General features: G+C 62.5%; 54 protein-coding genes, 1 tRNA gene and 6 pseudogenes (1 of these 61 only partly in view). 32 read left to right on the forward strand and 29 right to left on the reverse strand.

What is annotated here, in order from left to right:
• A partial coding sequence (locus X757_RS139870) for a DUF922 domain-containing protein (protein ID WP_306413641.1) occupies positions 1-825 on the forward strand: 825 nt, incomplete at its 5' end.
• A gap of 25 nt (positions 826-850) precedes the next feature.
• Here the strand turns inward: X757_RS139870 and X757_RS139865 are convergent.
• From X757_RS139865 to X757_RS139850, 5 genes are all read right to left on the reverse strand, one after another.
• Entirely contained in the window at positions 851-1,864 is a 1,014-nt protein-coding gene (locus X757_RS139865; RefSeq protein ID WP_155922474.1) for an endonuclease/exonuclease/phosphatase family protein, read from the reverse strand.
• A gap of 140 nt (positions 1,865-2,004) precedes the next feature.
• A complete protein-coding gene (locus X757_RS139860; protein ID WP_023731828.1) occupies positions 2,005-3,465 on the reverse strand; it encodes an AMP nucleosidase in 1,461 nt (486 codons plus the stop codon).
• 278 nt (positions 3,466-3,743) lie between these two features.
• Positions 3,744-3,938 (reverse strand): hypothetical protein, encoded by a 195-nt coding sequence (locus X757_RS139855; RefSeq protein ID WP_023702175.1) that lies wholly within the window; start codon positions 3,936-3,938, stop codon positions 3,744-3,746.
• Positions 3,939-3,977: 39 nt separating this feature from the next.
• Complete coding sequence (locus X757_RS1000000168685; RefSeq protein WP_023692826.1) at positions 3,978-4,130, reverse strand: hypothetical protein; 153 nt, start codon at positions 4,128-4,130, stop codon at positions 3,978-3,980.
• 226 nt (positions 4,131-4,356) lie between these two features.
• Positions 4,357-4,698 (reverse strand): DUF2147 domain-containing protein, encoded by a 342-nt coding sequence (locus tag X757_RS139850; protein WP_023727545.1) that lies wholly within the window; start codon positions 4,696-4,698, stop codon positions 4,357-4,359.
• A gap of 438 nt (positions 4,699-5,136) precedes the next feature.
• Between X757_RS139850 and X757_RS139845 the strand changes: the two genes are divergently transcribed.
• Positions 5,137-5,403: a sel1 repeat family protein gene (locus tag X757_RS139845; RefSeq protein WP_006199745.1), complete on the forward strand. Its 267-nt coding sequence runs from the start codon at positions 5,137-5,139 to the stop codon at positions 5,401-5,403.
• 386 nt (positions 5,404-5,789) lie between these two features.
• Positions 5,790-6,911: an ABC transporter substrate-binding protein gene (locus X757_RS139840; RefSeq protein WP_023727546.1), complete on the forward strand. Its 1,122-nt coding sequence runs from the start codon at positions 5,790-5,792 to the stop codon at positions 6,909-6,911.
• 49 nt (positions 6,912-6,960) lie between these two features.
• Here the strand turns inward: X757_RS139840 and X757_RS139835 are convergent, their stop codons facing one another.
• The 9 genes and pseudogenes from X757_RS139835 to X757_RS139800 all read right to left on the reverse strand — a co-directional run bounded on the left by X757_RS139835 (position 6,961) and on the right by X757_RS139800 (position 15,451).
• On the reverse strand, positions 6,961-8,937 hold the full coding sequence (locus tag X757_RS139835) for an acetyl/propionyl/methylcrotonyl-CoA carboxylase subunit alpha (RefSeq protein WP_023727547.1): 1,977 nt from the start codon (positions 8,935-8,937) through the stop codon (positions 6,961-6,963).
• Between the two features lie 49 nt (positions 8,938-8,986).
• Entirely contained in the window at positions 8,987-9,364 is a 378-nt protein-coding gene (locus X757_RS139830) for a hypothetical protein (RefSeq protein ID WP_023727548.1), read from the reverse strand.
• Positions 9,365-9,409: 45 nt separating this feature from the next.
• On the reverse strand, positions 9,410-9,784 hold the full coding sequence (locus X757_RS139825; protein ID WP_023670207.1) for a hypothetical protein: 375 nt from the start codon (positions 9,782-9,784) through the stop codon (positions 9,410-9,412).
• A gap of 120 nt (positions 9,785-9,904) precedes the next feature.
• Positions 9,905-10,433, reverse strand: a pseudogene (locus tag X757_RS01000000165335) (O-acetyl-ADP-ribose deacetylase).
• A gap of 1 nt (position 10,434) precedes the next feature.
• The gene (locus tag X757_RS139820; protein ID WP_023727549.1) at positions 10,435-12,042 is read right to left on the reverse strand and encodes a carboxyl transferase domain-containing protein; all 1,608 of its coding nucleotides are present in this window, start codon (positions 12,040-12,042) and stop codon (positions 10,435-10,437) included.
• Between the two features lies 1 nt (position 12,043).
• Complete coding sequence (locus X757_RS139815; RefSeq protein WP_023702169.1) at positions 12,044-13,207, reverse strand: isovaleryl-CoA dehydrogenase; 1,164 nt, start codon at positions 13,205-13,207, stop codon at positions 12,044-12,046.
• Positions 13,176-13,820, reverse strand: a complete 645-nt coding sequence (locus X757_RS139810; protein WP_023727550.1) for a TetR/AcrR family transcriptional regulator — start codon at positions 13,818-13,820, stop codon at positions 13,176-13,178. Before X757_RS139810 ends, X757_RS139815 begins: the two co-directional genes overlap by 32 nt.
• Positions 13,821-13,894: 74 nt before the next feature.
• Positions 13,895-14,179, reverse strand: a complete 285-nt coding sequence (locus X757_RS139805) for an acylphosphatase (protein WP_023727551.1) — start codon at positions 14,177-14,179, stop codon at positions 13,895-13,897.
• Positions 14,180-14,338: 159 nt separating this feature from the next.
• Entirely contained in the window at positions 14,339-15,451 is a 1,113-nt protein-coding gene (locus tag X757_RS139800; RefSeq protein ID WP_023727552.1) for a pyridoxal phosphate-dependent aminotransferase, read from the reverse strand.
• On the opposite strand from X757_RS139800, the gene X757_RS1000000168200 reads away from it, so the two are divergent.
• Positions 15,450-15,611, forward strand: coding sequence for a hypothetical protein (locus X757_RS1000000168200; RefSeq protein ID WP_023687272.1), 162 nt, complete (start codon positions 15,450-15,452; stop codon positions 15,609-15,611). The two genes, X757_RS139800 and X757_RS1000000168200, sit on opposite strands and share 2 nt — an antisense overlap.
• A 91-nt stretch (positions 15,612-15,702) precedes the next feature.
• On the opposite strand, the pseudogene X757_RS139795 reads toward X757_RS1000000168200, so the two are convergent.
• The 3 genes and pseudogenes from X757_RS139795 to X757_RS139785 form a co-directional block, all read right to left on the reverse strand.
• Positions 15,703-16,972: pseudogene (locus tag X757_RS139795) on the reverse strand (porin).
• A gap of 123 nt (positions 16,973-17,095) precedes the next feature.
• Positions 17,096-17,329, reverse strand: a complete 234-nt coding sequence (locus X757_RS139790) for a GIY-YIG nuclease family protein (RefSeq protein WP_023702163.1) — start codon at positions 17,327-17,329, stop codon at positions 17,096-17,098.
• Positions 17,330-17,602: 273 nt separating this feature from the next.
• Positions 17,603-17,693 (reverse strand) — tRNA-Ser (locus X757_RS139785).
• Between the two features lie 519 nt (positions 17,694-18,212).
• On the opposite strand from X757_RS139785, the gene X757_RS139780 reads away from it, so the two are divergent.
• Both X757_RS139780 and X757_RS139775 read left to right on the forward strand, forming a co-directional pair.
• A complete protein-coding gene (locus X757_RS139780) occupies positions 18,213-19,421 on the forward strand; it encodes a porin (RefSeq protein ID WP_373432858.1) in 1,209 nt (402 codons plus the stop codon).
• A 239-nt stretch (positions 19,422-19,660) separates the two neighbouring features.
• Complete coding sequence (locus X757_RS139775; RefSeq protein ID WP_023727555.1) at positions 19,661-20,737, forward strand: site-specific integrase; 1,077 nt, start codon at positions 19,661-19,663, stop codon at positions 20,735-20,737.
• A 59-nt stretch (positions 20,738-20,796) separates the two neighbouring features.
• Here X757_RS139775 and X757_RS139770 read toward each other — a convergent pair whose 3' ends face one another.
• The gene (locus tag X757_RS139770; protein WP_023727556.1) at positions 20,797-21,699 is read right to left on the reverse strand and encodes an alpha/beta fold hydrolase; all 903 of its coding nucleotides are present in this window, start codon (positions 21,697-21,699) and stop codon (positions 20,797-20,799) included.
• A 304-nt stretch (positions 21,700-22,003) separates the two neighbouring features.
• The gene (locus X757_RS139765; RefSeq protein ID WP_023727557.1) at positions 22,004-24,037 is read right to left on the reverse strand and encodes a lytic transglycosylase domain-containing protein; all 2,034 of its coding nucleotides are present in this window, start codon (positions 24,035-24,037) and stop codon (positions 22,004-22,006) included.
• A 278-nt stretch (positions 24,038-24,315) separates the two neighbouring features.
• On the opposite strand from X757_RS139765, the gene dapA reads away from it, so the two are divergent.
• From dapA to X757_RS139750, 3 genes are all read left to right on the forward strand, one after another.
• Complete coding sequence (gene dapA / locus X757_RS139760; RefSeq protein WP_023727558.1) at positions 24,316-25,197, forward strand: 4-hydroxy-tetrahydrodipicolinate synthase; 882 nt, start codon at positions 24,316-24,318, stop codon at positions 25,195-25,197.
• Positions 25,198-25,222: 25 nt separating this feature from the next.
• On the forward strand, positions 25,223-25,702 hold the full coding sequence (gene smpB / locus X757_RS139755; protein ID WP_023670226.1) for an SsrA-binding protein SmpB: 480 nt from the start codon (positions 25,223-25,225) through the stop codon (positions 25,700-25,702).
• A 72-nt stretch (positions 25,703-25,774) separates the two neighbouring features.
• Entirely contained in the window at positions 25,775-26,515 is a 741-nt protein-coding gene (locus tag X757_RS139750) for a GH25 family lysozyme (RefSeq protein ID WP_023727559.1), read from the forward strand.
• A 38-nt stretch (positions 26,516-26,553) separates the two neighbouring features.
• Here the strand turns inward: X757_RS139750 and X757_RS01000000165340 are convergent, their stop codons facing one another.
• Together X757_RS01000000165340 and X757_RS1000000169805 are read right to left on the reverse strand one after the other, a co-directional pair.
• The gene (locus X757_RS01000000165340) at positions 26,554-27,144 is read right to left on the reverse strand and encodes a DMT family transporter (protein ID WP_245275126.1); all 591 of its coding nucleotides are present in this window, start codon (positions 27,142-27,144) and stop codon (positions 26,554-26,556) included.
• Entirely contained in the window at positions 27,036-27,458 is a 423-nt protein-coding gene (locus X757_RS1000000169805) for an EamA family transporter (protein ID WP_373432859.1), read from the reverse strand. The genes X757_RS01000000165340 and X757_RS1000000169805 overlap by 109 nt, the downstream gene beginning before the upstream one ends.
• Positions 27,459-27,599: 141 nt before the next feature.
• On the opposite strand from X757_RS1000000169805, the gene X757_RS139745 reads away from it, so the two are divergent.
• Positions 27,600-28,079: an Lrp/AsnC family transcriptional regulator gene (locus X757_RS139745; RefSeq protein ID WP_023816803.1), complete on the forward strand. Its 480-nt coding sequence runs from the start codon at positions 27,600-27,602 to the stop codon at positions 28,077-28,079.
• A gap of 37 nt (positions 28,080-28,116) precedes the next feature.
• Here X757_RS139745 and X757_RS139740 read toward each other — a convergent pair.
• A pseudogene (locus tag X757_RS139740) lies at positions 28,117-28,272 on the reverse strand (winged helix-turn-helix transcriptional regulator); the annotation flags it as partial.
• 8 nt (positions 28,273-28,280) lie between these two features.
• Between X757_RS139740 and X757_RS1000000169180 the strand changes: the two are divergent.
• A pseudogene (locus tag X757_RS1000000169180) lies at positions 28,281-28,549 on the forward strand (zinc-binding alcohol dehydrogenase family protein); the annotation flags it as partial.
• A 113-nt stretch (positions 28,550-28,662) separates the two neighbouring features.
• Here the strand turns inward: X757_RS1000000169180 and X757_RS139730 are convergent.
• From X757_RS139730 to X757_RS139720, 3 genes are all read right to left on the reverse strand, one after another.
• Positions 28,663-30,150, reverse strand: a complete 1,488-nt coding sequence (locus tag X757_RS139730; protein WP_023727562.1) for an N-acetylmuramidase domain-containing protein — start codon at positions 30,148-30,150, stop codon at positions 28,663-28,665.
• Positions 30,151-30,344: 194 nt separating this feature from the next.
• Entirely contained in the window at positions 30,345-31,010 is a 666-nt protein-coding gene (locus X757_RS139725) for a uracil-DNA glycosylase (RefSeq protein ID WP_023727563.1), read from the reverse strand.
• Positions 31,007-31,582, reverse strand: a complete 576-nt coding sequence (locus X757_RS139720; RefSeq protein WP_023727564.1) for an NYN domain-containing protein — start codon at positions 31,580-31,582, stop codon at positions 31,007-31,009. The genes X757_RS139725 and X757_RS139720 overlap by 4 nt, the downstream gene beginning before the upstream one ends.
• 330 nt (positions 31,583-31,912) lie before the next feature.
• Here X757_RS139720 and rpoZ point away from each other — a divergent pair, with 330 nt between their 5' ends.
• The 11 genes from rpoZ to recO all read left to right on the forward strand — a co-directional run bounded on the left by rpoZ (position 31,913) and on the right by recO (position 41,346).
• The gene (rpoZ, locus tag X757_RS139715; RefSeq protein ID WP_023670235.1) at positions 31,913-32,314 is read left to right on the forward strand and encodes a DNA-directed RNA polymerase subunit omega; all 402 of its coding nucleotides are present in this window, start codon (positions 31,913-31,915) and stop codon (positions 32,312-32,314) included.
• A 127-nt stretch (positions 32,315-32,441) separates the two neighbouring features.
• A complete protein-coding gene (locus X757_RS139710) occupies positions 32,442-34,673 on the forward strand; it encodes a bifunctional (p)ppGpp synthetase/guanosine-3',5'-bis(diphosphate) 3'-pyrophosphohydrolase (RefSeq protein WP_023670236.1) in 2,232 nt (743 codons plus the stop codon).
• Positions 34,674-34,774: 101 nt separating this feature from the next.
• Entirely contained in the window at positions 34,775-35,353 is a 579-nt protein-coding gene (gene pyrE / locus X757_RS139705; RefSeq protein ID WP_023670237.1) for an orotate phosphoribosyltransferase, read from the forward strand.
• An 11-nt stretch (positions 35,354-35,364) separates the two neighbouring features.
• Positions 35,365-35,745: a VOC family protein gene (locus X757_RS139700; RefSeq protein ID WP_023702681.1), complete on the forward strand. Its 381-nt coding sequence runs from the start codon at positions 35,365-35,367 to the stop codon at positions 35,743-35,745.
• A gap of 289 nt (positions 35,746-36,034) precedes the next feature.
• Positions 36,035-36,619: a DUF2062 domain-containing protein gene (locus tag X757_RS139695; RefSeq protein WP_023727565.1), complete on the forward strand. Its 585-nt coding sequence runs from the start codon at positions 36,035-36,037 to the stop codon at positions 36,617-36,619.
• Positions 36,616-37,029, forward strand: coding sequence for a holo-ACP synthase (gene acpS, locus X757_RS139690; RefSeq protein WP_023670240.1), 414 nt, complete (start codon positions 36,616-36,618; stop codon positions 37,027-37,029). The genes X757_RS139695 and acpS overlap by 4 nt, the downstream gene beginning before the upstream one ends.
• Before the next feature lie 90 nt (positions 37,030-37,119).
• The gene (lepB, locus tag X757_RS139685) at positions 37,120-37,869 is read left to right on the forward strand and encodes a signal peptidase I (protein WP_023670241.1); all 750 of its coding nucleotides are present in this window, start codon (positions 37,120-37,122) and stop codon (positions 37,867-37,869) included.
• The gene (gene rnc, locus X757_RS139680; RefSeq protein ID WP_023727566.1) at positions 37,869-38,585 is read left to right on the forward strand and encodes a ribonuclease III; all 717 of its coding nucleotides are present in this window, start codon (positions 37,869-37,871) and stop codon (positions 38,583-38,585) included. Before lepB ends, rnc begins: the two co-directional genes overlap by 1 nt.
• Positions 38,582-39,514, forward strand: a complete 933-nt coding sequence (gene era / locus X757_RS139675; RefSeq protein ID WP_023727567.1) for a GTPase Era — start codon at positions 38,582-38,584, stop codon at positions 39,512-39,514. Before rnc ends, era begins: the two co-directional genes overlap by 4 nt.
• Positions 39,515-39,558: 44 nt before the next feature.
• Positions 39,559-40,452 (forward strand): aminoglycoside phosphotransferase family protein, encoded by an 894-nt coding sequence (locus X757_RS139670; protein WP_023727568.1) that lies wholly within the window; start codon positions 39,559-39,561, stop codon positions 40,450-40,452.
• 102 nt (positions 40,453-40,554) lie between these two features.
• Positions 40,555-41,346 (forward strand): DNA repair protein RecO, encoded by a 792-nt coding sequence (gene recO, locus X757_RS139665; protein ID WP_023670245.1) that lies wholly within the window; start codon positions 40,555-40,557, stop codon positions 41,344-41,346.
• A gap of 101 nt (positions 41,347-41,447) precedes the next feature.
• On the opposite strand, the gene X757_RS139660 is transcribed toward recO, so the two are convergent.
• Entirely contained in the window at positions 41,448-41,912 is a 465-nt protein-coding gene (locus X757_RS139660; RefSeq protein WP_023670246.1) for an NUDIX domain-containing protein, read from the reverse strand.
• A 247-nt stretch (positions 41,913-42,159) separates the two neighbouring features.
• On the opposite strand from X757_RS139660, the gene X757_RS139655 reads away from it, so the two are divergent.
• From X757_RS139655 to X757_RS139625, 8 genes and pseudogenes are all read left to right on the forward strand, one after another.
• Complete coding sequence (locus X757_RS139655) at positions 42,160-44,958, forward strand: DUF2339 domain-containing protein (RefSeq protein ID WP_023727569.1); 2,799 nt, start codon at positions 42,160-42,162, stop codon at positions 44,956-44,958.
• A 47-nt stretch (positions 44,959-45,005) separates the two neighbouring features.
• Positions 45,006-45,248, forward strand: coding sequence for a type II toxin-antitoxin system VapB family antitoxin (locus X757_RS139650; RefSeq protein ID WP_023670248.1), 243 nt, complete (start codon positions 45,006-45,008; stop codon positions 45,246-45,248).
• Positions 45,248-45,664: a type II toxin-antitoxin system VapC family toxin gene (locus tag X757_RS139645; protein ID WP_023670249.1), complete on the forward strand. Its 417-nt coding sequence runs from the start codon at positions 45,248-45,250 to the stop codon at positions 45,662-45,664. Before X757_RS139650 ends, X757_RS139645 begins: the two co-directional genes overlap by 1 nt.
• Positions 45,665-45,826: 162 nt before the next feature.
• A complete protein-coding gene (locus X757_RS139640) occupies positions 45,827-46,345 on the forward strand; it encodes an RNA polymerase sigma factor (protein WP_023670250.1) in 519 nt (172 codons plus the stop codon).
• Positions 46,342-47,133 carry an anti-sigma factor gene (locus X757_RS139635; protein ID WP_023687291.1) on the forward strand — a complete coding sequence of 264 codons (792 nt, stop codon included), beginning with the start codon at positions 46,342-46,344 and terminating at the stop codon, positions 47,131-47,133. The genes X757_RS139640 and X757_RS139635 overlap by 4 nt, the downstream gene beginning before the upstream one ends.
• A 206-nt stretch (positions 47,134-47,339) precedes the next feature.
• The gene (locus X757_RS139630; protein ID WP_023692865.1) at positions 47,340-48,437 is read left to right on the forward strand and encodes a peptidase C39 family protein; all 1,098 of its coding nucleotides are present in this window, start codon (positions 47,340-47,342) and stop codon (positions 48,435-48,437) included.
• A gap of 5 nt (positions 48,438-48,442) precedes the next feature.
• A pseudogene (locus X757_RS01000000165345) lies at positions 48,443-49,901 on the forward strand (RimK family protein).
• A 38-nt stretch (positions 49,902-49,939) separates the two neighbouring features.
• Positions 49,940-50,212, forward strand: coding sequence for a DUF3303 domain-containing protein (locus X757_RS139625; protein WP_023727570.1), 273 nt, complete (start codon positions 49,940-49,942; stop codon positions 50,210-50,212).
• A 12-nt stretch (positions 50,213-50,224) separates the two neighbouring features.
• On the opposite strand, the pseudogene X757_RS01000000165350 reads toward X757_RS139625, so the two are convergent.
• Positions 50,225-51,123, reverse strand: a pseudogene (locus tag X757_RS01000000165350) (LysR substrate-binding domain-containing protein).
• Between the two features lie 87 nt (positions 51,124-51,210).
• On the opposite strand from X757_RS01000000165350, the gene X757_RS139620 reads away from it, so the two are divergent.
• On the forward strand, positions 51,211-52,128 hold the full coding sequence (locus X757_RS139620) for a fatty acid desaturase family protein (protein WP_023692868.1): 918 nt from the start codon (positions 51,211-51,213) through the stop codon (positions 52,126-52,128).
• Between the two features lie 12 nt (positions 52,129-52,140).
• On the opposite strand, the gene X757_RS139615 is transcribed toward X757_RS139620, so the two are convergent.
• Complete coding sequence (locus X757_RS139615; RefSeq protein WP_023727571.1) at positions 52,141-53,307, reverse strand: amidohydrolase; 1,167 nt, start codon at positions 53,305-53,307, stop codon at positions 52,141-52,143.
• 160 nt (positions 53,308-53,467) lie between these two features.
• Between X757_RS139615 and X757_RS139610 the strand changes: the two genes are divergently transcribed.
• Positions 53,468-54,247, forward strand: a complete 780-nt coding sequence (locus tag X757_RS139610; protein WP_050593978.1) for an AraC family transcriptional regulator — start codon at positions 53,468-53,470, stop codon at positions 54,245-54,247.
• Here the strand turns inward: X757_RS139610 and X757_RS139605 are convergent.
• Positions 54,216-55,668 carry the 3' portion of a bifunctional diguanylate cyclase/phosphodiesterase gene (locus tag X757_RS139605; protein ID WP_023727573.1) on the reverse strand. 680 nt of this gene lie beyond the right edge of the window, so the window shows 1,453 of its 2,133 coding nt (coding positions 681-2,133); its start codon lies beyond the right edge, outside the window — the gene reads right to left on this strand; the stop codon is at positions 54,216-54,218. The genes X757_RS139610 and X757_RS139605 overlap by 32 nt on opposite strands.

The raw sequence follows: 55,668 nt of genomic DNA on the forward strand, positions 1-55,668 counted from the left end.
AAAACTCCATGCCTTGCGATATCGCTGGCGCGAACCACCACGAAAGCGCAAGTTTCAGTCCATGCCAAAGCTATCTTAGCGCCTATGACCGACCGGGGCCGTCTCGACCAGCAAAAATGGCGGCGATGGCCGGGTTTACCAAGGCATGTAAGGCGCTCGGCGCCAAAGATTGTTGAAACCGTCGTCTGCTTGTGGTCTCATTGCCGCGTCCATGGGGAAAATGGCATGCGCGTGTTGGTCTTGTTTTGCGTCGCCGTCATAAGCGCGGCCTGCGGCGTCGTCGGGACGGCGTCGGCGGGGGTGAAAACCGTCGTCAAGACGCGAACCTATGACATCACCGGCACGACAGGTGCCGGTCTGGTTATCGCCATGAACCGCAGGGGCCCCAAGCACGGTTTCATGACCCACGCCATCGCGCAGACAAGCTACACCGCCGACTGGAGCCTGGACGTGGGTCAGGTCAACGGCGTCTGCCGCCTGCGCCAGGCCAATGGAACGCTCAACATCGCCTACACCTACCCGCGCGTCGCCTCGGCCGTCACGCCGGCGCTGCGCAAACGCTGGAACCGGTTTTTCACAGGCGTTCTCGCTCATGAAGGAACCCATGGCCGTATCGCCGGGCAGATGATGCAGGCTGCCGAGCGGTCGGTTCGCGGCCTGAAATTTGCCAACGATCCGCAATGCAACAAAACGCGCGTCGAAGCCACGCGGCGCTTGCAAGCCACTTCCAAGCTCTATGAGGCAAAACAGATCGCGTTCGACGCGCGTGAGCACAGTGAAGGCGGCCATGTCGAGCGCATCATCGAGGCCTTGGTAGGCTTGTGAAACCGTAAGCCCCGTGGCGTACGATCTAGCCGCCCATGCTGGGCTGGATCAGCGACACAGTCGCGGTAGAATCCTCGTCGACCGGCTTGGTCTCGTCGCGCATCAATGAAAATTCCACCATCACCGGCAGATGGTCGGAGCCGGTCTCTTCCATCTGCGTCGACGACAGGATGGTCACCCCGCCCTTCGAAAACACCTGGTCGATCGGCAGGCCCGCATAGCGCCGCAGGAAATCGGGCAGGGTCCGGTGGATCCAGGTCGGTCCGGCCGACGGCATCACGGTCAGTCCGCCGAGCGAGGCAACGCGCCGTACCGCGGCGCTCCACGGCACGGCGTTGCAGTCGCCGGCCATGATCGCCGTCTCGCCGAGCGAGGTGAGCGTCTCGGTCAATTCGCCGATCTGCCAGTATTGTTCCTTCGGCCACGGCCAGCTCAAATGGATCGCCGCGACATCGACCGGAGTGCCGCCGAAATCGACGGTGGCGGCCGCCATCGCGCCGCGCGGTTCGCAATGCGGCTCGGTGCCGGCCGCAAAAGGTCGCCGGGACAAAAGCGCCACGCCCCACACGCCGTCGGGATGGGCGCACAGGATGCGATAGGGATAGGCGTTCTGGATATAGCCGAGTTCGGTCGCCCACATGGCCGATACTTCGTCGAGCGTGATCACGTCTGGGTTGGTCCTGGCGATCAGCGAAAGAACCTTCTTGGGTGTCGGATTGTTGAAACGCAGGTTCATCTGCAGCAGCCGGTAGACCGGTTCGTTGCCGGGCGCGGCGTCATTGGCGGCCTGCACCGGCCACAGGCGCGGCAAGGTGCTCAACGTGCTGGCGAAGGCGGCCACGGCCAGCAGCAGGCCCACGCCCGCCTGCAGGCGAAACGAGGTGGCGAGCAGCGGCAGCGCAATCAGCCCCATCAGCACGGCAAAATGGATGCGGAAATGGGCGAAGGAATCGAAGGCCGGATGCAGTGCGCCAAAGAACCCGGCTACAAGCGCGGCCGAGAGGCCGAGCATTGCCAGGAACGCCATTGAAGCCATCATCTTTCGCACGCGTGCCATCAGACCGGGTTTTGCCCATAGACCGGGTAATACATTGCCGAGGTATCAGGCCTTTATCGGCTGAAATGCGGCCCAATCAAGATGACGAAACGCCTCGCGGCAAACATTTACGGCAAGCCGGTCTACTGAAAGGCCGTCTCCGAAAAGCTTCTCAGCTTGCGCGAATGCAACCGTTCCATCGGCATTTCCGCCAGCTTCTCCATCGCCTTGATGCCGATGGTCAGATGCTGCGCCACTTGCCGCTTGTAGAATTCGGTCGCCATGCCGGGCAGCTTCAACTCGCCATGCAGCGGCTTGTCGGAGACGCAAAGCAGCGTGCCGTAGGGCACGCGGAAGCGGAAGCCATTGGCGGCGATCGTGGCCGATTCCATATCGAGCGCGATGGCGCGCGACTGCGACAGCCGCTGCACCGGTCCGCGCTGGTCGCGCAGTTCCCAGTTGCGGTTGTCGATGGTGGCGACGGTGCCGGTGCGCATGATGCGCTTGAGATCGTAGCCGGAAAGTCCGGTGACTTCGGCGACCGCCTCCTGCAGCGCCACCTGGATCTCGGCCAGCGGCGGTATCGGCACCCACACCGGCAGGTCATCGTCCAGCACATGGTCTTCCCGGACATAGGCATGCGCCAGCACATAGTCGCCCAGCGCCTGAGTGTTGCGCAGGCCGGCGCAATGGCCGAGCATCAGCCATGCATGTGGCCGCAGCACCGCGACATGGTCGGTGATCGTCTTGGCGTTGGACGGGCCGACGCCGATGTTGACCATGGTGATGCCGCCATGGTTCGGCTTCTTCAGATGATAGGCTGGCATCTGAGGCAGGCGCGGCGCCGCCACGCCTTCGCTGGGTGCGTTTTGCCCTGCCTTGGTGATGACATTGCCCGGTTCGACGAATTCGGTATAGCCGTGGCCGCCTTCAGCCATCTGGGCCCGCGCGCGGGCGACGAACTCGTCGATGTAGAACTGGTAGTTGGTGAACAGCACGAAGTTCTGGAAATGCTGCGGGCTGGTCGCCGTGTAGTGCGTCATGCGGTGCAGCGAATAGTCGATGCGCTGCGCCGTGAACGGCGCCAGCGGCCTTGGTTCGCCGAACGCGACCTCGAAGGTGCCGTTGGCGATCTGGTCGTCGGTGCCGTCAAGATCCGGCACGTCGAACAGGTCGCGGATCGGCCGTTTGATGCGGTCGGCGGCGGCGCCATCGACATGGGTTCCTTCAAGGAACGCGAAATGCAGCGGGATCGGCGTGGTCGATTCCGAAACCGTTACCGGCACGCCGTGATTGCGCATGATCAGGCGAAGCTGCTCTACGAGATAGCGTTCGAACAGCACCGGCTGGGTGATGGTGGTCGAGAAATGCCCGGGGGTCGGCATGTGGCCGTAAGCCTGGCGCGAGTCGATCTGGGTGAACGAATTGGTGGTGACGCCGATCTCCGGGTAGAAGGCGCGGTAGCGCTTGCTTTCGTCGCCGCCGGCGGCAAGCGTGGCAAAGGAGTCGCGCAGAAACTTGGTGTTGCGGTCGTAGAGCACCTGCAAGGCGGCCACGGCCTTTTTGGCGTCGTCGAAGCTCTGCTTGCCGAAAGGCTCCGGCATGACGACCGATTCGATAGCTTGTGGGTAGATTCGCTTTTCCATGGCTCAATATAGAGACTTGAGGCCGCACTTGGGAGGGGAGGATGGCCGCCAAGTGGTCGATTTATTCGTCCACGCCCAAGGTGTGCTGAGATTCAGGTAAGGCTGAGCCGGAGTCGAGGACGGGCGCGAAGCGACCAAACTGGTTGGCTTCGAGAACCGGAGCGGAGCGTACTCGAAGTATGTGAGCACCAAAGGCCGCCACTTGCAGGCCGGCATCACCTTAATACCGGCACACCTTACCCGCGCTGCAGACTGACCAGCAAGACAAAGCCGACGCCATGCTTCTTCGTCGCCGGCGCGTCGATCGTCGTGTCGGCATTGGCCCGCATCATCGGCATGACCAGGACCGGCGCCGACAGCACGACCAGGACGAGCGCCGCCCGCGGCAGGAGCCGAAGGGTCTGGAGGGCGTTGATGGCGATGCGGTTCATGGCTTTTGCTTTTCTGTTTAGATCTATGTCTTTGTCGTCTCAGGGGCGAAAATGGTTCATGCAATCGAATTGGCAGGAACTGGCTGCATCCCAGGAACGGGCCGGGCGGCCGGCTTCGGCCACGAGGATGGCGAAGAGCATCCCGAACAGGCTCATCAACAGGCAGACGATGGTGAAGCGGCGAGCGAGCATTTGCGTAGTGTCTCCTTGAACACGCCATCAAAATGCCCTGATGCGACTGAACCGGCGCTGATGCCGACGTTCATCTGCGGTTCAAAGTGATTGACGAGGTCTTAGAGAGAGCGTCGGTTCGGGTTTGCGCCGCCGCAAACGGCACGGTCGTCGCTATGGCGCGGACCGTCCTGCAAAAGAAAACGGGGCCTGTGAAGGCCCCGTTGGTCAACTCAAAGCAGCAAGATCAGAGCTTGTGCCAGGTCTGGCTCTTGCAGATCAGCCCGCCGAGCACGCAGCCGCTCATCTTGAGCGAGGTGCCCGACAGTGTTGCCTTGCCCGAATAGGTCTTGTCGTTTGCCGGATCGGTGATGTTGCCGGCATATTTGTTGGCCCCGACCGCCTTGAGCGAACCGATGGTCTTCCCGGCATATTTGCCGGTCTTCAGGGTGATGGAGAATGAACCGCTGCCGCCGATAACTGCTGTGTCGCCGGCTTGTGTCTTCCAATTGCCTTCGATCGGATCGGCCCAAGCCGCACCAGCCATCATCACGGCGGCCGCCAGGGCCAAGCTCACTTTGCGAAACATATCTGTCCTCCCTGGTTAGATGGGCCAGCCGCCTCTCTGCCCCTTACGCAAACGTAAGCTAATCCAGCTCCCGGCAAAACAAAAGCGGGTGCCGCGACGGAAGGTTTCGCAATTTTCATGCGGGGTCGGGAGAGCGCAGCCCGTGAAAATGAAACGATCGAGGCGTTGGCTTTGGTTCGCGTGGTTAGCAGAGTGTTGATCGGCGCCTTGCAAATTTTCGTCAAATCGATCGAAAAACGGCGGGATTGCTGACTTTGTATCCTTAACGAATTTCCGCGTTTACCTCTTGTTTTAGCTTTGTTTTCTCCAAATTAAGCACGCCATTTAACGACGGATTCAAGGCTCGGCCTCATTCTCGGAAGCATCGAAAGAGCGGCTCCCCAGGGAACACCGGGGGACAGAAGAGGCCCGCTCTCGGGAGCCAGACAGGGGACTAAAATGGCACGTTTTGAAATGCTTGAAGCCGGCTTCGGCGCCATGGGGGCAACTGCCCAGGCCGACATTCTTTTCGAACTGGGCATGATGTATGCGACCGGCCGCGATTGCGAGACCGATGTCGTTGCCGCCCACAAATGGTTCAACATCGCCGCCATCAAGGGCTCGGTCCGCGCCGCGGAACTGCGCTCGGAACTGTCGGCCGCAATGTCCAAGGTCGAGATCGCCAAGGCGCTGCGCGAAGCCCGCGAATGGATGACGATGCACTGAGATCGCGAGCAGATTATCGCAGGCAGATTATCGAAAACAGGGAAGCCCCGGGATCAAGACCGCAAAGACGGTCGGAACCGGTGAAACGACAAGGCCGCGACAAGACGGCCGACCATGAAAGAACAAGAACGCGGCAGGCCGGCACGGTCCAGTCGTGCACAATGGGGACGGCGGGCAGGTTTTCGTGGCGCGGGGGCGAATGGGGACTGCTACGAGCAAAAAGCCACGACCGGCCGGAACAGGCTGGCGTGGCTTTTTGCGTTGATGAGGCCCAATCGAGCGGCGCCGATGCGCCTAGACAGGCCCAATGAAGGATGAAATTGTCCCGCCTTCGGAAAGAAGCGCGGCCAGAGCGGCTGCGCGAGTGTGGGAGGAGTTCTATCACCATGAAAAAAACGGGTATTTTGAGCGCGGCCGTATTTGGCCTGATGATGAGCGCGCCGGTTGCCTTTGCCGATGACATCACCATTTCGGTGGTCGGCCCGATGACCGGACAGCTCGCCACGATCGGCGACCAGTTCAAGCAGGGCGCAACGGCAGCCGCCGACGCGATCAACGCCGCCGGCGGTGTCAACGGCTCGATGATCAAGCTCGACATCGAGGACGACCAGTGCGATCCCAAGCAGGCGGTTTCGGTGGCCAACCGGATCGTTGCCAACAGCGTCAAGTTTATCGACGGCCATGCCTGTTCAGGTTCGAGCATCCCGGCTTCCGCCGTCTACGCCGAGGCCGGCGCGCTGATGATGAGCCCGGCCTCTTCCAATCCCGAGCTGACCGATGCCGCCGCCAAGGCCGGCTGGCCGACGATCATGCGTCTCTATACGCGTGACGACGCGCAGGGCGCCTTCATCGGCCCGTGGATCGCCAAGAAATATGCCGGCAAGAATGTCGTTATCCTGCATGACAAGAGCGCCTACGGTCAGGGCGTTGCCGATGCGGTGAAGGCGACGATGAATGCCGGTGGCCTCAAGGAGATCGACTATGAAGGCATCAATGCCGGCGAGAAGGATTATTCGGCTCTCGTCACCAAGCTGAAGGACCTCAAGGCTGACGTCGTCTATTTCGGCGGCTATCACCCGGAAGCCGGGCTTATCCTGCGTCAGTCGGCCGAGCAGAGCGTTAAGTTCCAGCTGATCATGCCGGACTCGATCGCCTCGCCGGAATTCTGGCAGGTCGCCGGCCCCGCCGGTGAAGGCACCCTGTTCGTCTTCCCGTCGGACCCGCAGGCCAAGGCGGAAGCCAAGGAGGCCATCGCCAAGATCAAGGCGGGCGGCTTCGTGCCGGAAGGCTTTACGCTGTTCTCCTACGCCGTCGTTCAGGCGTTTGCAGAGGGCGTCAAGCGCGCCGGAACGGACGATCCGGTCAAGGTAGCCGAAGCGCTGAAGAACGGCACGCCGTTCAGCACCGTGGTCGGCGACGTGACCTTCGACGAGAAGGGCGATCTGAAGAACGCCAGCTACGACATCAACCAGTGGCACGACGGCAAATACGCACCGATCGCGCAGTAAGCGGCCGCGTACTCATGGAATGGCCGGGCTTGTCCCGGCCATTTTTCATTCAAGCCTCCAGCCGGCTATGCACCTCTTCAACGAAGCGCACCAGCACCGTTCCGTCGGTTACCTGCGCGCCCTCGGTGGCGATCTCGGCGATCACGCCGTCATGGCTGGCCGCGATCGTGTGCTCCATCTTCATCGCTTCCAGGATCAGTAGCGGCTGGCCCTTGATCACCCTTTCGCCCTTTGCCGCGCGCACCAGCTTGACCACGCCCGGCATCGGCGCGCGCAGGCTGCCCGAAGCGGCGGCCGCCTCGTCGGTTCGCACCAGCGGATCCGGGACGAGGAAACTGTAGCCGACCGCGCCTTCGAACACGGTGACGTGGCCTGGCCAGCGGGCAAGGCGAGGGGCGGCGCGAAGATCATGCGAATTGACGCTGTCATAGGGCGCGTCCAGCGCCACCTCGAAGCGCCCGTCCGGCCGCACTGAAACACGCGCCAGTATATCGTCCTCGCCATGGCGCAGGCGCGTGCGGCGCGCAACGCTGTGGAAATGCGCATAGCCGGCAAGCGACGACCACGGATCGTTCGACGGCGGCAAGGCACCGGCGCCCGCCGCGGCAAGGGCCGCCGCGGCAACGATCTCGCTGCGCGGCAGGGCGACCGCGGTCAGCGCTTCCTGATGCCTGCCGATCAGGCCGGTATCGACATCACCGGCCGAAAAATCGGCGTCCGCGGCAAGTGCCGCGAGAAACGCGGTGTTGACGGTCGAGCCGGCAATCTCGGTCTGCGACAACGCAGTGCCGAGCGCATCGAGTGCCGCCTGCCTGTCCTTGGCGTGGACGACCAGCTTGGCGATCATCGGATCGTAGAAGGGCGAGATCGCATCGCCGGCCCGCACGCCGGTCTCGATGCGCATGCTGGCGCCTTCGGGCGCGTTGTCGGGAAACGCCAGGTGATGCAGCGTGCCGGTCGCCGGCAGAAACCCTTTCGCCGCGTCCTCGGCATAGATGCGCGCCTCGAAGGCGTGGCCGGAAAGCGTGATTTCGCTCTGCGTCTTCGGCAGCTTTTCGCCGGCGGCTACCCGCAACTGCCACTCGACCAGGTCGGTGCCGGTGACCATTTCGGTGACGGGATGCTCGACCTGCAGGCGGGTGTTCATTTCCATGAACCAGAAGCGGTCGGCCTTCAGCCCTTGCGAGGCATCGACGATGAATTCGATGGTGCCGGCGCCGGAATAGCTGATCGCCTTGGCGGCCTTGACCGCCGCTTCCGTCATCGCCTCGCGCAGCGCCGGCGTCATGCCGGGCGCCGGCGCTTCCTCGATCACCTTCTGGTGGCGGCGCTGCGCCGAGCAGTCGCGCTCGTAGAGATGCACGGCATTGCCAAAATTGTCGCCGAATACCTGGACCTCGATGTGGCGCGGCTTGTCGACATATTTTTCGACCAGCACGCGGTCGTCGCCGAACGCGGCCTTGGCCTCGCGCCGTGCGCCCGACAGCGCCTCGGAGAAATCGTCGGGATGTTCGACCCGGCGCATGCCCTTGCCGCCGCCGCCGGCGCGCGCCTTGATCAGCACGGGATAGCCGATCTCACGCGCCTTGGACGCCAGCAGCACGATCTCCTGTGCCTCGCCATGATAGCCCGGCACCACCGGCACGCCGGCCTTTTCCATCAGCCGCTTGGCCGCATCCTTCAGCCCCATGGCGCGGATCGAGGCGGCCGACGGGCCGATGAATGTGAGCCCCGCCGCCACCACCAGGTCGACGAAATCGGGGTTTTCCGAGAGGAAGCCGTACCCGGGGTGAATTGCTTCGGCGCCGGTCGCCAGCGCCGCCGCAACAAGCCTGTCGCCGCGCAGATAGCTTTCGCCGACCGGCGAGGAACCGATACTCACTGCCTCGTCGGCCATTTTGACATGCAGGGCCTTGGCGTCCGCGTCGGAATAGACGGCAACGGTGCGCACTCCCATCTTCCTGGCCGTGCGTATCACCCGGCAGGCGATCTCGCCGCGATTGGCGATCAGGATCTTGGCGAACATGGAGCCTCCAGAGTTTGTCTCGGGCGGCGCCGGTCTGGCAGGAATGAGCCTATTTCGAAGCCGCGATTTTGCAGCCGCCGCTCGCGGTCTGAACCTTCCACTTTTTCAGGCCAACCTGACAGCTTCGCAACGCCAACTCTTCCGCGGACTTCTGAGATGGCGCGTTCAGCCGCGCACCGCAGATGATGTAAAGATCGTCGACGCGCGAGTAGAATGTGGTCGCGTAGGCCGAGTGGCCACTCGCCGCGACATAGGCGTTGTACGACTTCGTGCAGGGCTCCTTTGGATTCAGTGACAACGGAGGCCAGAATCGGGTGTCTCCCTTGCTGCCCGCCAGCGATCCAGCCGCCCCGATACCGGGTGCCGTAAATACGAGCAGGCCGGCAAGCATCGATACAGTAATTCGTTTGATGCGTGTCGATTTCATCTTGCGCCGCCCATTTGAAAAATGCCCAAGCCGATGCTTGTCGGCCTACTTCGATGCCGCAACTTCGCAGCCCGCACCTGTAATGACCTTGTAATGGCTGCGGGCGGACTCGCAGGATTTCATCGCCCGTTCTTCGGCAGCCTTCTGTGACGGTGCATTCAAGCCCGAGCCGCAGATGATGTACAACGAACGGATCCGGGCATAGGGCGTGGTCGCATAGGCCGAATGGCCGCCGGCGGCCACATAGGCGTTGTAAGCCATGGTGCACTGGTCTTTCGGGCTTTTCGGCAAATACGGATAGAAATGGATGTCGCCTTTGCTTCCCGCCAGCGATGCCGCGGCGCCAACGCCGGGTACCGCAAATATAAGCAAGACTGCAAGTACCGACGCAGTCGTTTTTCCCGAATATTTCGGCCTCATCTTTACCCCATCCCCGTTGCCCAATGCGGGATGAACAATAGCGCCTATTCTCCAGTGCCGCCAGCCTGCTCACCGAAAATTGCTTTTGCGTAGGTGGATGAACCATCTTGTCCATGCAGACTAGCATCCTCCAATGGCAGCAACGGCTTGTCGGTATAGTTGAGCTGTTGGCTCGTCGAAGCAGCAGAAAATAACTGTTTCGGGCGTTGAGTTCTGTCCGACGAAGGTACCTGCGATGCCAACGGCAATCTGCGTCGCCTCATTTTTCGGATAACGGTAGATGCCGGTCGAGATCGCCGGAAATGCCACGGTCCGGCAATCCCTGGCGGCGGCGATTTGGAGTGACCTGATATAGCAGGATACGACCAGTCCGGCTTCGCCTTTGCCGCCGCCTTGCCAGACAGGTCCGACCGTGTGGATGATGTAACGTGCCGGCAGGTGATAGCCCTTCGTAAGCTTTGCCTCGCCGACTTGCAGCCGTTCAGCATCCGGCATTCGAATTCGAGCTCCGGGCCGGCGGCGCGGTGAATGGCGCCGTCGACGCCGCCGCCGCCCAGCAGCGAGGAATTGGCGGCATTGACGATGGCATCGACCGCAAGCCTGGTGATGTCGCGGTGTGGACATGTATCCGTTCGCCGAACTTGCTCATCTCACATCCTGAACACGCCGAACTTCGTTTCCTCGATTCCGGCGTTGAGCGCGGCCGACAGGCTGAGCGCCAGCACCTCGCGCGTTTTCGCCGGGTCGATGATGCCGTCGTCCCACAGCCGCGCCGAGGAGTAGAGCGGGTGGCCCTCATGCTCGTATTTCATCAGGATCGGCTTCTTGAATTTCGCTTCCTCGTCCGCGCTCCACTCACCGCCCTTGCGCTCGATGCCCTCGCGCTTGACCACCGCCAGCACGGTCGCCGCCTGTTCGCCGCCCATCACCGAAATGCGCGCGTTCGGCCACATCCACAGGAAGCGCGGCGAGTAGGCGCGGCCGCACATGCCGTAATTGCCGGCGCCGAACGACCCGCCGATGATCATCGTCACCTTCGGCACCTTGGCGGTGGCAACCGCCATCACCAGCTTGGCGCCGTCCTTGGCGATGCCGCCGGCCTCGTACTTTCGCCCGACCATGAAGCCGGTGATGTTCTGCAGGAAGATCAGCGGGATCTTGCGTTGGCAGCACAGTTCGATGAAATGCGCGCCCTTCACAGCACTTTCGGAAAACAGCACGCCATTGTTGGCGATGATGCCGACCGGCACGCCCTGAAGATGGGCAAAGCCGGTGACCAGCGTGGTGCCGTAATTCTGCTTGAACTCGTCGAACTCGGAGCCGTCGACGACGCGCGCGATCACCTCGCGCACATCATAGGGCTGGCGCAGATCCGTCGGCACGATGCCGTAGAGTTCCTGCGCGTCATGAAGCGGCGGCATGGGTTTCTGTAAGGTCAAGCTTACAGTCTTGCGCCGGTTGAGGTTTTTGACGATGCGCCGGCAGATGGCCAGCGCATGTTCGTCGTCCAGCGCATAGTGGTCGGCGACACCGGACAGCCTGGTGTGCACGTCGGCGCCGCCAAGCTCCTCGGCGCTGACATCTTCGCCCGTAGCCGCCTTCACCAGCGGCGGGCCGCCGAGAAAAATGGTCGCCTGGTTGCGCACCATGATCGTCTCGTCCGACATTGCCGGCACATAGGCGCCGCCCGCAGTACATGAGCCCATGACGCAGGCGATCTGCGGAATGCCGGCCGCCGACATGTTGGCCTGGTTGTAGAAGATGCGGCCGAAATGCTCGCGGTCGGGAAACACCTCGTCCTGGTTGGGCAGGTTGGCGCCGCCGCTGTCGACCAGATAGACGCAAGGCAGATTGTTTTGCAGCGCGATCTCCTGCGCGCGCAAATGCTTCTTCACCGTGAGCGGATAATAGGTGCCGCCCTTCACCGTGGCGTCGTTGACCACGACCATCACCTCGGTGCCTTCGACACGGCCGACGCCGGCGATGAGGCCGGCCGAGGAAATCTCCTCGCCATACATGGACCATGCCGCGAACTGGCCGATCTCGAGGAAAGGCGAGCCGGTGTCGAGCAACTGCGCCAGCCGCTCGCGCGGCAACAGCTTGCCGCGCGAAACATGACGCTCGCGCGCCTCCTCCGAGCCACCGCGCTCGACGGTTGCCGCCTTGTCCGCAATGTCGGCAACCAGCGCCCGCATGCGCTCGGCATTGGCGAGGTAGGTTTCGGAGGAGGGCGAGATCTGGGTCTGGAGTACGGCCATGCTAAACCCCCTCCGCCATGATCTCGCGTCCGATCAGCCAGCGGCGAATCTCACTGGTGCCGGCGCCGATCTCGTAGAGCTTGGCGTCGCGCAACAGCCGGCCGGTCGGATACTCGTTGGTATAGCCGTTGCCGCCAAGCAGCTGGATGGCGTCGAGCGCCATCAGCGTCGCTTTTTCGGCGGCAAACAGCACGCAGCCAGCGGCATCCTTGCGTGTCGTCTGGCCGCGATCGCAGGCAGCCGCGACAGCATAAACGTAAGCGCGCGCGGCGTTCATCGTCGAATACATGTCGGCAAGTTTGCCCTGCACGAGCTGGAACTCGCCGATCGGCTGGCCGAACTGCTTGCGCTCATGCACATAGGGGATCGCCACGTCGAGACAGGCCGCCATGAGCCCGAGCGGGCCGCCGGCGAGCACGGTGCGCTCGTAGTCGAGGCCCGACATCAGGACCTCGACGCCGCGGCCCTCCTCATGCAGCACATTGTCATAGGGCACCTCGACATTGTCGAACACCAGTTCGCCGGTGTTGGAGCCGCGCATGCCGAGCTTGTCGAGCTTTGGCGATGCCGAGAAGCCGGCCATGGTCTTTTCGACGATGAAGGCGGTGATGCCGCGCGATTTCCGCTCCGGATCGGTCTTGGCGTAGACCACCAGCGTTTCGGCGTCGGGGCCGTTGGTGATCCACATTTTCGAGCCGTTGAGCACATAGCGGTCGTTGCGCTTTTCGGCGCGCAGCTTGAGCGAGACGACGTCGGAGCCGGCGCCCGATTCCGACATGGCCAGCGCACCTGCCCTTTCGCCCGAGCACAATGTTGGCAGGAATTTCTCCTTCTGCGCCGGCGTCGCCCAGCGGTTGATTTGGTTGACGCAGAGGTTCGAATGGGCGCCGTAGGAGAGACCAACCGAGCCCGAGGCGCGCGAAATCTCTTCCACCGCAATGACGTGGGCAAGATAGCCCATGCCGCTGCCGCCGAAATCGGGATCGGCGGTGATGCCGAGAAGGCCGAGCGCGCCGAGCTCTTTCCACAGATGCGTGGGGAATTGATTGCTGCGGTCGATCTCGGCGGCGATCGGCGCTATTTTCTCCTGGGCAAAGCGGCGCACCAGATCGCGTAGCGCCTCGATGTCCTCGTCATGCCCGAAGCTGAGTGTGTTCGTGTACATGCCGTTCCTCCCCGATTTCGATCTTCGCGCCAACCAGGCGCATTGTCATTGAAAGATATGTCGCCGTGACTTCAGCCATCGACAGCCGCTCGCCCGGCCGGAACCAGACGATGACGCCGGTCATCATCTGGATCAGGGCCATGGCAGTGAGCCCGGTGTCATCGACACTGAAGGCGCCGGCCTCCGCGCCGTCGCGCAGGATGGCGCGCAACTCCTTCTCATAGGCGGTGCGCATGCGCAGGATCTGCGTCAGCCGGTCATGCGACAGGCTGCGCAATTCCATATTCGAGACATGGGTGGAGTGGCGGCGCTCGATGTGGAAAGCGATGTGGTTTTCGACATAGGAGGCAAGCCGCGTTGCCGGATCGGCAGCGTCGGGGCGTGCGGCGTCCCACGCTTCGATCAGCCCTTCCATATGTTCGCGCATCAGCGTGAACAGCAGGTCTTCCTTGGTCGGAAAATAGCGGTAGAGAGCGGCGGCCTGGACGCCGACCTCGGCGGCAAGCTGCCGCATCGACATTGCCTCGTAGCCGAAGCGGGCGATCAGGCTGACCGCTGCCTCGCGGACGGCCGCTTCAGTCTTTTCGCCGTCGGATCCCGTGGTGCGCGCCATGATCGCCTCCCTGAATGAAGCAAGAATAAAACGAACGTTCAATTAATTCAAGTGGGCAACAAAAATCGTGCCGTCTATGCGATGATCCGAAAGTCGACGGGCGCGTCGAGGACTTCGAATTCCTCGGTCTCGACATTCGAAACCGAGGATCCCGTTGGTCCTTGCCGCAGCCGTTCGATCATTGTCGAAACCGCAGCATCGGCCCCGGCAATCGAGGTCGTCACCGTGCCATCTCGTTCATTGCGCACCCAGCCTACGAGGCCAAGCCCTATCGCTTCGCGCCGGGCCCACAGCCGGTAGCCGACGCGTTGCACCTTGCCATGCACACGCGCCTGCACTGCCCTTTGCCGGTCATCCATCGTTGCCTCCCATGCACAGAAACTGGCGCGGAATCGGACGAAAGCAACAGCCTTGAACGGTTGGATTGTTGTTGCATCGACGGAAGCCGGGGACCCGGCTGATTCTGTCTTGGCCTTTGGCGGCGTCGGGAGGCCGTGTCGCGACGGCAATCGGCCGGGCTAGTTTCCCCGCGCCGCGGCGAGTGCGCCGGGCAGTTCCTCGGCAAAGATGTCGAGTTCATGATCGAGGCCGACGCTGACCCGGATGCAACGTTCGAGCCTTGGCGCCATCGGCTTGCGGATGAAAACGTCGCGCGACAAAAGGTTTTGCAGCACTTTCAGCGCGAAGGCGCCGTCCTGGCCGCAGTCGATGGTGACGAAATTGGTCGCCGATGGCAGCGGCTTCAGCCCGTTCGTCTCCGCAATCCCGGCTATACGTGTGCGGCCGGCAGCGACTCGCGCCACCACGCTGTGCAGCCAGTCCTGGTCGGCCAGCGCCTCGACGCCGGCGATCTGCGCCATGCGGCTGACGCCGTAATGGTTGCGGATCTTCTCGAAGTCACGGATCACCTCGGCTTCCGCCACCGCATAGCCGCAGCGTATGCCGGCCAGCCCGTATGCCTTGGAGAAGGTGCGCATGCGGATGACATTGGGTCGCGCGACATCAATCGGCGGCAGCGCCGAGGCCGGCCCCAATTCGCCATAGGCCTCGTCGAGCACCAGCATGGTGGTTTCCGGCAACGCTTCGACGAAGCGGGTGATATCTCCTGCTTCCCACCAGCTGCCCATCGGATTGTCCGGATTGGAGAGATAGACCAGCGACGCCTTCTCCTTGATGACTGCCTTGAGCAGGCCGTCCAGGCTTTCCTTGTCGTTCTCGTAAGGCACCGTGACCAGCCGGCCGCCGACGCCGGCAATGTGGAAGTTGAAGGTCGGGTAGGCGCCGAGCGAGGTGACCACTGCGTCGCCGGGCGCGACATACATGCGCGCCACCAGGCTGAGCAGCCCGTCTATGCCTTCGCCGACCACGACGTTTTCGGCGCCGACGCCGAGATGGCGGGCCGCAGCCTGCTTCAGATCGTAATTGTCGGGATCGCAATACATCCACTGGTCACGCGCGACGCGCTCCATACGGGCGATAACGCGCGGCGAAGGCCCGAAGCTGCTTTCATTGGCGCCGATGCGGGCGCGAAAAGCACGTCCGCGCTCGCGCTCCTGCGCTTCCGGTCCGACAAACGGCACCGTCGAGGGAAGTGCACCGACAAGCGGCGTGAGGGCAGGGCGCTGGCGCATGGCAAAGGCTCACGAGAAGATGGGCCTTCTTGCTAGCGTGCCCAATAGGACGGCGCAAGTTCTGGCGCGGCTGGAAATAGTGGCCATCACGCCCGTGATGAAATCGGCGCGGGTGGCCACGCTCTACGACCTGACCGCCGGTAGGCGGCAACCCTTTTGAAGGCCAGCACTGCAGCCAATGGCGACGGGCGCTTCAAAAAGAAAACCCGGCGGTTGCCCGCCGGGTTCGATTTTCAGCCAGGCTGAGCGTCTTAGAACGAGCGCTGGAAGCGGAGGAGACCGCCGATGCTGCTCTTCTTGTCGGCGTTGGTGAAGTTGGAGAAATTGGCGTCGTCGAACTTGCCTGCGTTGAGGTAGTCGACTTCGGCCGTGACCGTGAAGCCGGGAACAACGTCGTAGGCGATGTTCGCGGCGACGCCGAGGTTCTTCCACTCGTCATACGAGACCTGGGCATTAAACGAGGTCTTCTCGTTTATGGTGTAGGTGCCGCCACCCCAGAATGCCCAGTTGCCGCCCCACTGCTTGTAGAAACCGCGGCCACCGGCGTTGATCGCGTTGCCGTTGTGAATCAAGGTCGTGTCGTCATTCAGGTTGTCGTCGGTGCCGTAGCCGCCCATGATGAACAGCGACAGGTTCTGCATCGGGGTGATGTCCAGGCGAACCTTGCCGGCGACTTCTTCATAGTTGCTGTCATAAGCGACGACGCCGGTGATGGCGCCCCAGCCCTGCGTGTACTTCACGCCGCCGACGACATGCGGAACGTAGCTGTCGATCGTGCCGACGACGCCCGAGCCTTCTTCAAGAGAGACGACGGCCGAGAAGCCGTTGCCCGCATCGAAGTAGTACTGGACCACGTTGGTGTCGAAATCGCCGTAGGGAACGAGCGTATCCTGGAGGACGTTGCCGGCGTAGCCGATGAACGTGTCGAAGGCCGATTCGTCCTTACCGACGCGCAGGCCACCGAGCTGGATCCAGGCGAAGTTCAGCGAAACGTTCTTGTTGCCGGCAGGGTTGGAGTTGAACTCGTCTGCTTCCGTGGTCGGATCGTCTGCCGACGGGTAGCCGTTACGATTGCCGAAGTTGAAGCGGGTCTCGGTGTAGGTCTTCAAGGTGCCGAGTTCGGTTTCCTGGCCGGTCCAGGTCTTCAGCGTGAAACGGGCATTCTTGTAGAAGGTGTCCTGCTCGTCGCCATCCTTATGGTCGAAGGACCTCGCACCGTCGAACGAGCCGACGTCGCCGGCACCGATGTCGTAGCGGACATAGCCGCCGATGCGCAGGCAGGTTTCGGTGCCGGGGATGTAGAAGTAGCCGGCGCCGTAGACGTCGCAGATCTTGACGTATTCAGCCGGTTCCGGCTCGGCGACGACGACGGCGTCGGCGGCGCGCGCACCGGAAACTGCGATCNATCTTGACGTATTCAGCCGGTTCCGGCTCGGCGACGACGACGGCGTCGGCGGCGCGCGCACCGGAAACTGCGATCAAGGCCGCAGCGGAGCCGAGGAGAAGGCTCTTAATGTTCATTTTCTGACCTCCAGTCAGAATCGAACAAGATAGTGAAGCCGGCGACAAGCGTTTTCGCTGTAACCAATTGTTATTGTTGAAGTTTATTGAAAAGATGGACCTTTGCGGCAGGTGATGCGGCCATCACCACAGGCGCTTGTTGGCGAAAGCATGCCCTGAACCGGATTTGAGATAGCGCTCGAATGAAGCTGCCTTGGCCTGGTTCGAAAAGGCCATATAGCTGACGATCCGCCACGGCAGAAACTTGGATGTATGGCTGGATTTCCCCGCATTGTGCTCGACAAGCCGCCGTTTCAGGTCCGTCGTTATGCCGATATAGCGTTCGCCTTCAGCAGCCGTACTCTCCAGAAGATACACATACCACGTGAGCTGCTCTCCTACGCCAAGGCTTCGGAGGGCATCCTCTCCGCCATCCTGCTTGGCGCTGAGGTGGGCTTGTCCTGCGAAGCTCGAAGAGCGAAGCAGGACCAATCGAATTCTGCAAGGGATTCTCTGGGCTTACGCTGTGCGGCACGTAGCACACCACGCGGTCCGGCCCTCCTACGCCAAGGCTTCGGAGGGCATTCTCTCCGCCATCCTGCTTCGCGCTGAGGGTTGCTTGTCCTGCGAAGCTCGAAGAGCGAAGCAGGATGGCGGAGAGGATGGGATTCGAACCCACGAGAAGCTTTTGACCTCTACTCCCTTAGCAGGGGAGCGCCTTCGACCACTCGGCCACCTCTCCGTTGCGCCGCTGGATAAAGAAAAGCGCGGGCACAATCAACAAGCCGGCGCCATTATCTCTGAAAATTCCGGATTTGGCCGCAGCGCCGCCTTTTGCATGCGGCGAATCTGCGGCGGTTCCCTGGCTGGCGAGTCGGCGACATGGCCGCAATCTCGGCCGGTCGTCGCCGGATTCGGCCGCATTCGGGCGCTGCGGCAAAGGCTTCCGGGCCCTTCGATAGTTAATGAGAGCTTTCTGACTGAGGCCAAATCGTGTCATTTGTGCAACAACGCATGGGGATAGCGCCCGCATAGCCCTTTCGCCGGTACGATCGTGGTTGAACGACGCCGCCTCATGGGTAATGTCGATTTCGAAGGAGCGGCGCGGTGCGCATCTTTTTCGGTAGTGGGGATGGGGCAGGGAACGCTGTCCTTCAGCAAAGAATACCCAGACCCGTTTTTTAACTTTTGACTGGAGGTCAGAAAATGAACATTAAGAGCCTTCTTCTCGGCTCCGCTGCGGCCCTGATCGCAGTTTCCGGTGCGCGCGCCGCCGACGCCGTCGTCGTCGCCGAGCCGGAACCGGCTGAATACGTCAANCCTGATCGCAGTTTCCGGTGCGCGCGCCGCCGACGCCGTCGTCGTCGCCGAGCCGGAACCGGCTGAATACGTCAAGATTTGCGACGTTTACGGCTCGGGCTACTTCTATATCCCCGGCACCGAAACCTGCCTGCGCATCGGCGGCTATGTCCGTTACGACATCAGCGGTGGCGATGTCGGTTCGTTCGATGGTGCAAAGACCTTCGACGCGAAGGATGGCGACGAGAACGACACTTGGCGCAAGAAGGCCCGCTTCGCACTGAAGACCTGGACCGGCCAGGAAACCGAGCTCGGCACCTTGAAGACCTACACCGAGACCCGCTGGAATTTCGGCAACCGCAACGACTATGCCGCCAATGACACCGATGATGACAATTTTGCTGGCAACTCGGGCGTTTCGCTGAATTTCGCCTGGATCCAGCTCGGCGGTCTGCGCGTCGGTAAGGACGAATCGGCGTTCAACACGTTCATTGGCTACGCCGGCAACGTCATCCAGGATACGCTGGTTCCCTACGGCGATTTCGACACCAACGTCATCCAGTACTACTTCGACGCTGGCAACGGCTTCTCCGCCGTTCTCTCGCTTGAGGAAGGCTCGGGCGACGGCTCGTACGGTTCCTACGGCAAGGGTACGATCGACAGCTACGTTCCGCATGTCGTCGGCGGCGTGAAGTACACGCAGGGCTGGGGCTCCATCACCGGCGTGCTCGCTTATGACAGCAACTATGAAGAAGTCGCCGGCAAGGTCCGTTTGGACATCACCCCGATGCAGAACCTGTCGCTGTTCATCATGGGCGGCTACGGCACCGACGACAACTACACGGATCCGAGCTACGCGTTCGCAGCTGGCGGCCGCGGCTTCTACAAGCAGTGGGATGGCAACTGGGCAGTCTGGGGTGGTGGCACTTACACCATCAACGAGAAGACCTCGTTCAACGTCCAGGTCTCGTATGACGAAGGTGAGAACCTCGGTGTCGCAGCCAACATCGCTTACGATGTTGTCCCAGGCTTTACGGTCACGGCCGAAGTCGACTACCTCAATGCAGGCAGCATCGACGAGGTCAATACCCTTGGCAACAACCACAACTGGACCAATGCCGATAAGAAGAGCAACGTCGGCGGCATGCTTCGCTTCCAGCGCTCGTTCTAAGGGCTGGCTTTAGATAAGTGAATACCAGCCCGGGCGCTTCAACGCCCGGGCTGTTCTGTTCGTGACTGGGTCAAGACAAGCAGAAGGAACAGGGGGAATCGGCAGCTGAACAGTCCGTAGGGTGAGTTCGTGGGATTCGCTGATGGGCGGATGAATTCACAACTGCGTGATTAAATCTCTTGAAAGGACGCTTCCAAGCGGGTAGGTCTGACCCTATCCACTCGGGGGTGTGGCAATTTATGACCATCGACGCGATACAAGAGGGCGACCCCTCCGAACATTTCTCAATGTTCTCTTCTCAAAATGCGAAGATAAGATACAGCTACAACAAAATCAGAGAAGTAAAGTCGCACCGGGTCGGAGAGCTTTTTTCAGCATACCGAGACATACTCTGGGATGATGGGCGACATAAATACAATGTCAGCTCCTTCATCGGCGAAATAGACGAGATTCTCCTAGGAGAACGGTTCAGCGCCTTCGACCAGAGCACCCTGGACAATCTTATCGGCACCTTGCGCCAGCGCGGCAACAGCAACGCAACCATCAATCGAAAGATGGCTGCCCTCAGCAAACTACTGCGCAAGGCTTACAAGATGGGGGATATCCACAGCCTGCCCGAGTTCCGCCGCCAGAAGGAGCGGGCGGGACGGATTCGTTTCCTCGAAAGGGACGAAGAAGCAAGGCTGTTCGCCGCCATCAGGACCCGCAGCGAGGATGCCTACCGTCTCTCGGTCTTTCTCGTCGACAGCGGTTGCCGCCTTGGCGAAGCGCTCGGACTGATCTGGAACGACATCCAGGAACATCGCGTCTCGTTCTGGATCACCAAATCCGGCCGCAGCCGCACCATCCCGATGACCGAGCGGGTCAAGGAGGTGATCAAACTGCCCCCGTCAGAGGGCCGCCGGCCCAAGGGTCCGTTCACCAAACTCAGCCAGGCACAGTTTCGCGCCATCTGGAACGATGCCAAGGTCGAAGTCGGTCTCGGCGCCGACGACCAGGTGGTTCCGCACATCTTGCGTCACACCTGTGCCTCGCGTCTGGTCCAGGGCGGCATCGACATCCGCCGCGTGCAGATGTGGCTCGGCCACCAGACGCTTTCGATGACCATGCGCTATGCGCATCTGGCCACCAACGATCTCGACGGCTGCGTTGTCGTGCTGGAAACGCCCCGCGGCGAGGGGTTATCCGGCGATGGAAAAAGCTCGGCCTTCGCATCGCCGCTGACCACGGCCTCAGTGCCAGCGCCTGCTCAAAAAAGTAAAGCGGCAGCGGCGAAGGCACCCAAGGCGCCCCGGAAAAGCTCGAAAGCCAAATAGTTACCCAAGGCTTTCATATACTGCCTCGGCAACCCCAGGATCATCTTTGATCTTGGGGTTTACTTTTTCTGGGCCGCATTTGGTACTCCATCCAGGAAAGCCGCGATAGCGCCCGGCAGATTGCCTGTCTCCAGGAAGGGCGCATGGCCCTGGCCCTCGACGGTGATCGCTTCCATGCCGGAATGACGCTTTTGCATCTCGTCGAGTGTGTCGGCCGACAGGAGTTTCGAGTTGGCGCCGCGAATGGCAAGCAAAGGTATGGCCGCCAGCGCCTCGAACTGCGGCCACAGATCCGGCAACGGCTTGCTGAGGTCGAGGCCCGCCACCGTCTCGACCAGCTGCGTGTCGAAATCCGGCAGCAGGAGGCTTTCGTCCGTCTCGCGGTAGAGGGCCGACACCATCCGCTCCCAATCCGCTGCGGTCAGAGCGGGAAAATCCGCGCCGTGAGCGACGCGTTGGGCATCGATCGCCTCAGCGCGGCTCTTCGGTTTCGGTGCCGGGTCGAGATAGGTTTGGATATGGGCGAGCCCCGCGGCCTCGATCACCGGTCCGATGTCGTTCAGCACGATGGCTTTCAGCGCGGCCGGCCGCAGCGCGCCGAGCACGTGGATGATCAGCCCGCCGCGCGAGGTGCCGATAAAGGCCGCTTCCTCGACGTCCAGGGCGGCCAGTCCGGCGAGGACATCGCCGGCTTCGATGCCGACATTGTAGTGGCCGATATCAGGATCGTAAGCGGACTGGCCGCGGCCACGGTAGTCGAAGGCGATGACCTTGCGCGGATTGTCGGTTCGGTGCGACAGATAAAGCGCCAGCTCATGGAAATCGCGCGCGTTGCGGGTCAGGCCGGGCAGGCAAACGACCGGCCAGGTTCCCGAGTTTGTCTCACCGTAGATGCGAGCGTGAAGTCTGAGGCCGTCCGGCGCTGTGTAGAAGAAAGCGGAAAAGCCGTCGGTGCTCGACATATTGAAAGGACTCCCTGGCCGGATTGTCTCCGTCTGCTACAGGCGAGGGTGGGAGCGGTCAAATCGAGGGTTGTCGGCAAGCTGACACTCTTGGAAATGTCGGAGGGACAGCGCCCCCCTCTGTCCTGCCAGACATCTCCCCCACGAGGGGGGAGATTGGCGGTTCAGGCGCTACGCCCTTCCTTCGACGTTGGAGATCGGCGGAATCGGCAATGACAGCTGATCTCCCCACTCGTGGGGGAGATGGCCGGCAAGGGGGCGCGAAGGATCGCCAACGTCTGCCCGTGGCGACAGCTCTGCGGCCTCAGCCTCTTCCGTTCACCAAATCCCCAACGATATCGTACTTCCCCGAAATGCGCATCTTGTAGACCTCGTAATTCTCCATCACGCGCTGCACGTAACTTCTTGTTTCGGTGTAGGGAATTCGCTCGATCCAGTCGACGACGGCGTCGATGCCCTTGCCGCGCGGGTCGCCGTACTTGGCTACCCATTGGCTGGCGCGGTTAGGGCCGGCATTGTAGCCGGCGAAGGTCAGCACATAGGAGCCGCCGAAGCGGTCGAGCTGCTCGCCAAGGAAGGCAGCCCCCAGCGTCGCATTGTAACCGGCATCGCTGGTCAGCCGATCCTGGGAAAAGCTCAGTCCTGCCTTCTTCGCCAATTGCTTGGCGGTGCCCGGCATCAGCTGCAGCAGGCCGCGCGCGCCGGCGCTGGAGACGGCGCCGACATTGAATTCGCTTTCCTGGCGGGCGATCGCATAGGCCAGCGCCTTGCCCGAGCCGGATATGTCGGCGGTGTCGGGAATGACGCCCAGCGGATGCGACAGCGCGCCGACATCGATGCCGCGCGCGCCGGCGATCTTGCCGATCTTCAGCGCCATGAAATGATTGCCCTGCTTTTCCGCCAGCACCGCAAGCAGCGCCAGCTCGCCGGGGCTGGTCAACTGCCCGGCGAGGTCGCGGTAAAGCGTCTCGGCATAGCGGTCGTAGCCCGCCTCCTGCAGCCGCTTGATGGCGCTGACGGCTTCGCGGCCGTCAAAGCTTTGGCGGTCGGCAGTGCTTGGCTCGGGATAGACGATGTTCAGCGTGCGCAAGCCAACCCGTTCCGCCGCCAACTGCCCGTAGAAAGTGGTGCCATAGGCTGCCGCCTTGGTGAAATAATCCTTCGCATTGCCGGGACCGCCGACTTCCGCCGCGCGGCCAAGCCAGTAATAGGCGCGTGACAGCGACATCGGTCCCTGCGCGAGATCGGCGATGCGGGCAAAATGGGTCGAGGCCGTCGCAGGATCGTTGAGGCCGCGCAACGCATACCAGCCGGCGTGGAATTCGGCCTCGGCGGCGCTGGCGGGGCTTTCGGCGGCATGCGCGGCAACGATCTTGTAGGCGGTCTTCCAGTCGCCCTGGTCGACCAGTGCGCGCGACAGCACGCGGCGCTCGACCCACCAGGCATCGGGATCGACCAGCGCGTCGCGGTTCGTTGGCGCTTTCATTACCACCGCGGCGGCGTCCGCAAACTTCCGCTGCTTGCGCAGATATTCGGCTTGCGCGAAGAAATAGCCGGCCGATTGCTGTGCGGCAGGCACTGCTTTCAACAGCTTGGCCGCGTTCTTGTCGCCACGCGAGGCGGCGGCCCAGGCATCGGCCAGCGGTTGCGCGCCGGCAAGGGCTGCGACCCGCAGCGCCGAATTCTCCCGGTCGGCATAAAACATCCGTTCCATGCGGAAACGATGGTCGGCAGCCGGAATGATGGCGCCAAACTCCTTGCTGACGGCCGCCTCGTCCCTGGCTTCCAGCTTCTCGGTGCGCCAGAATGGCGACAGCACGGAAAGCGCAGCCTTGGTGTTGCCAAGAGCTAAATAAGAACGGGCAAGGATGACCACGCCTTGAAAGGTCAGCGGCTGGCTGCCGTCAAAGGCTTTCACCACGGTCTGCGGCGAGGGGTTTTCGCGATAAAGCGCGCGCTCGCTGTTCTTGCGCAGAGCGATGGTGCCCGGCCAATTCGGCAACATCTTTGCGGTATCGGCAATCTCGCTGCTCGGCACACGGTCGCCGCCATAGAGCGCGATCGCCCAGGCCAGGATATGGCGGTCCAGCGAACTGGCCGGCAATGTTTCGCGCACCGCTCGTGCCGCGGCGATATCGCCGGTCGCCAACGCATCGAGACTGCCTTTCAACACGGCGATATTGGCGGAGGGCGCATCGGTCTGCGCTCCATCTTGCATGTCAGGCATCGGGATCGATGAGGTCGTCTGCTCGTCGACGCTCTCGTTTGCCGCCGTCCCCACTATCAGCAGGGCAACGGCGCCAAGCAATATGAAGCGGAGTGGCCGACTGGCCGGCATGATCCTGATCTTTCCCTGTTGCGGCACTTTAGATGGCAAGCCCAGGTGCCCGAGAGCCTAGACTTAGGTCGTGAAGAGCCCGTAAACAAAGGGTTATCGAGGCCGTTCGAATTGCGCTTGCTGGCACCATCGGCATGCTTGCCGCGCAACAGTGTCGAGACTATGGTGCGCGGCTTCGCTTTCGGCTAGAAGGCGCCCGATGCATGTCGCCCAAAAGCGGGAACCGGTTTTGGGACGATGACACGCATAAACAAACAAGTTCCAAGGAGTTGGACGACATGCTGAGAGGCTCGCTTACTGCGCTCGTGACGCCGTTCGAAAAGAGCGGACGTTTCGACGAGAAAGCCTTTCGCGCCTTCGTCGAATGGCAACTTGGCGAGGGCACGACGGGCCTCGTCCCGGTCGGCACCACCGGAGAGTCGCCGACGCTGTCGCATGACGAGCATCGCCATGTCGTCAAGGTCTGCATCGATGTGGCCAAGGGCCGCGCTCCGGTCGTCGCCGGCGCCGGCTCAAACAACACCGCTGAAGCGGTCGGTCTGGTGCAGTATGCCGAGCAGGCGGGCGCCGACGCCGCTCTGGTCGTCACGCCTTATTACAACAAGCCAACACAGCGCGGCTTGTACGAGCATTTCGCTGCCGTCGCCAGGGCGACCAAGCTGCCGATCATCATTTACAACATCCCGCCGCGCTCGGTGATCGACATGATGCCGGAGACGATGGGCAGGCTGGCGCACGACTTCAAGAACATCGTCGGCGTCAAGGATGCCACCGGCAAGGTCGAGCGCGTGTCCGAACAGCGCGCCACCTGCGGCAAGGAGTTCATCCAGCTTTCAGGTGAGGATGCCTCTGCCCTCGGCTTCAACGCTCATGGCGGTGTCGGCTGCATCTCGGTGACGTCGAATGTCGCGCCGCGGCTGTGCGCCGAATTCCAGGAAGCCACACTGTCCGGTGACAGCGCCAAGGCGCTGGAATTGCAGGACCGTCTGCTGCCGCTGCACAAGGCCATCTTCCTTGAGCCCGGCCTGTGCGGCGTCAAATACGCGCTGTCGAAGATTGGCAAGGTCGAGAACGTGGTGCGCTCGCCGCTGGTGACCATCGAGGCGTCGACCGCCGAGAAGATCGATGCGGCGATGAAGCACGCCGGCTTGATAAATTGAGGATGAGGCGCCACCTCTCCGCATCATGAACCAGGTCAGAAAAGCCGATCCAAACAACAAAACCGTTGCGGAAAACCGCAAGGCGCGGTTTTCCTATGAGGTGCTCGACACCGTCGAGGCCGGCCTGGTGCTGACCGGCACCGAGGTCAAGTCGCTGCGCCAGGGCCAGGCCAACATCCAGGACAGCTACGCCTCGGTGGAGGGCGGCGAGATCTGGCTGATCAATTCCTATCTGCCGGAATACCTGCAGGCCAACCGCTTCAACCATGAGCCCAGACGGCGCCGCAAGCTGCTGCTCAACAAGCGCGAGATGGCAAAACTGGCGCAGAGCATCGACCGCGAAGGCATGACGCTGGTGCCGCTGAAAATCTACTTCAACGACCAGGGCCGTGCCAAGCTGCTGCTCGCCGTCGGCCGCGGCAAGAAACTGCACGACAAGCGCGAGACAGAAAAGCAGCGCGACTGGTCGCGCGAAAAGGGCCGGCTTATGAAGGAGCGAGGCTAAGAACCTCGAGCCACAGCCCCACAAAAGCCACATCGGCTTTCAAGTTTCCAGCGACACACGATGGGGAAAGGTTTGAAGAACCGGATCATCCTCTGGGGTGCGGCCAGTCTGGTCTTTGCCGGCCTCGTCGCGGCAGGCGGCTTCTTCTATTTCCGGACCTTCTCGCCCGATCGTGACAGCTATCCGGTCAGGGGTATCGACGTTTCCCATCATCAGGGTGAAATCGACTGGCGCCGCGTTGCCGCCGACGATGTCGCCTTCGCTGTCATCAAGGCGACCGAGGGCGGCGACCATGTCGACGATGCCTTCGCCAAAAACCTGCGCGAGGCGCGCGCGGCCGGACTTGCCGTCGGCGCCTATCACTTCTTCACCTTCTGCCGGCCGGGCGCCGACCAGGCGAAAAATTTCATCGCGGTGGTGCCGCACGACCAGCCGCTGCTGCCGCCGGTCGTCGACATCGAATTCGGCGGCAACTGCCCGCAACGCCCGTCGCCGGAGCAGCTGAGCGCGGAACTCCAGGCCTTCCTCGGACCGGTTGAAGCTGCGTTCGGCAAGCCGGCGATCATCTACCTGACCGACGAGGCCGAGGACGCCTATGCCGGGAAAATCGACGTTCGCCCGCTCTGGCGTCGCTCGTTGCTCCTGGAGCCAGGTCGCAACGACTGGATCTACTGGCAGTACCACAATATGGGCCGCGTCGACGGCATCGTCGGCGATGTCGATCTGAACGTACTGCAGGGCGGGCAGCAAACGCTGGCCGAGTTGTTTGCCGCGCCCGGACAGGTCTCTTCGCAAACGCCTCCATCGCCCTGAACGGATCAGGCAAGCATTCGCTTTGGCTAGCCGCAGTCTCATGTAGGCTTGGCCACAGGTCTGGAAAGAGCCGAAAAGGCCATCCCTGCGGCCATGATCAAGATGGCGGCGAACTGGGTGCCGGTCGGCGTCTCGCCGAGCACCGTCATCGCGATCATGACCGTTGCGATCGGCACGCAGGGCATGAACAGCGATGCCGTCTGTGAGCCCAGCTTTCGAACGACATAGGTGTAGAGGAACATGGCGGCCGCACCGGCCAGAAATCCCTGGATGACGATCTGGCTGGCGATTTCGCCGGCTGCCGCGCTATGAAGGCCGCTCGGTACGAAGAGATAGAGAAGCGGCAGCGGCAGGCATGACAGCAGCACCACGGTTACGGTCGCCGCAATCGGATCGACGCGCCAGCGCCGCACAAGAACGGCATAAGCGGCAAACATCGCGCCCGATGCGATGAACAGCAGATCACCGGAGAAGACATCCTTCATACCGCCACCGGTGTGCGCTGGCGCAATGAACAGGATCAGCCCGGCGATGATGGCGGCGACGCCGATGGTTTGCTGGCGCGAGGCCTTGTCCGTCGTGGCGAGGTGCGACAGCACGAACGAGAAGAACACGATCGAGCTGGGCAAAGTGCCGCGCCATGCGCGGCGGGTGCGTAGGTGAGGCCCCAGTTGATGATGATCGGGTAGGGCAGTCCGGCCAGCGCCGCCAGCGCCAGGGCGCGCCGCCAGCCCAACGCTTTGCTGGCTGACAGGCCGCCGCGCCAGACAACCGGTAGCATGACCAGTCCGGCGCCGACAAAGCGCAAGGTCGCGACATCCGTCGCCGTAAGATGCTCCCGCAGGCTAAAGCGGGCTGCGACGAACTGCACGGCGTAAATACCGATCATGGCGAGGCCCGCAAGAATTGCCGGCTTTGTGTTTAGGTCCTCTGTCACGCGCATTCTCTGTCCCGCTCGATTCTGCCAGCGGAGGATTCTTCCTCCAGACGGCTCTCGTAGAAAGCTCAGCCTATTGTTGAAAATGGTGCGACAAAATAGGCTGTTATCGCGATCTGGGCGTGAATTTCACACAATAGAGGAGCCATGAACGTGAATCATGAATCCGACCAACTTGATGCCATCGACCGCAGCCTGCTGCGGTTGTTGCAGGAGGATGGGCGTCGCACCACGCTCGATCTCGCCGCCCGCGTCGGCCTGTCGCCGACCGGCACCAGCCAGCGGGTGAAGCGCCTGTTTCGTGACGGTTTCATCACCGCGGTCCGGGCTGTGCTCAACCCGCAAAAGATCGGCCGTGGCACGCTTGTCTTCATCGAAGTCAGGCTCGACCAGGCGGCGCCGCATGTGTTCGACCGTTTCGCCGAAGCGGTGGCGAAAGCTCCCGAAGTGCTGGAATGCCACATGGTCGTTGGCGGCTTCGACTATCTGGTGAAGGCGCGCATTTCAGAAATGGCCGCTTATCAGGATTTTTTGAAGCGCGTGATCCTGCCGTTGCCGGGTGTCAGGGAAACGCACACCTATGCGTCGATATCGGACGTGAAGCCGGACGCGCTGCTGCCGGTGTGAGGGCCGGACCAACGCAAGCGGTTGCCACGCCTCCGCTTCAAGCGGCCTGGGAAACCTCCGGCGCCAGCGTCACATTCGCATCGCCCCAGACCTTCAGCACGGTGATCACGGGCTCCAGGCTTCGGCCACGAGGCGTCGGGCTGTACTCGACCTTCGGCGGCATCTGCGCATAGACCTTGCGGGCGATGAGCCCAGTCTGGCTCGCTCGGCTATGCGCAGGCGGCAGCACTGCCGACGACGGCGATCACAGCCTTCGAGGCGTTGTTCGACCGCCTCAATGTGAAGAAGCCTGTCGCGAGCGCTACGAATACCATATCTGACTGTGATCGCCACCGCATCGGGGCCCGAAACGCGACTGGGTGCTTGGGCTTGGCGCCCATCATGTCGTCGACCATTCCAAGCCGCTCGCCGCTCAGGTTGCAGCCCTAGGCATCGGCGCACCGGCCTTTGTGTTCTCGACCACCAACACCGCTGGCGGGATTTTGATCCGAGATCGCCAGCCCGACCTAGCTCCGCAGGTTCTATCAACGAATATCGCTTCGGTCGGCACGCCTTTGGATTGTAGCGTGAGGAGGTGCCATAACTATGCGGATCCCAGCGCGGCCGGAGTCGTCTCGACCGTCAGCGATTTCGGCACCGGAGTTCCAGCCGTTGCAAGCCCTCCCGCGAGACCGCCCGGAGATGGCTGGCGAGGCAATTTGGCTAGTTTACCCTTGAAATTGTAAGCATCTTCCAGTTTTGGACCGTACACTGCCCCGTCGCCGTTGTAGGCCTGTCCAAAGTCTAGCCATTTCCTGTTCCGAATTTCATCGATGAGATTGTTCGACTTGCAGAAATCCGCGAACCCTAGGACCTGCCATCGCTCGTCTGTAGCGAATGCGTCCGCCAATGCCGACGCGGAAGCGTATCCACATATCTTGTGGTTGAACCCCATTATTTGGGGGCCACCAAAGCTGGACGACAGGCAGACCTTTTCTCGTGAAGATAGCGTTTCGGCAAAACGAAAAGCTTTGTACTCGACGCTCTGGTCATCAACATGGGACGATTGCCAAGCGTCTTTGGTCGAAACGCGGAACTTGTGATTCTTATGGGAGGCGCCGGGGATCCCGGCGTGTCCGCCAAATTGAAAATACTTATCGAATTGGGCAACGTTTGTCGCGCCCCAGTATTTGAATAATTTGTGATTTTCAAACCGCAGCACCGGCAGGCCGAGTGTGAATTTACGGCCGCCACTTTCAACGTACCACACGGCGAGCGCTGCGACCGGATCGATGCTGGTCAGCTTACCGAAGGTTTCGATCAGCCCGCCAACCCGATTGTATGTTTCGGCCAGCGCGCGCAACGTACCCTTGGTGCCCGTCGTGTCGATGAACAATGCAGGTGTTAAGGTGGCTTGCACCATTCCGGTGTCGTCCTTGTAATACCCGGATGGGGCGGCGGTTTCCGTCAATGCCAAAGGTGTGAAAGCCACAAGTGCCGAACTCGATACGGATGTCGGCTTGGCGCCCGCGCTAAGCGCGACTTCGTCCTTGTCCCCGAAACGCGATTTCATCGTCTCGTCTATGTGATGCCATGTATAGATGCTCGCAGCCGTTGCGGCAGACTGAAGCTGAACATGGCCGGAGTCTTGATGTTGAAAGTAGTAGCCCGCTGTCAGGCCGAGCTTGACGGCCTGTTCGGCGTAGAATTTGTAGCAGGGGTCGCCCCCGTTCTCCACCATTTTGCCGTTGCGATAACAGTAGCAATCCGCAGCCTCACCCCACTGATGCCATCCGGCACCGGGTAGGGCACTGGTCAGCCAGTCAGCCTGTCTGGCAATGTTGCGATATTGCAAAAGAACAGATGCCAGCCAAGGCGCGCCGTCATTTTTCATCTTCTTTGCTGCGGCATCGATGTCCGCCGGCTTCCGTTTGTCCCATCTGCAGTAGTATTCCGCCTGCTTCTGCGGAGTACGAAGTCCTTGTGATACCCGGAATTCATATCCGGCCGCCCTGCAAATATCCAAAAGAGATGACAGTTTTTCTGCGAATCCTGGCTCCAAGCCAAACCCGCTAGTGTCCGAAATCGACATCCGAGAACCCCCGCCCTCAATTATACTGACAATCTATTGATAGTTGTTTGGAAGTCAACAAGGAGGAGAGATCGTACCAGGCTGGCGAGACGGCGGTCTCCAGCGCAGACGACCCAAAACGTGTCAAGCGCCGATCGGGACAGGCAAGACAGGACGTGCCGGAAGGGCCTCAAGGCCCCTGAAGGTGCTCGGCACTATGTCCGCAGGAACTCAGCGATGTCGCTGAAAACCTTGACGAACATCGTCTCCGTCAAGACACCGGTGTTGGTGTTGTAGCGCGAGCAGTGATAGCTGGAAAACAGCGTGACGCCGCCGGCCGGCAACTGACCGCCGTGCTTGAACGGATAGGCGGCGACGCGCTGGCCCAGCGCCCTGACGGTCGACTGGTGGGCGATGGAGCCCAGCGCCAGCAGGGCGCGCAGTTTGGGAAAGCGTGCAATCGTCGGCACCAGAAAGCTGCGGCAAGTGGCGATCTCGGCGCCGACCGGCTTGTTTTCAGGCGGCACGCAGCGCACCGCATTGGTGATCGCGGTGCCGATCAGTTCGAGCCCGTCATCCGGCCGCGCCTTGAACTCGCCGCGGGCAAGACCGTGAGCGATCATCGTTGAGTAGAGCAGGTCGCCGGCATAGTCGCCGGTGAACGGTCGCCCGGTGCGGTTGGCGCCGCGCAGGCCGGGCGCCAGCCCGACGATCAGCAGCTCGACGGCGTCCTCGCCATCAGGCGGCAGGAAAGTCGGCACCGGCGCATTGAACCACGACGGCTCGCGCTGCCGCCAGTCTGCGATGAAATCATGCAGGCGCGGGCAGAGCGGGCAGTCGCGGTCGGGTTCGGGAGCGGCGTCCAAGGCCGCCGCCGTCAATAGTCTTCCTCTTCGACTGGCTCGGGCCTGCGCACCGGCCGTTCGGAGGGATCGCGGCCGACCTCGTTCTTCAGCGAGGTCAAATCGATGAAATGGTCGGCCTGGCGGCGCAGATCGTCCGAGATCATCGGTGGTTGCGAGGCCATGGTGGAGACGATCGAGACCTTGCGGCCGCGCCGCTGCAGCGCTTCGACCAGTGTGCGGAAGTCGCCGTCGCCGGAGAAGATGACATAGTGATCGACAACATCGGCAAGTTCGAGCGCATCGACGGTCAGTTCGATGTCCATATTGCCCTTGATCTTGCGGCGGCCGGTCGAGTCGGTGAATTCCTTGGCCGGCTTGGTCACCACCTTGAAGCCATTGTAGTCGAGCCAGTCGATCAAAGGGCGGATCGAAGAGTATTCCTGATCCTCGACCAGAGCGGTGTAGTAATAGGCGCGCAGCAAATAGCCGCGCTTCTGGAAGCTGGACAGCAGTTTGCGGTAGTCTATGTCGAAGCCGAGTGCGCGCGAGGTGGCGTAGAGATTGGCGCCGTCTATGAAAAGAGCGATTTTTTCACGGGGGTCGAACATGGCAATATTCCTTTTTCGAAATAGGTGGCGGACTAATCGAAATGGGTCGTTATATCGGTCGGCTCGTAAATAAACCGGCTGACCTTTCGTCAACCGAGATAGCGCCAGTTTTACGGCAATCCAAGGGTGCCGGGGCGCACTGCAAGCAATTGTGATCGGAGCCGTGTCGTCGCCGGTAGGCGGGCTTTGCCGGCAAGGCATTCACCGGCGCCAGAGACTGGCATTCGCCAGCCGATGGGGCCACGGCGCCATAATGCTTGTATTTTGGCGGCGTTCGGGTTATGGACCGCGCCTGTTTTCCATCAAATCCAGGCATGAAAGGGGCAATCAATGGCCCGCGTAACCGTTGAAGACTGCATCGACAAGGTCGACAACCGCTTCGAGCTCGTGCTGCTCGCCGGCCACCGTGCCCGCCAGATCAGCCAGGGCGCGCCGATCACCGTGCCCCGCGACAACGACAAGAACCCGGTCGTAGCGCTGCGCGAGATCGCCGACGAGACGCTGTCGCCCGACGACCTCAAGGAAGATCTGATCCACTCGCTGCAGAAGCATGTCGAGGTCGACGAGCCCGAGGCCGACGGCGAGGCGATCGCCGACCAGACCGGCAACGCAGTTGCAGCTACCGATGCCGACGACGCCGAAGAAAACGTCACCTTCGATCGCATGACCGAGGAAGACCTTTTGGCCGGCATCGAGGGCCTGGTTCCCCCGGAAAAGAGCGACGACTACTAATCGCTGCCCTGGACCTGCCGGGAATATGGTTCCGGCACTTCCGTCCCGTGAGTTTCGTGGCTATCTATGAGATGCGCCGTACATCAGTGCGGCGCATCAATCATTTCAGCACCGTGAGAACCCGCCCATGATGCGTCAGTATGAGCTTGTCGAGCGCGTTGCGCGCTACAAGCCTGACGTCAACGAGGCGTTGCTCAACAAGGCCTATGTCTACGCCATGCAGAAGCATGGCCACCAGAAGCGCGCTTCCGGCGATCCCTATTTCTCGCATCCGCTCGAAGTCGCCGCCATCCTCACCGAAATGCACATGGACGAGGCGACGATCGCCGTCGCCTTGCTGCATGACACGATCGAGGACACCACCGCGACGCGGGCCGAGATCGACGATCTGTTCGGCCCCGAAATGGGCAAGCTGGTCGAAGGCCTGACCAAGCTGAAGAAGCTCGATCTCGTCTCCAAGAAGGCCGAGCAGGCGGAAAACCTGCGCAAGCTGTTGCTGGCCATCTCGGAGGATGTCCGCGTTCTGCTGGTCAAGCTCGCCGACCGGCTGCACAACATGCGCACCCTCGACCACATGCCCGAGGCCAAGCGCCTGCGCATCGCCGAGGAGACGATGGACATCTACGCGCCGCTGGCCGGGCGCATGGGCATGCAAGGCATGCGCGAGGAACTGGAAGAGATCGCCTTCCGCTTCATCAATCCGGAAGCCTACCGCGCCGTCACCGCGCGGCTTGCCGAGATATTCGAGCGCAACAAGGGTGTGCTGACCGACATCGAAAAGGCGCTGTCGGCGCTGTTCGAGAAGCATGCCATCAATGCCGGGGTGAAGAGCCGGCAGAAGAAGCCGTGGTCGGTGTTCCGCAAGATGGAGGCCAAGGCGCTGTCCTTCGAGCAGCTCTCGGACATCTTCGGCTTCCGCGTCGTCGTCGACAGCGTCGAAGACTGTTACCGCGCGCTCGGCGCCATCCACACCACATGGTCGATGGTGCCTGGCCGCTTCAAGGACTACATTTCTACGCCCAAGCAGAACGACTACCGTTCGATCCACACCACCATTGTCGGCCCGTCGCGCCAGCGCGTCGAACTGCAGATCCGCACCCGCGAGATGAACAAGATCGCCGAATATGGCGTCGCCGCCCATTCGATCTACAAGGACACCGGCGGCAAGACGAACGGCGCCGCCCATGCGATCTCGAAGGAGACCAACGCCTATGCCTGGCTGCGGCGCACCATCGAGCAACTGGCAGAAGGCGACAACCCGGAAGACTTCCTCGAAAATACCAAGCTGGAGCTGTTCCAGGACCAGGTATTCTGCTTCACGCCGAAAGGCATGCTGATTGCGCTGCCGCGCGGCGCCACGCCCATCGACTTCGCCTATGCCGTGCACACCGATGTCGGCGACACCTGCGTCGGTGCCAAGGTCAACGGCCGCATCATGCCGCTAATGACGGAACTGAAGAACGGCGACGAGGTCGAGATCATCCGCTCCAAGGCGCAAGTGCCGCCGGCGGCGTGGGAGTCGGTGGTGGTCACCGGCAAGGCGCGTTCAGCCATCCGCCGCGCCACCAAGAACGCCATTCGCAAGCAATATTCAGGTCTTGGTGCCCGCATTCTCGAGCGCGCCTTCGAACGCGCCGGCAAGACCTTCACCAAGGAAAGCCTGAAGCCGGTGCTGCACCGGCTGGCGCGCAAGGACATCGAGGATGTGCTGGCCTCGGTCGGGCGCGGCGAACTTGCCTCGACCGACGTCATGAAGGCCGTCTTCCCAGACTACAAGGACGAGCGCGTCACCGTCAGCGCCCCCAAGCAGCGCGAGGAGGGCTGGTCGAAGATCCGCAACGCCGCCGGCATGCTGTTCCAGATGCCCGGCACACGAGCCGCGCGCAAGGACAAGGACCAGCCGCGCGATGGCGCGGTGCCGATCCGCGGCGTGCGCGGCGACCTGCCGGTGCGTTTCGCGCCGGAAGGGGCCGTGCCTGGCGACCGCATCGTCGGCATTGTCCAGCCGGGCACCGGCATCACCATCTATCCCATCCAGTCGCCGGCGCTGCAGGCCTTCGACGACCAGCCGGAGCGCTGGATCGACGTGCGCTGGGACATTGACGAGCAGACCAAGGAGCGCTTTCCGGCGCGCGTCTCGGTCACCGCCATCAACGCGCCGGGCTCGCTCGCCGACATCGCCCAGGTCGTTGCCTCCAACGACGCCAACATTCATACGCTGTCGATGGTGCGCACCGCGCCCGACTTCACCGAAATGCTGATCGATCTCGAAGTCTGGGATCTGAAGCACCTCAACCGGCTGCTGTCGCAGCTCAAGGATAATTCGAGCGTCAGCGATGCGCGGCGTGTGAATGGGTGAATAGTGAATAGTGAATAGTGAATAGTGAATAGTGAATAGTGAAAGAAGGCGTTCTCACTACCATTCACCATTCACCATTCACCATGGACATGGGGCGAGTTATGAATACCGACGAAGTTCTGGGCATTTTCCGCGAGGCAGGCGCTGTTCTGGAGGGACATTTCATCCTGACGTCGGGTCTGCGCAGCCCGGTCTTCCTGCAGAAGGCGCGCGTCTTCATGCATGCCGACAAGACCGAGCGGCTTTGCAAGGCGCTGGCCGAAAAGATCCGCAAGGCGGTGCCGGGCAAGGTCGACTACGTCGTCGGCCCGGCGATCGGCGGCCTGATCCCGGCCTATGAGACGTCGCGCCATCTCGGTGTGCCAGCAATCTGGGTGGAGCGCGAAGGCGGCGAGTTCAGGCTGCGCCGCTTTGAGATCGCGCCGGGATCGCGCGTCGTCATCGTCGAGGACATCGTCACCACTGGTCTTTCGATCCGCGAAACCATCGACTGCCTGCGCGCGATTGGCGCCGAGGTCGTGGCGGCGGCCTGCATCATCGACCGCTCGGCCGGCAAGACCAATGTCGGCGTGCCGCTGATCGCGCTTGCCGAATATGAGGTGCCGGCCTATCCCGCCGACCGCCTGCCGCCGGAACTTGCCGCCATCCCGGCGATCAAGCCGGGTAGCCGCAACATTTAGGGGACATCACCATGATCGCCGGCATCGATCATTTCGTGCTGACGGTCCGCTCGGTGGAGGACAGCTGCGCCTTCTACCAGCGGGTGCTTGGCCTCAAGCGCCTCGACGAGCCGAACCGGCCGACGGGGTTGCTGTTCGGATCGCAGAAGATCAATCTGCATCAGGCAACGCACACTTTCGAACCGAAAGCCAAGACGCCGATGCCTGGGTCCGGCGATTTCTGCCTGATCGCCGCAAGGCCGCTTGCCGAGATTTGCGCCAGTCTGGAAGCCAACGGCGTTGCCATCGAAGTCGGCCCGGTCGAGCGCACCGGCGCCCGCGGTAAGATGATGTCGGTCTATTTCCGCGATCCGGACAGCAATTTGGTCGAAGTCAGCGAATATCGGGAATAGTCTATCCGCCTCGGCGTCGTCTTCGCGCGGACATTGCCGTCGTCAGGGAGCTTTCATCGATATTGTCCTCAGTTTCGCCCCAATGGCGCTCTTGTTACCCGCCTGCGGCAGACCATCGTTACCCGCCTGCGGCAGACCATCGCGGCGGCGTTTCATTGTTCCGCCGCAAGGCAGTCGCTATATCAAAGTCGTTGTTGCCTTTCTGCGCCCTCGAAGCGCAAGATGGAGCGACCGCGCCCGGCCAGGGATGGTTGCAATTTGGGCGTGACGAACCGGGAACTGGAACAGAGTGCTTTTTCGACGCCGAAAGCCTGATGGCATTCTGGAGCGGGTGCGTACCTATCTGTGGCCGCGCCGCTCGTTTTCGCGCTCGTTGCAATATTTCTCCAAGCGCATCCTGCGGCTGAAGGCGACACCGCATGCGGTCGCGGCCGGCGTCGCGGCCGGCGTTTTCGCCTCCTTCTTTCCGCTCGGCTTCCATTTCGCCGTCGCCGCCGTGCTCTGCTGGGTGGTCGCCGGCAATCTGGTGGCCGCCGCCCTCGGCGCGGTATTCTTCGGCAATCCGCTGACTTTCCCGCTGCTGTGGGGAGCGTCCTGGGAAGTCGGCAAGCTGATCCTGCATGAACGCCTGCCCAAGAACGGACCGCCTGCGCATCTTGGTGAGATGATGCACACGCTGTCGTTTACAAAACTGTGGCATCCGGTGCTCGAGCCGATGCTGATCGGCGCTGTGCCGCTCGGCCTGATCTTCGGGCTGATCTTCTACGGTATCACCCGCTGGGGGATGACAGCCTTTCGCGAGCAGCGCAGGAAGCGCATGGCAGAGCGGGCGCATAAGGCCGAGCACCGCGGACGGGAAGTTCCGGCGGAATGATCATCGGCATCGGCAGCGACCTGATCGACATCAGACGCATCGAAAAGTCGCTGGAACGGCATGGTCAGCGCTTCATCCAGCGCATCTACACCGAGGTCGAACAGGTCCGCTCGGAAGGCCGCAAGGGCCGCGCAGCCTCCTATGCCAAGCGCTTCGCCGCCAAGGAGGCCTGCGCCAAGGCGCTTGGCACCGGCCTGGCGCAGGGCGTGTTCTGGCGCGACATGGGGGTCGCCAACCTGCCCAGCGGCGCGCCGACCATGGCGCTGACCGGGGGAGCGGCGGCACGGCTGGCCAAAATCCTGCCACAGGGGCACAGAGCGGCGATCCACCTCACAATCACCGATGATTTCCCGCTTGCTCAAGCCTTTGTGATCATCGAGGCGTTGCCCGCCGAACAAGCGCCACATTGATTGCATCAGACGACCGCTATCTAACGCCGACTTGACGTTGCCCAGCGCGCGCCGAGACTCTATACCATCCAACGCACAATCGAGGACGACATGAGCGTGGCTGAAAAATCCGAGAAGAAATCCGGCGGGCTTGGCGAAATCGTCAGCGTCATCATCCAGGCTTTGCTGCTGGCCATGGTCATCCGCACGTTGCTGTTCCAGCCCTTCTCGATCCCGTCCGGCTCTATGCGGCCGACCTTGCTCGAAGGCGACTATCTGTTCGTCACCAAATGGTCCTACGGCTTCTCGCGTTATTCGCTGCCATTCGGCCCCGACATCTTTTCCGGCCGCATCTGGGGTTCCGATCCGAAGCGCGGCGACGTGGTGGTCTTCAAGTTCCCGCCGGATCCGTCGCTCGACTACATCAAGCGCGTCGTCGGCCTGCCGGGGGACAAGATCCAGATGAAGGACGGCCAATTGTTCATCAACGGCCAGGGCGTGCCTCGTGTGAAAACCGGCCAGATCCAAAATCCTGATATCACGGAAGTGCCTGAGCCGGTCGACGTCTATCGCGAGACCCTGCCCAACGGCGTCAGCTACGACACGCTCGACCTGACACCGAATTCGATCACCGACAACACCCGCGAGTTCGTCGTGCCCCCCGGCAACTATTTCATGATGGGCGACAACCGCGACAATTCCTCCGACAGCCGCCTCAGCGTCGGCTACGTGCCGGCGGAGAACCTTGTCGGCCGCGCTAACATCGTCTTCTTCTCGATCGCCGGGAAGGCGAGCCCGCTCGAGATCTGGAAATGGCCGTCGCTGGTGCGCCTGTCGCGCCTGTTCCATTTCGTGAATTGATGGCTTTGAAGCGCCCGACGGGTGAAACTCTGGCCGATTTGGTGACAGCCAAAACCGGCCATTCCTTCCGGGATGTCCGTTTGCTCGAGACCGCGCTGACCCATTCCAGTGCGGTCAAGGCAAGCAGCAACAACCAGCGCCTCGAATTCCTTGGCGACCGCGTGCTCGGCCTGATCGTTGCCGACCTGCTTTTCGAAAAGTTTCCTGAGGCGCCGGAAGGTGAAATCGCCCCGCGCTTCAATGCCCTGGTCGATGCGCGGACATGCTCCGAGATCGGCATTGAAATGCAGCTCGAAGATCTGGTTCGGGCCGACGCTGCCTTGAAGGCGCGCTCGCGCGGCTCGGGCGGAAATTATCTGGCGGATGCGGTCGAAGCGCTGATCGCGGCGGTCTATATCGATGGCGGCCTCGATGCGGCAAGGCAATTCGTCCTGCGCTACTGGGAGCCGCGCTCGCAAAAGGTGGTGGCCAAGCCGCCCAATCCGAAATCCGACCTGCAGGAATGGATCGCCAAGACCAGCGATATCAGGCCCGAATACGCGATCGAGAAACGCGAAGGACCTGAACATCAACCGGTTTTCACGGTGTCCGTGAAGGTCGGCGGTTTTGCGCCGGCAAGCGGCACGGGCGGCTCTCGTCGCGCAGCCGAAGAAGCGGCGGCATCGGCGTTTCTTATGCGCGAGGGCATCTGGGCCAACCACGGGAGTGCGGCATGACCGGCAGCGAAGATCTCCCTCCGGCAGCGGAGGCCACTGCCACACACTCCGGCTTCGTCGCCCTGATCGGGGCGCCCAATGCCGGCAAGTCGACGCTGGTCAACCAGCTGGTCGGCGCCAAGGTGTCGATCGTCACCCACAAGGTGCAGACCACCCGCGCCATCGTGCGCGGCATCGCCACGCATGACAACGCGCAGATCGTCTTTGTCGACACGCCCGGCATCTTCAAGCCGAAGCGCCGGCTCGACACCGCCATGGTGACCACCGCCTGGGGTGGCGCCAAGGACGCCGATATCGTGTTGCTGCTGATCGATGCCGAGCGCGGCATCAGGGGTGACGCCGACGCCATCCTCGAGCGGCTGAAGGACGTCCGCCAACCGATGGTGCTGATCCTCAACAAGGTCGATCGGGTCAAGCATGAGGCGCTGCTGGCCCTGGCCGCGGCAGCAAACGAAAAGGTGCCGTTCAAGCGCACCTTCATGGTCTCGGCGCTGACCGGCTCCGGCTGCAAGGATTTGCTCGACTATCTCGCGCAAGCGCTGCCGGTCGGCCCCTGGTACTATCCGGAAGACCAGATCTCGGACCTGCCGATGCGCCAGCTGGCCGCCGAGATCACCCGCGAGAAGCTGTATCTGCGGCTGCATCAGGAGTTGCCCTATTCCTCGCATATCGAGACCGAGAAATGGGAAGAGAAACCGGACGGCTCGGTGCGCATCGACCAGACCATCTATGTCGAGCGCGACAGCCAGAAGAAGATCGTGCTCGGCCACAAGGGCGAGACCATCCGCGCCATCGGCCAGTCGGCGCGCATGGAAATAGCCGGCATTCTCGAGCAGAAAGTGCACCTGTTCTTGTTCGTCAAAGTGCGTGAAAACTGGGGCGACGACCCCGAGCGCTACCGCGAGATGGGGCTTGAGTTTCCCCATTGAGCTTCATCGTCTAGAAATGCCGCCCGGCAGTTTGAGACGATGACATGCCTGATCCAAAACCGACCATCGATACCGATCTCGTGCGCCGGCTGGTCAACGCGCAGTTTCCGCAATGGCGGCATCTGCCGGTGAGGCCGGTGGCGTTTGGCGGCTGGGACAACCGAACCTTCCACCTCGGCAATGATATGACTGTGCGGCTGCCGAGTGCCGCACCATATGCCTTGCAGGTCGAAAAAGAGCACCGCTGGCTGCCCAGGCTGGCGCCGCTTCTGCCGCTGCCGATCCCGGTTCCACTGGCGATGGGCGAGCCTGGGGAGGACTACCCCTGGCAATGGTCCGTCTACCGCTGGATCGACGGCGAAACAGCCAAGACCGCCGAAATCGCCGATCGCCGACAGTTCGCGGTCGATCTGGCCAAGTTCCTCATTGCGCTCCGGCGGATCGATCCGGCGGGCGGGCCGCCCGCGGGCCAGCACAATTTCTTCCGCGGCGGATCGCTGAGCGTGTATGACAACCAGACAAGGGAAGCACTCCAGGCGCTGGAGGGGCAGATCGACACCCAGGCGGCCACCGCTGTCTGGGATGCGGCCCTTGCCGCCACCTGGCAAGGGTCGCCCGTCTGGTTTCACGGCGACGTCGCCTGGGGCAACCTTCTGGTCCAAAACGGCCGTTTGAGCGCCATCATCGACTTCGGCACCTCAGGCATCGGCGATCCCTCTTGCGACCTGGCGATCGCCTGGACATTCTTCCAGGGCGAGAGCCGGGAGGCATTCCGGGCTGCCATCGACGTCGATGAAGCGACCTGGGCGCGCGGCCGCGGCTGGACGCTGTGGAAAGCGCTGATCACCGTTGCCGGACACGACGCCAACCAGGCCGAGGCGGAACGATCGCGCCGCGTCATCGACGACGTCCTGGCCGATCACCGGGAATTCGCGTGATCAGAGCCTTTCGACGATGTGTGGGGATCCAATGTCAGCACAGATCGCACGCGGCGCGCCAAAACCTTGATTTAGCCACGCAACCGGTGACAAGCTCCTGCCATGGAATGGCGCGACGAGGGAATCATACTCGGCACCCGCAAGCATGGCGAAACCAGCGCCATTCTCGAGGTAATGACGCGTGCGCATGGCCGCCATCTCGGCCTGGTGCGCGGCGGGCGCTCGCGCAAGCAGCAGCCGGTGCTGCAGCCCGGCAACCGCGTCGACCTTTTGTGGCGGGCACGCCTCGACGAGCATCTCGGCACCTTCCAGGCCGAGGCGATCGAGATGAATGCCGCCAGGTTGATGGACAGCGCAGTCGCCGTCTACGGCCTGCAGACCATGGCCGCGCATCTCAGGCTCCTGCCGGAGCGCGACGCCCATGGCGGCCTGTATGAGACGCTTGCCGTGATGATCGCCCATCTGGACGATTCGGATGCCGCCGGCGAACTGGTGGCGCGCTTCGAACTGCTCATCCTCGACGAACTCGGCTTCGGCCTCGATCTCAGCCAGTGCGCGGCGACCGGCGCCAGGCAGGATCTGGCCTATGTCTCGCCGAAATCCGGCCGCGCGGTTTCGCGCCAGGCCGGCGCGCCATGGCGCGACAAGATGCTGGCGCTGCCGGCCTTCCTGCGGCGCGGCTCCGGCTTGCGGGCGGACCACGCGGCACTCGAGGACGCCTTCCATCTGACCGGTTTCTTTTTCACCCGCCATGTCTACGAGCCGCGCGGCATCGAACAGCCCGATGCCCGTGCCGGCTTCCTCGCCGCCTTGCGCAAGCATCATTCGGGCGGCAAGGCCGCCCTTACGGCAGACGCTGCGCCAGAAGGGGGAGGGAGACTCGGTGGGTGCTGACCTCCGCAAACCGTCCAGGTTCACACCAAAAGCTGCATGCGGGAGCATTCCCTCCCCCTTGTGGGGAGGGTTAGGGTGGGGGTACTCGTAGGGCAAGAGCCTCAGCCGGCTTTGCGATGCTCCATGAAATCATCGAGGATGGCGCGCTGACCGCCGAGGATCTTGAGGCTGGCCTCGGCGAAGGAAAACCAGCCGGCCCTGTCGATTTCGGGAAATTCCCTCGTCACGCCTGACCTGGGCGGCCATTCCATCGTGAACATGTTGCTTTTAACGGCATCGGGATCGAAATCGGCTTCGACACTCCAGGCGATGACGATCTTGCCGCCGGCTTGCCGATAGCTGCCGACAGGTTCGAAATCGCCATCGATGCTGACTCCGAGTTCTTCCCCAGCCTCGCGCCGGGCGGCGGCCAACTCATCTTCATTGTCCTCGACGAGGCCCTTGGGGATCGACCAAGCGCCTTCATCCTTCCTTGCCCAGAACGGGCCGCCGGGATGGACGAGCAGAAATTCGAGAATGCCGGCCCTTGTCCGGTGGATCAGCAGCCCTGCACTTCGTTTCGGCATTCGATTTCCTCGTAGTTCATCCGAGGATAGCATGGCTCCTGGGCAAGTGGCGGCGGCATGCCATTCCTGGCTATCTCAGATGATGGGTGAGGATAAAGACCGTAGGCCGCTGGAATTTGCCGACGAAACATGCTCGATAACTTCTTTTCGGCCACCATTGCGGTGGCGTGACTTGAATAGCCGTCTGGGGTGGCCGTGTGGCCGCCGCAATTGTCAGTGAAAACTGGCCTGGTTTGGGGGAACCGCCATGTTTGAAAGCCTGATTGGCGCCGTCGTCGTTATCGTGCTTTTTGTCCTCGTCTTGCGCCAGCAGGGCCGCGTCAGTCTGATCGAGCGCGAGCTCGGAGCGCTGCGCAGCCTGGTTCTGTCCGGAGTGCATGCGACACCGCCCGTTGCCAAACCGGCCGAGCAGGCTGCAAGCGCACCGGCGGATGCCGCTCACGCTAGCGCACCAGTTGCCGACATAGCTTCGCCAACAACAGCAGACGCGGCACATGCCCAGGCACCGGCCGCCGAAGCCGATGCGGCCACCAGCGAGGCCGTGCCAGAACTGTCGGCCGCGGCCAAGGCGGCATTCACCGGATCCGCGCCTGCCGCCACGTCGAAGGCAGCCCGCCAATCAGAGGTCGAAACGGCGCTCGGCACCCGTTGGGCGGTCTGGGTCGGCGGCGTCGCGCTGGCCCTGGGCGGCCTGTTCCTGATCCGCTACACCATCGAGGCCGGCATTTTCGGCCCTGAAGTGCGGCTGTCCCTGGCGGCGCTGCTCGGCCTGGTGCTGATCGGCGGCGGCGAGTTCATCCGCCGCACCGGCTTCAAGGTGCCGGTGCAAGGGGCTGCAGGCGCCTATATTCCGGCGATCCTGACGGCTGCCGGCGCCTTCATCCTGTTCGGTACGGTCTATGCCGCGCATGCCATTTACGGTTTCGTCGGGCCGGCCTTCGCCTTCACCGTGCTCGGCGCCATCGGCGTGGCGACCATTGTCGCCGCCCTCGTCCACGGCCAGGCCCTGGCCGGCATCGGCCTTGTCGGCTCGATGGCGACGCCGGCGCTTGTGTCCTCGCAGGCGCCCAACCCATGGGCGCTGTTCGTCTACCTGGCGATCGTGCTTGCCGCCACAGCCGTGATCGCCCGCATTCGCGACTGGAAATTCCTGATTGCGGCCGCCTTCTTCGGCACCGGCGCCTGGACCATCGCCTACATGATGAGTACGCTCGTCGCCGACCTTGCCGTCATCCGGTTCGCCGACCTTGCCGTCGTCCTGTTCATCGACGCGGTGACGCTGGCGGTGCTTGCCTTTGTTTGGCTGGGCAGTCGTGGCGGCGAAGCGGAACCTGCAAAGGCGGGCTTCGACTGGCCCTCGATCGTGCCTGGCGTTTTCGTTGCGTTTTCAGCGCTAGGCCTGTCCGTCGACACGACGCTGGTCGCCGCCGGTGGCGCCTTGCCGGGCGCCTTCGTCCTCGTCGCCCTTGTCGCCACCGCACTCTACCGGCCGCGCGCGCTGCCGCTGCTGCATGCCGCCGGCGTGGTGAGCGTGATGATCCATCTCGGCATCATTCCGCCCACCACCATCGGCTCCGACATAACCCAGGGGAATATCGGCTTTGACGGCATGCCGGTGGCGGCCGGAAATCCGTTGACGCTGCGCGTCGGCATTGGCCTCGGCCTGGTCTTCATCGGCGCCGGCTTCTGGGCCGCACGCCGCTTCGCCGCCTCAGCACGGGTCCGCGCGGCATGCTGGGCGGCATGGGGCGTCGCTGCGCCGCTGCTTATTCTGCTGACGCTGTGGCTTGCCTACGGCAATCTCGACCGCGACCTTGTCTACGCAGCGATAGCTGCCCTTCTGGTTGTTGTCTTCGCTGCCGGTGGCGAATGGATCGCGCGCGCCGAACAGCCGCCGCTCAAGGGCGACATCGCCGTCTCCTTCGCGCTTTGCGGCTCGGCTCTGGCCGGCCTGCTGATGCTGCACATGGCCTTCGGATCCGGCTGGACGACCATTCTTGCCGGCGTTGCCGCCATCGTGCCGGCGCTGGCGACGCGGTGGCGCAGCTATCCGGTGCTTGGCTGGATTTCGGTCGGCGCGGTCGTTGCCGTGCTGGGCCGCGTCGCCTTCGATCCGACCATCGTCGGCGCCGAGTTCCTGACGACGACGCGGGTGTTCAACTGGCTGCTGCCGGGATACGGCGTACCGGCGCTAGCCTTCGGCTTTGCCGCCTGGCAACTCGCGCGTACCACCCCCGCACTACCAACAGCTGGTAATGGCCGGCCGCGCCTAGCGATGGAGGCGGGTGCAGCCCTGTTTGCGCTGCTCACCGTCGCCATGCTGGTGCGCCACGCCATGCATGGCGGCGTCATCGACACCGGTCCGGTGACGCTCGCCGAACAGGCGATCTATACGCTGATCGCCATCGGCGCCGGCGCGATACTGGTGGCCATCGACATGCGCTCGCCAAGCTCTGTGCTGCGCTACGGCTCGATGGCTGCCGGCGTGCTCTCGGTCGCCTTCATCGTCCTCCAGCATTTCCTGGTGCTCAATCCGCTGTTCACCGACGAATCGACCGGCCAGATCCCGGTGTTCAACCTCTTGTTCCTGGCTTATCTCCTGCCGGCCATCGCTGTCGGCGGGCTGGCGCTCTATGCCAGGGACAAGCGGCCGCCATGGTATGCGCAGATGCTGGCGGTGGTGGCGGCATTGCTTGTCTTCGCCTACGCCACACTGTCGGTCAGGCGCGTGTTCAAGGGCGAGTTCATCGGCCTGTGGAGCGGCCTCGGCCAGCTCGAGACCTACACCTATTCGGCGCTCTGGCTGGTCATTGGCGTCGTGCTGCTCACCGCCGGCGTCTGGCTGAAGTCGCAGGTGCTGCGCATCGCCTCGGCGGCGCTGATCGCGATTGCCGTGGTAAAAGTCTTCCTGTTCGACATGTCGGAACTGGAAGGCGTGCTCAGGGCGCTGTCCTTCATCGGTCTTGGCGCCGTGCTGATCGGCATCGGCCTGTTCTACCAGCGGCTGCTGACGCGGGCGGCGAGGGAGGCCAACGCTGCAACTTGAAGTGATATACGAGATGGAATATATCAATATCCAACGGAGGATATTCGATGCCGCTCTATATCCGCGACGACGAAGTGGATGCGCTGGCCAGCAGATTGCAACGCGAGACGAACGCTCCGAGCAAAACGGAGGCGGTGCGGGTCGCGCTCGTGCACGAACTTGAGCGCAATCGGGCGAAGGTGCCGCTGCGCGATCGGATCGCCAGTCTTCAGGACAGGGCCAGGAAGCTTGGCCTGCCCAATCCCGATTTCGATATGAAGAAGTTCACCGACGAGATGTGGGAAGACTGATGTTTGTCGACGCGTCGGTGATCGTCGCCATTCTCAACCAGGAACCTGGGTGGGAGGAATTGCTGAAGCAGCTATCCGGTTTTTCCGGGCAGGTCTGGGTTTCTCCGTTGGTTCACTTCGAAGCAACACAGGCATTGGCAAGGGCCGGCGCCGGCCCGCGCAGACCCAGCGCTGAAGCCCTTCTCCATGCCCGCGATCTGATCGATGAGTTCATTGTGGAGATCATGGGAGAGAGTCTGGCCATTGACGACAACATCGGCTCTCGGGCCATTGACGCGAGTGCCCGTTACGGCAAAGCCGTTGGCCACAAGGCGGATCTGAATCTCGGGGACTGTTTTGCTTACGCCTGCGCGAAAAGCCGCGATCTTCCACTGCTATACAAAGGCCATGATTTTGCACAGACCGATTTAGGATAATTCGGCCCTTTTGTTGATTGCGGGGAATAATTTAGCCGATCAACTCGTTATCTCACTGCTTGGGTGACCGGGGCGGCAGACCGCTACGCGCTGGCCGCTTGCGCCGCGCCGGGAAGGCGCGTTCAATCGGGTTAAACAAGGGCGACCTCAGAACCAGCGGTCATGGACGAAAAGAAGGCAGCAATCCTTGGCGAAATACCGCGCCTGCGCCGCTACGCACGCTCGCTTCTGCGCGACCGCGAATCCGCTGACGATCTCGTCCAGGATTGCCTCGAACGAGCGCTCTTGCGGCTTGAAAGCTGGCAGACGGGAGAAAGCCCCCGGAGGTGGCTGTTTACGATCATGCATCATTTGTTCATCGATCAGATGCGCAAGGTGAACCGGCGCGGTGAGGCGGCGATCCTGCCGCTTGACGCAAACGAGGCGCAGGCAGTCCCCGCCGAGCAGGCCGAGAACGCCGCCTCGCGCGAGATCATCGACGCATTGCAGGCGATCAGCCCCGACCGCCGCGCCGCTCTAGTCATGGTCGCCATCGAAGGATTCTCCTATGCCGAAGCCGCCAACATTCTCGGCGTGCCCGCCGGCACGCTGATGTCGCGCATAGCGCGCGGACGCGAGGAGCTGCGCAGCCTGCTCGATGACACGGCGCGCCGCCGCTCGATAAGGATCGTCGAGAAATGACCCGCCGCGATTTTTCCGAACGCGATATCCACATGGCTCTCGACGGCGAGCTGCCGGGCGACGAGCGCGCCGCCTACGACGCCTGGATCGACGCCAATCCCGAAATGAAGGCGAAAAGCGCCCGCTACACCGCCGACCGCGCCGCGTTGCGCGCCGCCTTTGCCGGTGTGCTCGACGAGCCCGTGCCGGTGCTGTTCAAGCAGATCGTTAGCGGTGAAGGCGCGACCAAGGCGGCGGCGCGGCAGTCGCGCTGGTGGCTTGCGGCCGCGGCGGCCGCAGTGCTCGTCATCGGCGGTCTTGGCGGCTATTTTGCCGGCATCGACGGCATCGGCAGGGAAGATGGCGCCGATGACCAACTGGCCGAAGAGGCTATCGCCGCCCATGTCATCTATGCCGCCGAACAGCGCCATGCGGTGGAAGTGCCGGCAAGCGACAAGGATCACCTGCAGACCTGGCTGTCCAACCGCGTCGGCTTGAAACTGGTGGCGCCGGATCTGGTGGCGGAAGGCTTCCAGCTGGTTGGCGGCCGGCTGCTGCCCGCCGGCCAGGGCAAGGCAGCGATGCTGCTTTACGAGGACGCCAAGGGTCAGCGCATCTCCTTGTTCGTTACCGCTGATTCCTCAGCCAAGTCCAAGGGCACCTACATGGCCGACGCCGACGGTCCCGAGGCGGTCTACTGGCTGGACAAGGGCTATGCCTGCGCCGTCGTCGGCTCGCTGCCGCGAGAGCAGCTGGCTGCGGTCGCCAAGCGCGCCTACGGTCAGCTTCTGGCCGGTATCGCCAGTTGAGCACATTCGGTTTTGGCGTCATGCGCCGAGGCGGCGCCGCACCTGGCGGTGCCGCGGTCACCGCCCGCCACTCGCGGTGGAACTGTCACAATTCGGCCCTATTCAAGGTGCGATAGCGCTTGGCTGATATCGGCGTTTCGGCTGATGTTTGCGACGTTTTTGACCGCGGCCTTTTCCTCCACCCAATCGAGGTTTTCCAAACCCGCATGCCTGCCGAGATTCGCAAGGCCCGCGCGTCCGACGTCGATGACCTCGCCGCCATCGAGAAGGCGGTTTTTTCCAGTGACCGCATTTCCCGGCGCTCCTTCCGCCTGTTGATCGAACGCGAGACAGCCGAGATGCTGGTCGCCGAAAGCGATGGCCGTGTCGCCGGCTACGCCATCGTGCTGTTTCGCAAGGGCAGCGGCGTCGCCCGGCTCTATTCGCTTGCCACCAGCCCGTTTTTCAGCGGCCGCGGCATTGGCCGCATGCTGCTTGCAGCGGCCGAAGAAGCTGCCTTCGAGCACGACCGCATGATGTTGCGCCTCGAAGTGCGCGAGGACAATCTTCGCGCCATCGGCATCTATGAGCAGAGCGGCTACCGCAAGATCGGTCGCGAGCCCCACTATTACGAGGATGGCGCCACCGCGCTGCGCTACGAAAAGACCTTGCGCGGCGATATTCCGGTCGCCACCAAAGTCCCATTCTACCAGCAGACCTGCGAGTTCACCTGCGGTCCATGCTGCCTGATGATGGCGATGGCCAATTTCGATTCCGGCTTCGTGCCCGATCCGGTCATGGAAATCCGCCTATGGCGCGAGGCAACGACCGTGTTCATGATGTCCGGCCCGGGCGGCTGCGAGCCCTTCGGCCTTGCGGTTTCCGGCTACGAAAGCGGGCTTGCGGCGGAAATCTTCGTGTCCTTCTATGGCGCGCTGTTCTTGCAATCGGTGCGCAGCGACGACAAGCGCCGGGTGATGGAACTTGCCCAGGTGGACTTTCGCCGCCGCGCGGAACTTTACGGCATCCCGGTGAATTACCGTCCGTTCACCATCGATGATATCCGCGGCGCCCTGGCTCAGGGAAAACTGGTGCTGGTGCTGATCAGCGGCTTCCTGATGTTCGGCAAGAAGGTGCCGCATTGGGTGCTGGCTATCGGCGACGATGGCGACCACATCCTGATCCACGATCCCTGGGTCGAGGACGAAAGACAGGAGACCATCCTCGATGCCGCCAACATTCCCGTGCCGCACGGCATCTTCATGAACATGGCGCAATTCGGCCGCGACGGACTGCGTGCTGCCATCACTCTTGGGAAACGCTGATAACAATGACCTGGGTCATCCTCACCGGCCGTCAGAACGATCTCGACCCGGCGGCGACGCCGCACAAGATCATCACCAACCGTGACTATCTTGCGCATCCGGCGCTGTTTCGCGGCCAGCAGCCGAAGGTCATCAACCTGTCGAACAATTACGCCTACCAGAGCCGCGGCTATTATGCCTCTCTGCTCGCCGGTTCGCGCGGCCACAAGGTCATCCCGACGGTCGAGACGATGATCGACCTGTCCGAGCGCAAGCTCTACGAGCACGCGCTGCCGGAACTGGAGCTGGCGCTCAACAAATGTCGCAAGGATCTCGGTGGCGTATTCCCGCAAAAAATCTGCATCTTCTTCGGCATCGGACCGTCGAAGGTCTGGGACCGCTTCGCCAAGCTGTTGTTCGACTGGTTCCGCGCTCCGGCGCTTGAGGTTCACATCAAGGACAGCGCCGAATGGGCTTCGATCCGCAAGATCGGCTTCCTGCCGCTGGCCAGGATGGCCGAGGAGNGCCCTCTTCGTGCAGGCGCTCGAGACGTACACCAACCGCGAGTGGCGCGACACCAAGGGCCGCACGCCGGCACGCTACACCTTCGCCACGCTGGTCGATCCGCATGAGGAACTGCCGCCGTCGGAGATTTCCTCGCTGCGTTACTGGGCCAAGATCGCCGAAAAGATGGGCGTCGAAATCGAGCCGATCACCAGGAAGGACCTGGCCAAGCTCGCCAATTACGACGCGCTGTTCATCCGCGAGACCACCTCGATCTCAAACCACACCTACCGCTTCGCGCGCCGCGCCCAGCAGGAAGGCATGCCGGTGATCGACGACCCGCTGTCGATGATCCGCTGCACCAACAAGGTCTATCTCAACGAACTGATGGCCTACAACAAGGTGCCGGTGCCGCCGACGGTGATGATAGCCGGCACCTCGGACCTCGAACTGGCGGCGCAGACGCTGGGCTTTCCGCTGGTGCTGAAGATCCCGGATTCATCGTTCTCGCGCGGCGTCAAGAAATGCGGCAACTTCGAAGAACTGAAGACGCTCGCCACCGAGTGGCTGGAGGATTCCGATCTCCTGATCGCGCAGAAATTCATCCCGACCGAATATGACTGGCGCGTCGGCGTGCTCGGTGGGCAGCCGCTGTTTGCCGTGCATTATCTGATGGCGAAAAAACACTGGCAGATCGTCAACCACAAGGCCAGCGGCAAGCCCGACCAGGGCGGCATCAAGACCTTCACGCTGAAAGAGACGCCGCCGCATGTCGTCGACACCGCGGTGAAGGCGGCGCGCTGCATCGGCGACGGGCTTTACGGCGTCGATCTCAAGGAAACCAAGGATGGCGTCTTCGTCATCGAGGTCAACGACAACCCGAACCTCGACCATGGCTGGGAGGATTCCGGCGAAAAGGACGAAGTCTGGGTGCGGCTGACGCAATGGTTCCTGGAGCGGCTGGACCGTCCCGGGCGTTAGTTTGCCGTCCCGGGCGGTAATTCAACCGAGGGGGAAAAATGCAGTTCATCGTCATCGAGGATTTCACCGGCTGCGACCGCAAGGAGATCTACCGCCGTTTCGGCGAGCGCGGCAGATTGAAGCCGGACGCGCTTGTCGTGCACCACTCCTGGATCGCGGCTGATATGAGCCGCTGCTTCCTGCTGGTCGAGGCCGATGACGTCACTCTGCTGCAGCGCTGGGTCATCGAATGGTCTGACCTGGTGGAGTTCGAGATCATTCCCGTGGCGACGAACAAGGACATGACAGCGGCGCTGGCTGCGCATCTCTGACGCTGCTGACCATCATAGGAGCACCGGCGAACCCACTGACCGCCGGCATTCCTCAATCAGCCAATTGCGAAACGCCGCCACCAGGTCGCGCCTTGCACTGCGTTCCGGGATCGTCAGGCAATATGGCTGACGCAGCGCGATCGATAGGGCATTAGCCCGGACCAAACGGCCCTCTTCCAGCGCCCCGGCGCAATAATGCCTTGCGCCAGCGCCACGCCCAGCCCTGAAATGGCAAGGTCGAGCGCTGCCCGCGACGAGTTCGCCGACAGGCCGCGCTGCACTGTGCGGCCGGGCTCTATGCCCGCCGCCTCGAACCATGTGCGCCAAGACGGAAACGACGCGCCGGTCGGTCCCCAGTCGGTGTGAATCAGTGGCAGGCCGGCGAGGCTGTCGGTTTTGGCGGTGAGTTCTGGCGCGCAGACGGGGTAGACGGCGTCCCTGACGATCTCCTCGCTCGGGTGTTCACGATAGTGCGGGCCGAAGGACAGCCGGATGTCGATCAGTTCGCGGTCGAACGGCACCGGATCGTCATCGCCGCGCAGGGATATGTCGACGGCGCCGTGGCTGGCGACAAAGCCGGCGAGGCGTTCGGAAAGCCAGCCCATCGCCATGGACGGCGGCACCGATACGACAAGCCGCGGGCGGAAGGCATCGCTGCCACGCGCGATGCTGCCGATCTCCCGAAAAGCCAGGGTCAGCCGGGGCAGCATCTCGACGCCGGCTTCCGTCAGCACCACGCGGCGGTTGACGCGATGGAACAGTTTTCGACCCATCTGCTCCTCGACGGTGCGAATGAGCTGGCTGACCGCAGCCGCCGAGATCGAGAGCTCATCCGCCGCTGCGGCGAAACTCCCCGAGCGCGCCGCCGCCTCGAAGGCTTGAAGTCCTCTCAGCGAAGGAAGCGCGGTCATTGGGTGATCCGATAGGTAAGGTCAGCTTATCTGTGTCGCAGAAATCCTCGTCTTTCGAAAGCTTTCTTATTCGAGTAGCTTGGCGCCATGACCGTATCGGCCCAGTTTGAACCCAGAGACCATCGCGACGTCATCGCGTTCCTGACCAATGAGCAGCGCAGCCGCCTGACCGGCAAGTCGGACGGGCCGGGTCTGGTCCAACTCGCCTTCCATCTCGGCGCGATTGTGGCTATCGGCGGGCTGATTGCGGCCAAGGTGTCGTACTGGCCGCTGTTGATGTTGCCGCAAGGCATTCTTATCGTCTTCCTGTTCACGCTGCTGCATGAGACGGTGCACAGGACGGCGTTCGAGACGCAGTGGCTCAACGATGCCGCCGCAAGGGTCTGCAGCCTGGCGATCGCGCTGCCCGCCGACTGGTTTCGCTATTTCCACTTCGCCCATCACCGTTTCACCCAGGATCCCGAGAACGATCCGGAACTCGCCTTCCCGAAACCGGAGACGATGCGGCAATACATCGTCCACGTCTCGGGCCTGCCGGTGTGGTGGGGGCATTTGCAGACACTCTACACCAACGCGATTGGCGGCTGCCACGACAGCTACGTGCCGCCGAAAGGCCTGCCCAAGGTGCGCACTGAAGCCCGCGCCATGATCGCTTTCTATGTCGTGGTCGCCGCGCTAGCCCTGTGGTTCGAGGCAAGTGTACTGCTCTATGTCTGGATCGTGCCGGCGCTGCTCGGCCAGCCCTTCCTCAGGCTCTATCTGCTGGCCGAGCATGGCCGCTGCCCGCTTGTCGCCAACATGCTGGAAAACACCCGCACCACGCTGACCAACTGGCTGGTGCGCAAAGTCGCCTGGAACATGCCGTATCACGCCGAGCACCACGCCTATCCCGGCGTGCCCTTCCATCAGCTGCCGGCCTTCCACCAGCTGATCGAGCGCCATCTCAAAGTCGTCGAACCCGGCTATGTCAGCTTCCACGAGAAATACGTCGAGACCTTGCGCTGAGGCGCTCGGCCGTCAGCGTAGCGTCTGCTCAACGAGCGTGACGAAATAGCGGAGCACGGTGGGGACGATGGCGTCGTTGAAGACATAGCGATCGCCGTGCAGCCCTTCGCCCAGTCTGACCGCTCCTGCGCCGACCCAGGCATAGCAGCCGCCGGCTTCGCGGACCATGTAGGCAAAATCCTCGCAGCCGAGGCTCGGGTTGAATGCGGTCTCGACCTGCTCGCGGCCGACAACCGCGGTTGCCGCCTGGACGGCCCGGTCAGTGGCAGCCGACGTGTTGACCAGCGGCGGGTAGCCTTTCTTGTAGGCGAGCTTGGCGGTGAGTGCATGCGCCGAGGCAGTGCCTTGCGCGATGTCGCCGATCAGCCTTTCGCAATGGTCCGACAAAGTGGGCTCGAAGAAGCGGCAGGTTCCCTGCAGCCAGACCTTGCCCGGCACGATGTTGCCGACATTGCCGCCATGGATCTGGGTGATCGAAACGACCAGCGCCATTTGCGGGTCGACCGAACGGCTGACGATGCGCTGCACGGCTTGAACGAAGGCGCCGGCCGCGAGCACGGGATCGTCGCCTAGCTGCGGCATGGCGGCATGCGCGCCGGTCCCCTCAAAGTTCAGTTCGAAAGTGTCGACGGCCGCCATCATCGACCCGGCACGGGCCGCGATCTTTCCGAGCGGCAGCCCCGGCCAGTTGTGGACGGCGTAGACGGCTTCCACGGGGAAGCGCTCGAACAGTCCGTCCTCGATCATCCGCATGGCGCCGCCTTCATTTTCTTCCGCCGGCTGGAAGATGAAACAGACGGTGCCGTCGAAGGCTCTGTTGTCGGCGAGCAGCTTGGCGGCGCCGAGCAGCATCGCGGTGTGCCCGTCGTGGCCGCAGGCATGCATCACGCCGTCTTTTTTCGACGCGTAGGACAGTCCGGTCTTTTCCAGCACGGGCAAGGCATCGAGTTCGGCCCGAAGCCCGATGGCGCGCACGCCTGGCTGTCCCCTGAGAACGCCGACGACGCCGGTGCCGCCTATGCCTTCATGAACCTCGTCGAGCCCGAAGGTGCGCAGCTTGTCGGCAACGAAGCGCGCGGTCTCATACTCCTGGAAACCGAGTTCGGGGTTGGCGTGGATGTGATGCCGCCATTCCACCACCTGCGGGGTTAGGGCGGCGATGGGGTCGTTGTGCAGCATTGCGCTCTCCTTGCCGGCTATCGTAAATTCGGCCTTGTCGATGCCAGCACGTAGAGGATTTGCGCCGGCGGCGTCTTGAACAGGATTGACCGTGTCTGGAATTCAACAGCCTCAGGAGACGACGCAGTTCTGGCGTCATCCGCGCTTTCGCGATCTTGGCATGCTCAAGGCGCGCTTCACGCGGCATCGCTACCAGCTGCACACGCACCCCACCTATGTCGTCGCCCTGATCACGCAAGGGTGCGAGCGTGTCCGCATCGGCAACGAGACTGTCCTCGCGCCGTCGGGCACGGTTCTGCTCGTCAATCCGGAGATATGGCATGACGGCGAGGCGGGCGCCGACCAGGGCTGGGCTTACCGCACCTTCTATCCCTCGGCCTCGCTCGTGGGTGCGATCGCGGACGAACTCGGGCAGGATCGCCCGCCGTTGTTTTCACAAGCGATCGTAGATGATGCCGATCTCGTCCAGGCAGTAGGCGTCGCGCACTTGGCTTCGACATTGGGTGATGCCACGAGCGCCGAAACATCCATGCTGATCGCCTTGCGCAAGCTCATCCTGCGCCATGGCGATTGGGGCGGCCGGCGGCGCGAGGCGGTCGAAAGCTTCGGATCGAAAAGCCGGCTCCGGGTCTATGAACAGGTCATCGAAGACCATCTGAACTCGGGCCTCGATTTGCAGCGGCTCGCTGAAGCCGCAGGCGTGACGCGCTTTCAAGTTATCCGCGATTTCAGGAAAGTGCTGGGTCTCACCCCTGCTGCCTTCATCCGTGACCGCAGGCTGCGCCGTGCCGATCTGCTGATCCGGCAAGGTTCAGATCTCGCCGGTGCCGCCTTTGCGGCCGGCTTCTCCGACCAAAGCCATCTCTCGCGCACCTTCCGCGCCGCGCATGGAATGACGCCGGGGATGTTCAGGCGCGCCGGGACGCTGCCCTCGTCTTGAGAAGTCGAGCCATGTCGGCGGCCTTTGACGGCATGCCGATCAGAAAGCCCTGCGCCTCGACGCAGCTAGCCTTGCGCAATATGTCGAGCTGCGCTTCGGTCTCGACGCCTTCGGCGGTGACGGTGATGCCAAGTTCGGCACCAAGCCCGATGATCGTGCGCACGATCGCCGCCGTGTCCTTGTTGTCGATATCGTGGATGAAGGAGCGGTCGATCTTGATCTTGTCGACGGGAAAACGCCTGAGATAGCCGAGCGACGAATAGCCGGTGCCGAAATCGTCGAGCGCGATGCGGATACCGAGTTCGCGCAGCTGCCTCAGCGTCTTCAGCACCGTCTCGCTCTCATCCATCAGCACGGTCTCGGTGATTTCCAGTTCGAGCCGGCTGGCCGGCACACCGGAAACGGCCAGCGCCGAAATCACGCTGCGGGCAAAGTCGGCGCTTCTGATCTGCACTGCCGAGACATTGACGGCGATGCGCATTCCAGGCGGCCAGCCGGCGGCCACACTGCAGGCCTGTTTCAGCGCCCATTCGCCCAGCGGAATGATCAGCCCGCTGTCTTCGGCGGCTGCGATGAAATTGTCGGGCGCCACCAGGCCGCGCGTCGGTGAATTCCACCGCATCAACGATTCGGCGCCGACGATCTTGCCCGACGCGATGTTGGTGATCGGCTGGAACTCCAGCACGAACTCCCGCCGTTTCAGTGCCGTCTCGAGATCGGTTTCGAGCGCCAGGCGCGCCCGCACCAAGGCATCCATGCCGGGCTCGAAAAAGCGGTAGACGTTGCGGCCTTCGCTCTTGCCGCTGTAAAGCGCCATGTCGGCGTTCTTCAAAAGCGTGTCGGCGTCCTTGCCGTCACCGGGATACAGCGCGATGCCAAGGCTGATGCCGACATGCATGTCGCGGCCCTTGTCGCGAAACGGCTGGCTGACGACAGCGACGATGCGTTTTGCCAGTTGTTCCGCATCGGTGGCGCCTTTGGGATTGAACTGCAGGATGGCGAACTCGTCGCCACCGAGGCGGGCGACCACATCGGTGTCGCTGCGCAGGCTGTGCCGCAACCGCTCCGCCACGCATTTCAGCAGCCAGTCACCGGCCGGGTGTCCCCAGGTGTCGTTAACGGCCTTGAAGCGATCGAGGTCGAGCGAGAAGATCGCCAACGGTGTATCGCCGGCCATCGCCTGGTCGAGCCGTTCGCGAAACATCGAGCGGTTGGGCAGGTCGGTCAGCGTGTCGTAATGGGCAAGGTGGCTCATGCGCTCTTCGGCGCGCCGGCGCTCGGTGATGTCTTCGAAGGTCGCCACCCAGCCGCCACCGGTAAGCGGCCGGCGCGCAACCAGCAGCGTTCGGCCATCGGCAAGGCTGCGGTCGGTCGAACGCTCCTCACCGGCCTGCAGGCTGGCTCTGGTGTTGGCGATCTCG

This window comes from Mesorhizobium sp. LSHC412B00 (genome assembly GCF_000503035.1).
Lineage (GTDB): Bacteria > Pseudomonadota > Alphaproteobacteria > Rhizobiales > Rhizobiaceae > Mesorhizobium.

Coding starts and splice junctions, on each gene's coding strand:
- X757_RS139865 (WP_155922474.1), bottom strand. CDS start 1,864: ATGATGGCTTCAATGGCGTTCCTGGCAATGCTCGGCCTCTCGGCCGCG.
- X757_RS139860 (WP_023731828.1), bottom strand. CDS start 3,465: ATGCCGGAGCCTTTCGGCAAGCAGAGCTTCGACGACGCCAAAAAGGCC.
- X757_RS139855 (WP_023702175.1), bottom strand. CDS start 3,938: ATGAACCGCATCGCCATCAACGCCCTCCAGACCCTTCGGCTCCTGCCG.
- X757_RS1000000168685 (WP_023692826.1), bottom strand. CDS start 4,130: ATGCTCGCTCGCCGCTTCACCATCGTCTGCCTGTTGATGAGCCTGTTC.
- X757_RS139850 (WP_023727545.1), bottom strand. CDS start 4,698: ATGTTTCGCAAAGTGAGCTTGGCCCTGGCGGCCGCCGTGATGATGGCT.
- X757_RS139845 (WP_006199745.1), top strand. CDS start 5,137: ATGGCACGTTTTGAAATGCTTGAAGCCGGCTTCGGCGCCATGGGGGCA.
- X757_RS139840 (WP_023727546.1), top strand. CDS start 5,790: ATGAAAAAAACGGGTATTTTGAGCGCGGCCGTATTTGGCCTGATGATG.
- X757_RS139835 (WP_023727547.1), bottom strand. CDS start 8,937: ATGTTCGCCAAGATCCTGATCGCCAATCGCGGCGAGATCGCCTGCCGG.
- X757_RS139830 (WP_023727548.1), bottom strand. CDS start 9,364: ATGAAATCGACACGCATCAAACGAATTACTGTATCGATGCTTGCCGGC.
- X757_RS139825 (WP_023670207.1), bottom strand. CDS start 9,784: ATGAGGCCGAAATATTCGGGAAAAACGACTGCGTCGGTACTTGCAGTC.
- X757_RS139820 (WP_023727549.1), bottom strand. CDS start 12,042: ATGGCCGTACTCCAGACCCAGATCTCGCCCTCCTCCGAAACCTACCTC.
- X757_RS139815 (WP_023702169.1), bottom strand. CDS start 13,207: ATGTACACGAACACACTCAGCTTCGGGCATGACGAGGACATCGAGGCG.
- X757_RS139810 (WP_023727550.1), bottom strand. CDS start 13,820: ATGGCGCGCACCACGGGATCCGACGGCGAAAAGACTGAAGCGGCCGTC.
- X757_RS139805 (WP_023727551.1), bottom strand. CDS start 14,179: ATGGATGACCGGCAAAGGGCAGTGCAGGCGCGTGTGCATGGCAAGGTG.
- X757_RS1000000168200 (WP_023687272.1), top strand. CDS start 15,450: ATGGCAAAGGCTCACGAGAAGATGGGCCTTCTTGCTAGCGTGCCCAAT.
- X757_RS139800 (WP_023727552.1), bottom strand. CDS start 15,451: ATGCGCCAGCGCCCTGCCCTCACGCCGCTTGTCGGTGCACTTCCCTCG.
- X757_RS139775 (WP_023727555.1), top strand. CDS start 19,661: ATGACCATCGACGCGATACAAGAGGGCGACCCCTCCGAACATTTCTCA.
- X757_RS139770 (WP_023727556.1), bottom strand. CDS start 21,699: ATGTCGAGCACCGACGGCTTTTCCGCTTTCTTCTACACAGCGCCGGAC.
- X757_RS139765 (WP_023727557.1), bottom strand. CDS start 24,037: ATGCCGGCCAGTCGGCCACTCCGCTTCATATTGCTTGGCGCCGTTGCC.
- dapA (WP_023727558.1), top strand. CDS start 24,316: ATGCTGAGAGGCTCGCTTACTGCGCTCGTGACGCCGTTCGAAAAGAGC.
- smpB (WP_023670226.1), top strand. CDS start 25,223: ATGAACCAGGTCAGAAAAGCCGATCCAAACAACAAAACCGTTGCGGAA.
- X757_RS1000000169805 (WP_373432859.1), bottom strand. CDS start 27,458: ATGCGCGTGACAGAGGACCTAAACACAAAGCCGGCAATTCTTGCGGGC.
- X757_RS139745 (WP_023816803.1), top strand. CDS start 27,600: ATGAACGTGAATCATGAATCCGACCAACTTGATGCCATCGACCGCAGC.
- X757_RS139730 (WP_023727562.1), bottom strand. CDS start 30,150: ATGTCGATTTCGGACACTAGCGGGTTTGGCTTGGAGCCAGGATTCGCA.
- X757_RS139720 (WP_023727564.1), bottom strand. CDS start 31,582: ATGTTCGACCCCCGTGAAAAAATCGCTCTTTTCATAGACGGCGCCAAT.
- rpoZ (WP_023670235.1), top strand. CDS start 31,913: ATGGCCCGCGTAACCGTTGAAGACTGCATCGACAAGGTCGACAACCGC.
- X757_RS139710 (WP_023670236.1), top strand. CDS start 32,442: ATGATGCGTCAGTATGAGCTTGTCGAGCGCGTTGCGCGCTACAAGCCT.
- pyrE (WP_023670237.1), top strand. CDS start 34,775: ATGAATACCGACGAAGTTCTGGGCATTTTCCGCGAGGCAGGCGCTGTT.
- X757_RS139700 (WP_023702681.1), top strand. CDS start 35,365: ATGATCGCCGGCATCGATCATTTCGTGCTGACGGTCCGCTCGGTGGAG.
- acpS (WP_023670240.1), top strand. CDS start 36,616: ATGATCATCGGCATCGGCAGCGACCTGATCGACATCAGACGCATCGAA.
- lepB (WP_023670241.1), top strand. CDS start 37,120: ATGAGCGTGGCTGAAAAATCCGAGAAGAAATCCGGCGGGCTTGGCGAA.
- rnc (WP_023727566.1), top strand. CDS start 37,869: ATGGCTTTGAAGCGCCCGACGGGTGAAACTCTGGCCGATTTGGTGACA.
- era (WP_023727567.1), top strand. CDS start 38,582: ATGACCGGCAGCGAAGATCTCCCTCCGGCAGCGGAGGCCACTGCCACA.
- X757_RS139670 (WP_023727568.1), top strand. CDS start 39,559: ATGCCTGATCCAAAACCGACCATCGATACCGATCTCGTGCGCCGGCTG.
- recO (WP_023670245.1), top strand. CDS start 40,555: ATGGAATGGCGCGACGAGGGAATCATACTCGGCACCCGCAAGCATGGC.
- X757_RS139660 (WP_023670246.1), bottom strand. CDS start 41,912: ATGCCGAAACGAAGTGCAGGGCTGCTGATCCACCGGACAAGGGCCGGC.
- X757_RS139655 (WP_023727569.1), top strand. CDS start 42,160: ATGTTTGAAAGCCTGATTGGCGCCGTCGTCGTTATCGTGCTTTTTGTC.
- X757_RS139650 (WP_023670248.1), top strand. CDS start 45,006: ATGCCGCTCTATATCCGCGACGACGAAGTGGATGCGCTGGCCAGCAGA.
- X757_RS139645 (WP_023670249.1), top strand. CDS start 45,248: ATGTTTGTCGACGCGTCGGTGATCGTCGCCATTCTCAACCAGGAACCT.
- X757_RS139640 (WP_023670250.1), top strand. CDS start 45,827: ATGGACGAAAAGAAGGCAGCAATCCTTGGCGAAATACCGCGCCTGCGC.
- X757_RS139635 (WP_023687291.1), top strand. CDS start 46,342: ATGACCCGCCGCGATTTTTCCGAACGCGATATCCACATGGCTCTCGAC.
- X757_RS139630 (WP_023692865.1), top strand. CDS start 47,340: ATGCCTGCCGAGATTCGCAAGGCCCGCGCGTCCGACGTCGATGACCTC.
- X757_RS139625 (WP_023727570.1), top strand. CDS start 49,940: ATGCAGTTCATCGTCATCGAGGATTTCACCGGCTGCGACCGCAAGGAG.
- X757_RS139620 (WP_023692868.1), top strand. CDS start 51,211: ATGACCGTATCGGCCCAGTTTGAACCCAGAGACCATCGCGACGTCATC.
- X757_RS139615 (WP_023727571.1), bottom strand. CDS start 53,307: ATGCTGCACAACGACCCCATCGCCGCCCTAACCCCGCAGGTGGTGGAA.
- X757_RS139610 (WP_050593978.1), top strand. CDS start 53,468: ATGCTCAAGGCGCGCTTCACGCGGCATCGCTACCAGCTGCACACGCAC.